The organism is Vibrio sp. S12_S33 (genome assembly GCF_963889785.1).
GTDB lineage: Bacteria > Pseudomonadota > Gammaproteobacteria > Enterobacterales > Vibrionaceae > Vibrio > Vibrio aestuarianus.
Genome location: NZ_CAWPQZ010000004.1, coordinates 57672 through 115342 on the forward strand (window position 1 = coordinate 57672; position 57671 = coordinate 115342).

The window sequence follows — 57671 nt, forward strand, 5'->3', positions numbered from 1 at the left end:
AAGACACTTATTGACCAAGAAAAAGGGCTTAAGCCCTTTTTCTATCGCTTTGTGTACCTGAGTCGTTCTTTTTGCCATCCGTCGATGTCGCTTACTAACCACCCGTTAATGTTGCCGCATGGAGAGTAAAGAGGCCTCGGTAGGCGGTTTTGCTTGACCATACGATGAATCGTGCGCACGCTTACCCCTAATTTGTTTGCCAGTTCAGTTTTCCGGATGATTCTTAGGCTATGTTCTGGTAATTGCTTGACCATGTGACGGGCGAAATCATATTCCATATTTACAGGTCCTCAGATACGAATTCACCGTTAACCCACGCGATTAAATCAGATAATTTCCAACAAACAGAACGGGTGCCAAGGGTTATTCGTTTGGGGAAGCGACCTTGTTGTTCCAATTTCCAGGCCTGACTACGTGATATTGAGGTAATATGCTTACGTTCTACTTCTCTCACTAAGCGATCGCTAGCTATTAGAAAATCAGGAAGTTGTTTTTCATGAAGATTGATCTGTTGCATAGTATGTTCTCCGGTTCTGAATGGTTCGTAGTGGTATTGAATCGTTTTCAGAATGGAATAACGGAGAACATTATGCTGGTCAGTCGATACTGATTTCCATTATTTCTTGTTTTTGGCGGCGAAATGTCGTTTCAAGAAGTCCATGACTAGCAATGATTCATTAGATCCGTTTCGTCCTCGTGATTGAGCTATCTTAGTAGCATGTTCCGAGGCATACTTTTTGATCGTTTTTTCACTCATACGCGCTATGAATTTTATGTTCGGGAATAAGCCTTCACTGGCTATATCTTTCATGCCTCTTGCAAAGCAGCCTAGACGTATATGGTGGTGGGCAGGAGCAGAATAAAATGACGACGCTGCTTCGGATATGAGCGATTTATGGTTCTTTTGCTGTTTGTGACTTAGCATTCCGCCAATAGTGGTGACTACAAGATATCGGAGTCGATTTAGTTCAATATTCGATGGCTTGACTGACCGACTTAGGAGCTCTCTAACCTCTGGATGTAATCTCATCCTCAAGAACACAGTTTGTACCATCAAGGTTTTTTCCTGCTTTTCCAACGCGGCTTCAATTATGTTCAACAGGACTATTTCTATCGGCGAACCTGATCTAGAGGGCCGGGAACGAGTGGTTAACTTGGTCATGAGTGCTCTGACCTTTTGAGTCTGCTTGCTTTTCTGCTCCCAACTAAAAGTTGGAAGTGGTTTGCAATCTAAAGACTCAAAGCTAATCGTCATCACCTTGTTTACGTTGCTACAGTTATTCAACGTTAATACTCCTTTATTCCACATCTTGGGGTACATATGGGGGTACATATAAATAAAAAGCCACACTCAATAAAGCAAGTGTGGCTTAAAATTCAATGGTTTAACTAATTTTTATTAGTTCATGCCGTATTTTTTTAGCTTCTTACGCAGAGTACCGCGGTTGATACCCATCATGGTTGCTGCGCGAGTTTGGTTACCGCGAGTGTATTGCATGATGGTGTCTAATAGTGGCTGTTCAACTTCAGCGAGAACTAATTCGTATAGTTCTGTTACTTCTTGGCCGTTTAACTGAGCAAGATAGTTTTTAAGAGATGCTTTAACTGAATCACGTAATGGTTTTTGCGTGATTTGATCTTGTGAAGTTACGGTTGTTACTGTGAAAGCTTCTGAAGTCAGATTTTGTTCGAACATATGCGGTCTAGCTCTTCTCTTAATTATGATGCAACGTTATCAAAATAACCTTCTAACGCGTCTATTTGCAGCGGCGCTGCGTCAATAGCGTTGAAGGTACGGCGAAACTCACTCGCTTGTTGATGCTCTTTTAGGTACCAACCCACGTGCTTACGTGCAATACGGGGGCCTAAATACTCGCCATAGAAACTATGTAGAGCGTGAACATGGCCAAGCATAATGTCTTTCACTTCCGCAGCCGGAAGTTCAGGCATTGTGGTGCCGTTTTCCAAATAGTGTTGGATTTCTTGAAAAATCCACGGACGACCTTGGGCAGGGCGTCCAATCATTAAAGCGTCGGCACCAGTGTAATCTAGTACGTACTTCGCCTTCTCTGGGCTATCGATATCACCGTTAGCGATAACCGGAATAGAGATGACTTGTTTCACCGCTTTAATGCTGTCGTATTCGGCCTCGCCTTTGTACATACATGCTTTGGTTCTCCCATGCAGGGCCAAGGCCTGTATGCCGCAGTCTTCGGCTAATTTAGCGATGTGGACACAGTTTTTATTGTCTGTGTCCCAGCCAGTGCGGGTCTTCAATGTCACTGGGACATCGACTGCATTCACTACCGCTTTCAGGATCTGTTCTATCGTGTCCGGAAATTGTAGCAATGCAGAACCTGCTAGCTTCTTATTCACTTTTTTTGCTGGACAACCCATGTTGATGTCGATGATCTGAGCACCGTTTTCAACACTGAACTGGGCGGCATCTGCCATCAACTGTGGGTCGGCTCCGGCAATTTGTACAGAGCGAATGCCCGATTCGCCTTCATGTACCATGCGTTGTTTCGACTTTGACGTTTTCCATAGAGCAGGATTTGAGGACATCATTTCACTGACTGCCATTCCCGCTCCATAGCGAAGGCACAACTCTCGAAACGGTCTGTCGGTCACTCCCGCCATGGGAGCAACGATAAGTTTGTTCTTAAGTTGATAGTTTCCGATTTTCAAAACGTCATCACAGTTCTGTACCAGTAAGGGCGCGCATTTTACGCATTTTTTTACTGCGTGAAAAGACTAATATTTGAGCATTTACTATTTGTTTTAGTAATTTGTATAAAATACAGTCAATTAGCGCGCAAAGTCTTATCTAGCCTTGCTTGCAACCAGAGATTCGACACCATTCACTTTGCTCAATGATTGGATCGATGTGAAGTTCATCACGGTAATGGTTGGCAACATCTTCAGCTTGAGTATCTAACACGCCAGACATCGCTAGCACACCATTTGGCTTCACTAGGCTCTTGATGATGGTGTTTAGTTCACGCAATGGACCTGCCAGAATGTTAGCGACAACCACATCGGCAATCAGCCCTTCAGGTTGATCTTGGGGTAAGTAAACCTCGAGTTGGTCAGCCACACCATTACGTTGTGCGTTGTCTTTGGACGCCAACAGTGCTTGTGGGTCGATATCAATACCGACAACTTTTGCTGCGCCTAATTTGATGGCAGCAATCGCCAAAATCCCAGAGCCACAACCAAAATCGATCACGGTTTTACCTGATAGGTCTAAGCTTTCTAGCCATTCTAAGCAGAGCGCTGTTGTTGGGTGAGTACCTGTGCCAAAGGCAAGACCTGGGTCCAGCATTACGTTTACTGCGTCTGGTTCTGGAATGTCGCGCCAGCTTGGGCAGATCCATAAGCGTTGACCAAATTTCATTGGGTGGAAGTTATCCATCCATTCACGTTCCCAGTCTTTGTCTTCGAGCTGTTCAACTTTGTAGGCAAAGTCTTTGCTGAGTAGCTGGCTTGCTTGAATTTGTTCAAGTACCCACGCGGTATCGGCTTCGGCATCATACAATGCCAAAATGTCAGTATCGCCCCACAGGCGTGTTTCACCCGGTAGTGGTTCGAATACTGGAGTATCTTGTGCATCAAGGAAAGTAACTGATAATGCTCCAGTTTCTTCCATCAGCATATCGCCAATTTGTTCCGCATTGGTGTTAGTTGCGTTCAATTTAATTTGAATCCAAGGCATGTCAGTTGCTCTTTCATATCGTCAATTGGCGCAGAGTTTAGCAGAAAGTTACTCGGCTGCCGAAAACAAAAATGCTCACCGAAGTGAGCATTTGGAATTTCGTTATACGAGATTAGTGTTGCAGACCAAGCTTCTTCTCTAGGTAGTGAATGTTGGCACCACCGTGTTGGAAGTTTTCATCTTGCATGATTGACTGTTGAAGCGTGATATTGGTTTTGATGCCATCGACAATCATTTCATTGAGAGCATTCTTCATGCGCGCAATCGCTACGTCACGGTTTTCACCGTAAGTGATCAGCTTACCAATCATTGAATCGTAATGCGGTGGTACGGTGTAGCCCGCATAAATGTGTGATTCCCAACGAACACCCATGCCGCCTGGCGCGTGGAAGTGTTCAATTTTACCCGGTGAAGGTAGGAAGCGCACAGGATCTTCAGCGTTGATACGACACTCGATAGCATGGCCACGAATCTTAATATCATCTTGAGTGAATGACAGTGGTTGGCCTGCGGCAACACGGAGCTGCTCTTTGATAAGGTCAACGCCAGTTACCATCTCTGTTACTGGGTGCTCTACCTGAATACGAGTATTCATTTCGATGAAGTAGAACTCACCGTTTTCGTACAAGAATTCAAAAGTACCAGCACCACGGTAGCCGATTTCGATACAAGCACGAGTACAACGTTCACCGATGTATTTGCGCATCTCTTCAGTGATACCTGGAGCTGGAGCTTCTTCCACCACTTTTTGGTGACGACGCTGCATTGAGCAGTCACGTTCACCTAGGTGGATTGCACCGCCTTGGCCATCAGCAATGATCTGCACTTCAACGTGACGTGGGTTTTCAAGGAATTTTTCCATGTAAACCACATCGTTGTTAAAAGCCGCTTTTGCTTCAGCGCGAGTCATAGCAATAGCTTGAATCAATTCACCTTCAGAGCGAACCACACGCATACCACGACCGCCACCGCCACCAGAGGCTTTAATGATCACAGGGTAGCCGATACGTTTCGCGTGTGCTTTATTTTTTGCATCGTCACCGTCAAGTGGGCCATCAGAACCCGGAACACACGGTACACCCGCTTTTTTCATCGCATTGATAGCGGATACTTTGTCGCCCATCATGCGGATCGTATCGGCTTTTGGACCTACAAAAATGAAACCAGAGCGCTCTACTTGTTCAGCAAAGTCTGCGTTTTCAGATAAGAAGCCGTACCCTGGGTGAATCGCTACCGCGCCAGTGACTTCTGCAGCAGAAATAATGCGAGGAATATTTAGGTAGCTATCGATACCACGAGCAGGACCAATACACACGGTTTCATCTGCAAGCAGTACGTGTTTTAGATCTCGGTCAGCCGTTGAGTGAACGGCAACGGTTTTGATACCGAGTTCTTTACATGCGCGAAGAATACGAAGTGCAATTTCACCTCGATTCGCGATGACTAATTTGTCTAACATAAGAGGAAACCTCGATTACTCGATAACAACAAGTGGTTGGTCGAATTCAACGTTCTGGCCATCCTCAAGTAGAATGGCAGTCACTACGCCTGATTTGTCTGATTCGATCTGGTTCATCATTTTCATCGCTTCAACGATGCATAATGTGTCGCCTACAGAAACGGATTGACCGACTTCAACGAATGCTTTTGAGTCTGGGCTTGGAGAACGGTAGAAAGTACCTACCATTGGAGAAAGCACTTGGTGACCAGTTACTACAGCAGGCGCGGCCTCTTCAACTGCCGGTGCTACAGGTGCAGCGGTTGGTGCTGCAACTGGCGCAGGCGCTGCAGCGTAATGTACTGGAGCTATTTGAGCAGGAACTGCGTTGCGGCTGATGCGTACTGATTCTTCACCTTCAGAGATTTCTAATTCAGAAATGCCAGATTCTTCTACCAGTTCGATAAGCTTCTTGATTTTACGAATATCCATCTTTTCTTTCTCTTTATCTTGTGAATAAGACAGCCCTAGCGGGCTGCAGAGTGTTTGTTTACTTTGCCTGCAATGCGTTAATTGCTGCCGACAAAGCGAATTCATAACCTTGGGCACCTAAACCACAAATTACCCCTTGTGCTTTATCGGACAAGTATGAGTGGTGGCGAAACGCTTCACGTGCGTGAACGTTAGATAAGTGCACTTCAATAAATGGGATAGCGACTCCCAATAGCGCATCTCGCAGTGCAACACTGGTATGCGTAAACGCCGCAGGGTTAATAATGATGAAGTCGATCTTGCCATAAGCATCGTGGATCGCTTCAATCAATTCATATTCACGGTTCGATTGGAGATGCTCTAATTCAATGTCTGCTTTTTGCGCTTGTTCGCGTAATGTCTCGACAATTTGCGTTAATGTGTTTGACCCATAGTGCGCAGGCTCACGTAGCCCTAACAGGTTAAGGTTTGGACCATTTAAGACTAGAATGCGAGATTTTGCAGTCATTGTGTAGACATCTCCCTATATCGTGAAACGAATATCAATATTCCCATATAATCTTAATATAAGAGTGAATTTTTCGTAAAAAATTCCCTGTATTTAAGAAATTGCCCCAGATTATAGCTAATTCAGCGCAAATGGCAGCAATTTACTGGTCTTATCAGATAGTTTGCCCATTTAATTTTGTAACCGAGTTAACAGAATAAGAATTAACCATTTAATCATTATGGGAATAATTTGATGAATAGAAAAAGCCGCCACAGTTGTGACGGCTTGATAACTTAACCTATTTTATTCCTTTCCTATTTGAAGTTGCAACGGGGTTGGCTACGTTTGCTCACCCCAATCACATAGTTTATCTATGTGATTGGGGGCACTCACTTGCCGCCTACCTGCAACTCCAAGTCGTTTGGTTATAGGTGGATTGTTGGTTTCAGTTAAGCGATTTCAGCTTTTTCAGCAATCAACTTATCGACCACACTTGGATCTGCGAGGGTAGAGGTATCACCGAGGTTGCTGGTATCTCCAGTCGCAATTTTGCGTAAAATACGGCGCATGATTTTGCCTGAACGTGTTTTGGGTAAAGAGTCGGTCCAGTGCAGTACATCTGGAGTGGCGATTGGGCCAATTTCTTTGCGCACCCAATCTTTCACTTCTTTGTGCAGCTCAGCGCTTGGGTATACTCCATCATTTAAAGTGATATAAGCATAAATCGCTTGGCCTTTAATATCATGTGGTACACCCACAATCGCCGCTTCAGCAATTTTATCAAACGCGACCAGTGCCGATTCAATCTCCGCAGTACCCATACGGTGTCCGGATACGTTCAATACATCATCGACACGACCGGTGATCCAGTAGTAGCCATCTTCATCACGACGAGCGCCATCACTGGTGAAGTACATGCCTTTGAAGGTTGAGAAGTAAGTTTGCTCAAAGCGCTCATGATCACCGTATACGGTACGCATTTGCCCCGGCCATGAGTCCAAAATTACTAAGTTACCTTCGGCAGCACCTTCAATGATATTACCCATGTTATCGACCAACGCAGGTTGAACACCAAAGAAAGGACGAGTTGCTGAGCCTGGTTTTAGCGCAGTTGCGCCCGGTAGTGGTGAAATCAAAATGCCACCGGTTTCGGTTTGCCACCATGTATCGACAATAGGAGAATTCTCGTTACCGATGGTTTTGTAATACCACTCCCACGCTTCTGGGTTAATTGGTTCACCCACTGACCCCATAATACGTAAGCTGGTGCGTGAGGTATCTTTAACTGCTTCGTTGCCTTTGGCCATTAAAGCGCGAATTGCTGTCGGTGCGGTATATAGAATGTTAACTTGATGTTTGTCGACGACCTGACTCATACGGTTGGTGTCTGGGTAGTTTGGAACCCCTTCAAACAGAATCGTTTTGGCGCCATTAGCCAGTGGCCCATAAACCAAATAAGTGTGGCCAGTGATCCAACCCACATCAGCGGTACACCAGAAGGTTTCCCCTTGTTGGTAGTCAAAGACATATTTGAAGGTCATGGTAGCGTAAACAAGATAGCCACCTGTGGTATGCAATACACCTTTTGGTTTACCAGTTGAGCCAGAAGTATAAAGAATAAATAGCGGGTCTTCTGCTTTCATCTCTTCTGGTGGACAGTGGTCAGAGACTTTCGCTGTCGCTTCGTGCCACCATACATCACGGTGATCATGCCAATCAATATCGCCACCGGTACGTTTAAGAACGATGACTTTGCTGATGGTTTTCACTTCTGGGTTAGTCAACGCTTCATCGACATTTTTCTTCAATGGAACGGCGCGACCACCACGAACGCCTTCATCAGCGGTGATCACCACTTTGGAATCTGAATCGATAATGCGTCCTGACAACGCTTCAGGAGAGAAACCACCGAATACCACAGTATGAACAGCGCCAATGCGAGTACAAGCCAGCATTGCAACCGCTGCTTCTGGAACCATTGGCATATAAAGACAAACCACATCGCCTTTGCGTACGCCCTGTTCTTTTAGGGCGTTAGAGAAGCGACACACTTCCAGATGTAGCTGGTTGAAAGTCAGGGTTTTATCGTCGGCAGGGTCATCACCTTCCCAGATAATCGCGACTTCATCACCGCGTGAGGCTAGGTGGCGATCAATACAGTTGGCAGACACATTTAATGTGCCATCTTCGAACCAGCGAATGTCCACATGACCGGTATCGAAAGAGGTGTGCTTCACTTTGGTGAATGGCTTAATCCAATCCACAATCTTGCCGTGTTCACTCCAGAAACCTTCTGGATCAATCACTGATTGTTGGTACATCGCTAGGTAAGTGTCATTATCCGCGTGGGTCTGTGCTTTGATATTCTCTTTTACCGGATAAACGTGGGCTTCACTCATTGCTTCTTCTCCTTGTGAATTCACTCAATTTTCCTTGTTGCTTGATGTAAACAGCGTGGTTTGGAAAATCTGTATGCCTCTAACTGTCAGCCAGTCAGCGTTTTTCTACAATTAGACTTTAGGATGAGTGAGCGGCTTTTGTATAAAAAATAGAAACTTATATTTAAATTTGCGAGCGGGGTTGCTGCCGGAACTGGCTTACTATGGCGTGAAAGGGTTTAAAACTAATAGCGGTTTGGAGCAACGAATGGTGGCAGTTCACCTTTGGTTAAGCGTACAAACACCAATGCCGCAGCAATGGCATCTTGCAGAGCGTCATGCTTATCCTGCATTGGAAGATCAAGATGACGACAAATAGCGTCAAGGCTCAAGTCGATGTAGGCATTGGGCAGCATTTTTTCCAGCTTGTCGTGATAGATCTGACTCACTTCTATTAATGCATTAGGTAATGGAAAGCCTAGGTGTCGCCGACATGCTAGGTCGAGAATTTTTTTGTCGTAGCGAATGTGATAACCCACTAATGGGCGGTTGCCGATAAAAGTCAGCAGGCGAGTGATAGCCTCTTGCTCACCAATACCATCGACTAAGTCTTGATGGCGAATTTTATGAATTTTGACTGAGCCAGAATCAAGCGATTGCGGTGCTCGTAATCGGACCTCAAATGGTTGACTGGTGAGAATGCGATTGTCGATGATTTTTGTCGCGGCAATCGTCACGAGTTCCGCACGGTTAGGGTCAAGGCTGGTGGTTTCACAGTCGAGCGATACATACTCCCCCTGCATTGGTGTGCTAAATAGTGGCTGATAGGGGGAACCTTTCAACTTGTGAAACCAGTACTGGCGTGTAAACCAATTCAATCGTTCATCCTCACTATTCGCGAATTTGATAGTGATAACCAAGCCATTGCTTGAATTTTTTCACCACATGTAAACTGTGCCGTAATAAGTCTCGCTCGGTTCGCTCAAGCTGTTTGATATCAAGTTTATTGGTGCTGTGTTGATTACTCAGTTGTTGGGCTAAACGCAGTTTAAAGAACTGTTTGAGGGCTTCGGTGAGGTTGTCGGCGGTCTGTTTTTCCAACACTTTGTGTTTGACTAACGCTTCAATACGCTCAAACGTGTTGTTTTCAGAAACTTCATGTTCAAGGCTGAGTGCTCGCACACCGTGCACAATCGGAAAAATGCCACCTTGCTTGATGTCTAAACCCGTTTTGGAGTGCTTTACGTTACCAAACAAGGTTAGTGGCACAGAAAAGCTGAGCGCAGGGCGTGTGAACTCAGTGAGGATCAACTCTTGGCCTGCCATCAAATGACTTAAATGCTGTTTAATGGGGGCTAGTAGGCTGGTATTACCCGCGACAGCGTGGGCATCGGCCATGATCGCGATATCCATTACTTGCTCGGGTTTGGCGGCTTTGACCCAGTGCGTGAGGGTCTTTTTCCATTCACTTTGGTTTTTAACCCATTTTGGATTGTTAACCATGACATGGCCGGGGCACAATGGGTAACCCAGTTGTTGCAAGGTGTGAGTGAGCGTATTCATCACCGTTTCGCATTGGTGCCACTGCAAACCATCTTTGATGATTAAGGCATTGTCTTGATCTGTTTTGAGGATTTGTTCCCCTCGACCTTCAGAGCCAAGTACAATTAAGCAGCAATGGTCATGCAGTGCTGGCGGTACCACTAAATGGAACGCTTTTTCGATGATTTGCTCGTTGACTGCGGAAATGAGCTCCATGATAAAGCGAGTACGAATACCATTGTTGATCAAACTTTCGACCAATTGTCGCTGTTTGTTTGAAGCGAGTGCTAACTCTTCGACAGTGGTGGCGCGTGCAATACTCAAGCTTAAAACGTGTGAATGAGTAGAAAACGCGCTGAGTATTTGGGTCATATCCAGCATGCCGACAGCCTGGTTGCCATCACAGACCATCACGCGTTTAATACGGTTGCGCGTCATTGCGACCATCGCATTAAACAGAAAATCACCATCGTCGACATGCAGTACTGGGAAGGTGGCTATTTTTCCCACTGGAGTATCGAGCGGGTGGTTATCGAGCATCACGGCATGCAGCATGTTGGTGCGAGTTACAATCGCGTAAGGGTGTACATGAGGAGCATCGATTAGGCGCACATCACTGTCAGCTAAACGTACTAAGGCTGAATCAACGCCGTTATCTTTAAGCTGCTGAGTTACTTCATTAATCGGTTGCTCTGGGCTTAAAATCATCGGTGGGTGGTAAATGGAGTCATCAACCTTAGTTAGAATAAATTCGGCGAGGTTTTTTTGCTGTTGAGCGACTTCGATCAGTTCTTGTCGCTTCGCTAGGTTGTTATCAAAATAGGCCGCGAACTGACCATTTTCATTATACAGTTCGAGAAAGATCGCTTTAGGCAGCAGATAGCTTAAAGTGTCTTCTAATGCCACGTACTGGTGCTTGGTCTGTTCATCAAATAAGGCTCGCACATCGAACATGTCGTCGTTGGCGTAATGAGCGAAGATCTCTTTGCCATCTTTTGAACGTTCTTCAACCGCGCCCTTGATCAAAATATGTAAATGTTGGCTTGGCTTTTCGCAATGCAGCAGTACCTCTTTGGAGCGAAAATACGCCACGTCGAGTGAAGCACGAAGGTGATTTTGCTGTTGCTGTGTCAGGCGGTCAAATGGGGGCGACTGCATGTTAAATTTATCAGGCATAGCGGATGTTCACTCACAAAAAATCTCTATCTAAGTGTGGCTGAAATCCTCACGAGCTCCAGACGACTTTGGTCTAAGGCGTGGTTGTTTTGCATGCATTAAGGTGCTCATGGCGAATAGGGAAACATAGCGTTGTGTAATATTCCCTTTTTACAACTATCAACACACTGCATAATACGTCAGTTTTCTTTTCTCTCTCTCAGGATGAATCATGTTAAATCCCTCGCCGCATGGCTGGATATCTCAATATTTTATTGGTTTCTTTTTTGCTTATGGTGTTTACCTCCCTTTTTGGGCGCTGTGGTTTGAAAATCAAGGCGTATCAGCAATGGATATTGGCCTACTCATCGGTATAGGTTTTGCGACTCGTTGTGTGGCGAACCTTGTCATCACGCCGCGCATTCATAAGGTAGAGCACTTGTTGCCAACATTGCGTTGGTTAAGTTTAGCGGCGTTGTTATTTATAGGTTTCCACTTCTTTACCGGCGGTAGTTTCTGGTTGATGGCGTTAGCCACCGTGTTATTTAACCTCTGTTGTGGCCCTGCAATACCGTTGTCAGATGCAATGGCGAACTACTATGCTCGTCTACAAATGTTGGATTATGGCCGTACGCGCTTGTGGGGATCGGTAGCGTTTATTGCAGGTTCAACGGTGGTTGGTCTACTTGTAGCAAGTTACGGTACGGATATGATTCTGTACACTGCGCTGGCAGGAATATTTGTGTCGCTGCTGCTGAGTCTGCGCAACCCGAATCCAATGCCAGTTACCGTCAGTGAAGAGCATGCTGAGCGCCCTAAATTGAGCCAATTACTGCGCGAATGGCCAGTGGTTAAATTTTTGCTGTTAGTGGCACTTATTCAAGGAAGTCACGCTGCCTACTACAGTTTTAGCTCTATTTACTGGAAAAGTGCTGGCCACTCTGAAGAGTTAATTGGCTATTTGTGGAGCTTAGGTGTGGTTGCTGAAGTGGCTGTGTTTGCTTTGAGCAAGCGTTTATTTTTAGGTTGGTCACTACGCGCCTTATTTGTGGCGGCAGCTATCGGTGTTATTGCGCGTTGGGGCTTGATGGCTTCGACAACGGCTATCATTGCATTAGCGGCTATCCAGTTATTGCATGGCGTCACTTTTGCAATGGCACATATTGCCGCTATTCAATACATTCAACATGCGCCACAAAATAAAATGGTGGCTTTGCAGGCGTTGTATAACGCAATTCCACTGGGTGCATTTATCGCCTTGATGACCACCTTGAGTGGGTGGGGTTATGATAACTGGGGCGCAAACGTATTTTGGGCAATGGCGTTGATGGGCGTGTTGGCATTGTTCATCAAAGTGGAGCCTGCCCAATCGATAGTGAAAAATCAGGGTCTGAAAGCGGAGCTTGAAGCACAGAATTAACTTCAACAGACAGAGATTATCCCCAAACTACCTGCAGCTTCAAGTAGGAAGGGGATAGATAAGGATATCGAATGCAAGGATGGATCGTTGTTCCTGTTTCACTCGCTTACCTAGGTGTACTGTTTCTCGTCGCTTGGTACGGTGACCGGCAAACCAAGTGGTTGGCGAAATGGCGACCGTGGATCTATAGCCTATCGATTGCGGTGTACTGTACTTCTTGGACTTTCTACGGCACGGTCGGTCAAGCAAGCAATAACCCTTGGTCATTCCTACCTATCTATATTGCGCCTATTTTAGTTTTTACATTGGGCTGGCGCATGCTTGCCCGTTTGATTCTTATCGCCAAGCGTGAACACATTACCTCTATTGCTGATTTTATCGGTGCTCGTTATGGCAAATCGCAAGGATTAGCGGTTGCCATTACCCTTATTGCCGTGGTCGGCATTTTGCCCTATATCGCGTTGCAACTGCGTGGGATCACCATGGGGCTCAATATTGTTGCGCCCAATTTGGCTGAACAATTTGGTTATCAGGATTATCACGTATCATGGTTTGTGGTCGCTGCATTGGCGGTATTTACCATGCTGTTTGGCACGCGTCATATCGATAATACGGAACACCACCGCGGTATGATGATGGCCATCGCCTTTGAGTCGATCGTTAAATTATTCGCCTTTCTAGCGGTTGGAGTATTCATCGTCTATTTAGCTTGGCAACGGGATAGTGTTGATTTACAAACGATTGCAGAGCAAACCTACCAAGCACCGAATTGGCCAACACTGCTGATCCACACCTTGCTCACCATGATGGCTATCATCTGTTTACCGCGTCAGTTTCATACCATGGTGGTGGAAAATGAGCGAGCACAAGATCTACATACTGCACGTTGGTTGTTCCCCTTGTATTTGATTTTGATGGGGTTATTTGTTCTGCCCATCGCTTGGGTCGGTCAGAGTCTACTCAGTGGCAGTCTGGCAGATACTTATGTGATCAGCGTGCCGATGTCTGTTGGCGCTGAAAATATTGCGTTGTTGGCCTTTGTCGGAGGTACTTCAGCGGCGAGTGGTATGGTCATTGTATCGACTATTGCTTTAGCCATTATGGTTTCTAACGACTTGGTGATGCCGTTACTTCTTCGGCGTATGCGCTTAACTCAGCGTAATTATCGTCATTTCTCTGGCTTGTTGCTGATTATTCGCCGAGCGTTAATCTTGCTGCTGCTATTTGGCGCATGGGGCTTTTATCAAGCGTTGGACTCTATTCGCTCATTGTCGGCGATTGGCTTTCTATCATTTGCCGCGATTGCACAATTTGCCCCAGCACTGGTTGGTGGTATGTATTGGCGAGAGGGCAATCGTAAAGGGGTTTATGTTGGCCTTGCGGTAGGGTTTACCTTGTGGATCATCACCTTAATGACTCAAACCGACATGCTGGCCGGAGACGCGCAGAGTAACTTGTTATTGTGGGTGATCACCCCTCCTGAAGCGTTGAGTTCGTGGGGGCTTGCAAATTCAGATTGGGGGATGGTGCTCAGTGTAGCGCTAAATACTCTGTGTTATGTCGTGGTGTCATCACTCACTCGCCCAAGCCTAAGTGAGCGCTTACAATCGGCAGCATTTGTCGGTACGCCACTACCAGAGAGTGAAAATATCAGCTTGTACCAAAACCGCGTTACGGTGGCTGAGCTTGAAATGCTTGCCTCACGTTTTGTCGGACGAACACGCGTACGCACTGCTTTTCGGCAATATTGGAGTTTGCAACGTGAAACCATGCTGCCAAATCAACAAGCACCATCGACTTTAATTCGTCATACCGAAAGGGTGCTGGCTGGTGTTTTTGGTGCATCGTCAGCCAAGTTAGTGCTCACTTCTGCCCTACAAGGCCGCAATATGCAGCTGGAAGAAGTTGCCACCATCGTCGATGAAGCATCCGAGCTGTACGACTTTAGTCGCGGCTTGCTTCAAGGGGCGATAGAACATATTGGTCAAGGAATTGCGGTGGTTGATAAACAGCTACGGCTGGTGGCATGGAATCAACGTTATTTAGAGCTGTTTGAATTTCCGGCTGGGCTTATCCAAGTTGGGCGACCAATAGCGGATGTTATTCGGCACAATGCACAGCAAGGTTTGTGTGGTCCGGGGGATCCTGAAGAACATGTGCGGCGCCGTGTTTATTACCTTGAGCAGGGTTCGCGTCATACCTCATCACGTATCCGCCCTGATGGACGAGTGATTGAAGTGCAAGGTAACCCAATGCCCGGTGGCGGTTTTGTGATGAGCTTTACCGATATCACTGTATTCCGCGATGCAGAACAAGCACTCAAAGAAGCCAATGAGACGCTAGAAGAGCGCGTGCATGAACGTACTCAAGAGCTAGAGGCACTCAATAAACGCTTGGTTACCGCAACCCAAAAATCTGAACAAGAGTCGCAATCCAAATCGCGTTTTTTAGCGGCTGTTAGCCATGATTTAATGCAGCCTCTTAATGCGGCGCGTTTGTTTGCTTCCTCATTGTCGGAAGTGGCGAAAGAGGCTGAAGATAAAAAGTTAGCCGGTTACATCGAAAGCTCGCTCGAAGCGGCGGAAGATTTGATTGGTGATTTGTTGGATATCTCTCGTTTGGAATCCGGTAAGCTTGATACTCATCGCCATAGTTTTGCGATTAATGACGTGCTTGCCAATCTTAATGCTGAGTTCAGTGCGTTAGCCAAACAGCAGGGGATTGATTTTACCTTGATCCCATCGTCACTTTACGTGATGTCTGATCCGAAATTACTACGCCGTGTCATACAAAACTTTCTCACCAATGCTTTTCGTTATAACCCACGTGGTAAAGTGCTGCTTGGCGTGCGACGAGTTGAAGGTCGAGTTCGGATTGATGTGTGGGACAACGGGATCGGTATAGAAGAAGATAAACAACAGGAAATTTTTGAAGAGTTCAACCGTGGTAGCCAGGTGCGCTCTGATCAAGGTCTTGGTTTGGGGTTAGCGATCTCGAAAGGGATTGCTCATGTGCTTGGTCATCAAATTTCAATGCGCTCTTGGGCTGGAAAAGGGAGCGTATTTTCGATCACACTGGATAAATCTGAGCCCGCAGAGCAACAACCAGCAGTGCCGATCACACAACAAGCTCAATCAAATCTCAATCATTTGCGCGTATTGTGCGTGGATAACGAACCCGATATTTTAGTGGGAATGGAAGATTTACTAGCAAGGTGGGGATGTGATGTGAAGGTCGCCGTTGATTTGATGCAAAGCTTAAAAGCATTGGAAGATAACTGGGTCCCAGACGTGATCTTATCGGATTACCGTTTAGATAATGGGCGTACGGGCTTAGAAGTGTTGCAGCAGTGTCGCTTGCGCCTAGGCGACTGTTTTGAAGGCGTTATCATCAGCGCGGATCGCACCGATGATATGCTGGAAGGCATTAAATCAAATGGATTTAGTTTTATCCCTAAACCTGTTAAACCACTGAAATTACGAGCGGTATTGAATCGCGTGAGCTAATGATGCCAATCGTAGTAATATGATATAAAAAGCCGATGCAGAGCATCGGCTTTATCGTTATCAACATTATTTGTACTTCAGAGCTAATCCCTACAATTGAACTCGTCAGTGTTCGTGATTAATGGTCGTGAGCTTGGCCTGCACCTTTAGGGAAGCGGATAGACTCAACCATATCTTGTACTTCTGTTGGTACTTCTGCGGTGAACTTATTGACCACAATCGAGACCACGAAGTTCAAACACATACCTAGCGTACCAATCCCTTCAGGGCTGATACCGAATAGCCAGTTGTCCGGAGTGCTGGCCGCTGGGTTGATAAACTTGAAGTAGATGATGTAAGCCGCAGTGAAAGCAATGCCTGCCAACATACCTGCAATCGCCCCTTCTTTGTTCATCTTCTTATAGAAGATACCTAGGATGATGGCAGGGAAGAAGGAGGCGGCTGCCAAGCCGAAGGCAAATGCCACCACCTGAGCCACGAAGCCGGGGGGGTTAATACCCAAGTAACCAGCACCAACAATGGCGACTACCGCTGCAAGACGCGCAGCCAAGAGCTCTTGTTTGTCGGTCATATCAGGTTTAATGCCTTTCTTCAGCAAATCGTGCGAAATGGATGTTGAGATAACCAACAATAGACCAGCCGCAGTTGATAGTGCCGCTGCTAAGCCACCAGCCGCCAGTAAGCCTACAACCCAGTTTGGTAGTTTTGCAAGCTCTGGTGATGCTAATACAATGATGTCACGGTTGATTTTCATCTCGTTACGTTCATCGCCAGAATAGAACATTCTGCCATCGCCGTTCTTATCTTCCCAACCGACAAGACCTGTGCTTTCCCAGTTTTTGTACCAGCTTGGTGCTTCTTCACCGGGTACACCTTGCATGTCTGGACCGTTAATAGTGTCGATCATGTTGACGCGAGCAAATGCCGCTACGCCAGGTGCCGTGGTGTAAAGTAATGAAATAAAGAGTAGCGCCCAACCTGCAGAGATACGTGCATCGCGTACTTTTGGTACAGTAAAGAAGCGAATAATAACGTGCGGTAGACCTGCTGTACCAACCATAAGTGCTGCACAGATAAAGAACACATCGACCATGCTCTTATTACCTTCGGTGTACGCGGTAAAGCCAAGCTCTTGCGTCAGACCGTCCAGTTTATCGAGCAAGTACACATCTGAGCCGGTGATGGTCGAACCCATACCAATTTGTGGAAATGGATTACCCGTCATCATAATAGAGGTAAAGATAGCTGGCACAAGGAAAGCGAAAATGAGTACACAGAATTGAGCAACCTGCGTATAAGTGATGCCTTTCATGCCGCCAAGTACTGCGTAGAAGAACACAATACCCATACCGATGATGATCCCCATGTTGATGTCTACTTCAAGGAAGCGAGAGAACACCACGCCCACACCACGCATTTGACCTGCTACATAAGTGAAGGAGATAAAAATGGCACAGAACACCGCAACCATGCGCGCGGTTTTTGAGTAGTAACGTTCGCCAATGAAATCTGGCACGGTGAATTGACCAAATTTACGAAGGTAAGGTGCTAAACAAAGCGCCAGTAATACATAGCCGCCTGTCCAACCCATCAAGTACACCGCACCATCGTAACCGACGAATGAAATGATACCTGCCATAGAGATAAACGATGCTGCCGACATCCAGTCTGCTGCGGTTGCCATGCCGTTAGCGACGGGGTGAACACCGCCTCCTGCAACGTAGAATTCACTGGTGGATCCTGCACGAGCCCAAATTGCGATGCCGATATAAAGTGCGAACGTAATACCGACAAGAATAAACGTCCAAGTTTGAATATCCATTTCTAAAACCTCTTAGTCTTCTTGTACGTTATATTTCTTGTCGAGCGCATTCATGCGCGCAACGTAAATAAAGATTAAGGCAACAAAGGTGTAGATTGACCCTTGTTGTGCGAACCAGAATCCTAATTTAAAACCGCCTAAATGAATCGTATTGAGCGCATCGACAAATAAAACGCCAGCTCCATACGATACCAAGAACCACACAGCTAAGAGTGACCCCATTATTCCTAAGTTTTCCTTCCAGTAGGCTTGCGCGTGTTCTGTAGATTCGAACGACATGGCCTTCTCCTTCCGTTTGCATATGGTGATATTTATCGTGTTAACGTAATGTTACGCACTTAAGATAGCAGCGAAAAATCAACAGATCTGTGCAACTTTAGTCGGGCGTTGGAAAATAAAAAGCGCCCGTAAAATGGGCGCTTAGTGGTAGATAAGGTGAAAATGTTAATGTTAATGTTTTGTTGACTTAGCCTAAGGTCTAAGGTTAGAAATAAAAATCTTTAATGCCGAGCAATAAATTATACCGCGGTAAAATGCAGCCGACGTTGATGTTTACTGCTCGGTTTCCATCTGTTGTAGCAAAATTACCGCTTGGGTGCGGTTTTTTACCCCCAACTTACGGAAAATAGCCGTCATGTGCGCTTTGATGGTGGCTTCTGAAACATGCAGTTCATAAGCGATCTGCTTATTTAGCAAGCCGTCAGATAGCATACCCAGCACTTTATATTGCTGAGGCGTAAGGGCGGCTAATTTTTCGGCCAAATCATTACACGCGGCTTTATTGGTAATTAAGCCTTCGGGGAAGAATGGGTCACCAGCTAATACCTGATTTAAGGCGTTAATCAGGGCGCGCATATCACTTGATTTAGGAATGAAGCCAAAAGCGCCGTGGCTTTTTACTTGTGATACCACGGAGGATTCTTCACTGGCAGAGATAACCACAATTGGTAAGTCAGGGTACTCCGCTCTTAAATGAATCAGCCCCGACATGCCGTTGGCTCCCGGCATTTTTAGATCCAGTAGTAGCAAGTCTGGCTCGGGCTCTTTCTCAAGCAAGGCGAGCAGTGCATCAAGCGAGTCAGCTTCGAGTAGATTGGCACCACTTATCGCCATATGCACAGATTGAAACAGAGCATTGCGGAATAATGGGTGGTCGTCAGCAATAATGATGGTGTAGGTCGAATCCATGACGTTTTACACTTTTAACAATTTCGTTAAATAGATTATTGTCCGCGATGGCTTGTTGGACAATCGTTATGCGTTAAAAGTCTGAACCTTATCCACTTTTATCTGAGACAGAGTGAATATTTACCGCTCGTTTGTTTTACTGTTCAAACGAGCGGCCGACAAGGCTAACGTTTCGTTTAAAGTTGGTGGTCAGCGAGATGCGTTAAAAAGCGATCAGCGCGCATAAAACCAGTAATTCGAGCACTTGGAAGTGCTTCACCCTGTGCGTTCCAAAACTCAATCGTTGGTAAGCCGAGCACTCCCATTGCTTTTAGTAGCTCAATATCTTGAGGTTGGTTGTTGGTCACGTCAGCTTGCAATAACACAAAGTGCTGTAGCTTTTGTCCCACCTCTTGCTGGTGGAATGTGTACTTCTCAAACTCTTTACACGCCACGCACCAGTCGGCATAGAAGTCGAGCATGACGGGTTTACCCGCTATTTTGGCTTGGCTCAGTTGCAGGTTTAGTTCTGACACATTATTGATGCGAATAAATTCAATACTAGGTTGCTGTTGGGTTGTTTGCTGATCATGCCCAAACCAGAGATCAAGTGCAGGTTGTGCGGAAGCAAATAGCCCAAGTACCGCAATAATGCCGATAACACTCTGTTTCCAACCACCAAAAGGCAGGGTGTTTTTGCAATGATAAAGCCAGCCAAAAGCGACGATACCTAGTGCAGACCACAGCGCTGTTGACCAGAATTCTGGTAGTAGGCGTTCAAGCAAAAATATCGGAGCTGCAAGCAATATAAAGCCGAACAGTGTTTTGACTTTATCCATCCAGCCGCCAGCTTTTGGCAGTAGTTTGTTACCAAATACGGCCACTAGCATTAGTGGGATTCCCATCCCCATCGCTAATGCATACAGCGCAACACCACCAGTGAGTAAGTCACCACTTTGAGCCACATACAGCAATGCACCCGATAGCGGTGCGGTAGTGCAGGGTGAGCAAACTAAACCTGAAATAGCACCCATAGCGAATACACCAGCACTGTTTCCACCTTGCTGTTTATTGCTGAGGTTATTGAGCCAGGTTTGTATGCCACTTGGAAGTTGAATGGTGTAAAGACCAAACATCGAAAGGGCGAGTAATACAAACAAGGCACTGAGGCCAATCAACACATAAGGATGTTGCATCGCCGCTTGAAATTGTAAACCAGCTGAAGCGACAACAAGGCCGAGCAAGGTGTAGGTCAAAGCCATGCCTTGCACATAAATAAACGATAAACCGAGCGCACGGCGATGGGAAAGTTTACCGCCACCCAATACAATACTGGTCAAAATTGGGTACATAGGCAATACGCATGGTGTAAAAGCAAGGCCAACCCCAAGCGCTAAAAACAGCAGCGGTGTCCACCAGTTATCTGCCAAGCTAGAAGCAAGGCTATCTTGCTCTGTAACCGGAGGTGTTGCTGCCTTTGTTATCGAAACGGATTGCGGTTGAGATGCTGCCGGTGGTGCAATATTGGTGTTGGCAATCGCTTGCAGGTCAACTACCCGAGTTTCTGGAGGGTAGCAAAAGCCGGCTTTGGCACAACCTTGATATTGCACCATTAGCTTGCCATTGGTCTGCACATTATCAAGCGCTACATTCACAAACAGAGGCTGAGTGTAGATCTTTACATCACCGAAAAACTCATCGTGATAAGGCTGACCATCAACCATATCGACTTTGCCGACAGTCGCGTTTTCTCCGCTGATACTGATACGGTCTTGGTACAGGTAGTAACCCTCTTTTACCTGCCAATCAATGAAGACTTGTTTTCCCTGCTGATAAGCATTAAATGGGAAAGCTTTATCAACTGGAACAAACTGATTATTAGACGAAGCAAGGCTAATTGTATTGCTATTATCAAATGGATTGTCGTTACCAAACACGGCTAATGCGGGTTGAGAAAGGGTCAATAAACCGAGTAGTAAAAATGAAAAGAATGAGCGCATAAAAAGTCGAGTCTTCACAAGGTTAGAGGCATCTTAACCCAATCAGACCGATTGTAGGTGGAATAAGTTTCATCAAACCGTAAATGTTTTGATGATTCAGTAAGCACTGACGGAGCTGGGATGATTTTTAATTTATTGAAATTAAAAACAGTAAATACCCCATCTTCAAAAAATGGGGTTATTTGCTGTTGGCTGTTGATTGCATTCGATTTAACGCACACCAAGGCGTGCTTTTACTACCGTTTCACAGGCATCAATATTGTTGGTGTCTTTAGGGATAATCAATACCGTGTCGTTGCCCCCTACGGTACCTAAAATTTCTGTGTGTGGGTCAATATCAACCAACCGCGCGACTAATTGCGCGCTACCGGGGTGAGTTTTTACAATCACCATGGATTGGTTATGGGTGATAAATTCAATTTGCGATGAGATAGAGGATTCAACTCGAACCGGCGCAGTTTCTACGGTAATGCAGTACACTTTTTTGCCACACGCATTTTGCACTTTTACTACACCCAACTGGGAGAGTAAGCGTGAAACAGTGGATTGACTGATCCCTTCATAGCCTAGTTCGACCAATTTAAGTCGAAGCTCATTTTGATTTGAGAAACTCTGCTGCTGTAACAGTTTTTTGCAAGCGGCAGCTAATGTTTTTTCATCGGTTTGCATTGCACCGTGGGGAATTTTTCTATTCACGGGCTGTTCCTTTCTATACGCGCAATGGCGTTTGAGGGTGTTGGTGATCCTTACCATGCCAGCACACTCCCAAAGCCATAGAGTGTGAATTCATCTTGTTCGTTTTGTGTGCAGTAGTGTGTCACGGTTGAAAAAATAAACTCGTTATCCCCTTATTACTTAACATGGCAGCGGTGTTGATTTGCGAATTTGTAAGTGCAAATTTTTGAGGGGTATATCTGAGTGAAACAGACCGTGATTATTCCTATTCATTAAAGGAATACCACATTATGCTGGTAGAGTATCATTAATAAATTATCTTATTGTTGCTGAGGATCACCAAATAATAAACGGGATTGTTGGTGGTTGATTGGTGTTTCATCTGGTTTTTATGGAAGATTATTCATTGTGAAATGAATGATGTGAGCGGAGTGCCCAACGCACTTGGCATGCGTTGGGTAAGTATGTGGAATTAGCGATATTCGGTCATGATCTCACGAGAGAAAACTTTCTCGCAGTAGTGACATTTAAGCTGGACACTTTCCTGTTTGCTCTGCACTTTAAAGCGGCTTGCGACAGGTTCACCGTGTGAAATACAGTTGCTATTTGGGCAACTGAATACCCCATCAATTCGTTCTGGTAGTGTCAAAGTCAGTTTGTTCACCACTTTGTATTCTTCAATTTGGTTGACGGTCGCTTTCGGTGCATAAAGTGCTAATTGGTTGGCTTGCTCTTTACTTAAATAGATGTTTTCAATCTTAATTAGGTCTTTATGACCTTGTGCTGAAGAAGGTAAGTTGAGGCCAATGGTCACACGCTGATTAGTTTCATTTAACTTAAACAGAGAGAGAATTTTGATCCCAAGGTTGGCAGGAATATGGTCAATTACGCTACCGTTACGAATCGCTTCAACTTGCAATTGGGTTTCTTTTACCATGATATTGTCTCCTGCTTATAGGTTTGGGTTTAGGACGAGAGCCAGTAGCGCTTCACGCGCGTACACACCGTTTTCGGCTTGTTGGAAGTAGTAGGCGTAAGGTGTTTTATCGACGTCGGTAGTAATTTCATCAACACGTGGCAGTGGGTGTAGTACTTTCAAATTATCACGCGCTTCTTTGAGTGTGTCTGTGGTTAGGATATACGCTGATTTCATGTGTGCGTATTCAGACTCATCAAAACGTTCTTTTTGTACGCGAGTCATATAAAGCACATCCAGCTCCGCTATCACCTCTTCGATGTTACTGTGGGTACTAAAGCGAATGCCTGCCTCACTGAGTTCTTCACAGATGTAATCTGGCATGGCGAGCACTTCTGGTGCGATAAAGAAAAAGCGCACGTTGTTGAATTTTGATAACGCCTGAGTCAAAGAGTGTACGGTGCGGCCATATTTTAAATCACCAACGAATGCGACGTTTAGATTGTCGAGTGTGCCTTGTGTTTCGTAAATAGAGAATAGATCGAGCAAGGTTTGTGTTGGGTGTTGATTTGCACCGTCACCACCGTTGACCACTGGGACTCCGTTGGAAAATTCAGATGCTAAACGAGCAGCCCCTTCTTGTGGATGACGCATCACAAATGCATCAACATAAGAAGAAATGACTTGTACTGAGTCGGCCAAGGTTTCGCCTTTTTTGGCAAGAGAGGTGTTACCACCATTATCAAACCCAATTACAGTGCCACCCAAACGTTGCACCGCGGTTTCAAACGATAAACGAGTTCGTGTTGAAGGTTCGAAGAAGCAGCTTGCTACCACTTTATTCTTGAGCAGTTCTGGATTCGGTTCAGCCTTGAGCCTAGTTGCTGTATCTACAATCAGTTCCAGTTCTTTGCGGCTTAGTTCTGGAATGGAGATGATATGTTTATTAAATAACGAATGCGCCATAACGTGTCTTCCCTCTATGTCATTCTCTTCAGCGTAGGGTTGAAGAGAAATTTTGCTCAAAAAAAAGCCCCCTAAAATAGGAGGCTTCAAAAACGATCAAAACAGAAAAATAAAACGGCTAATTCCACCAGTGCCGGGCGTAATAAATGGCGTTGATAGTGACAGTACCGGTTCATTTTCTGCTCTATTTTGACAAATTGCGAAGGATTATACGGACAAAAACCTGCCTTGCAATAGGGTTTTGAAAATATCCAAAAAAATGGATTTTTATGCGAAATCGGCTCGTTTTTGTTGTGTTTTCAATTGTGTTGTCAACACAAGCGTGAGGTGGTTTTTTTGGAATTTAGTGATGAAAAAAAATGCGAGCTTTATTCAAGCCCGCATTGAGTTAAACATCGAAGAGAGGTAATGGTTGATTAATTACCTAAGGTTGCAACCATAATTGCTTTAATAGTGTGCATGCGGTTTTCAGCTTCATCGAACACAATAGAATGCTCAGATTCGATCACTTCATCAGTCACTTCCACACCTTTTGCTAATACTGGGTAGTCTTTAGCAAGTTGTTTACCAACGGTTGTGTCTTCACCGTGGAAAGCTGGCAAGCAGTGCATGAATTTCACATGTGGGTTGCCCGTTGCTTTAAGCATTGCCATGTTAACTTGGTAAGGCAGCATCATTTCGATACGCTCAGCCCATGCTTCTTTCGCTTCACCCATTGATACCCACACATCGGTGTAAAGGAAATCACAGCCTTGAACGCCTTCTTGTACATCATCAGTTAGCGTGATTTTCGCACCAGTTTCCTGTGCGATAGCGCGACATTCAGCGACTAATTCATCGGTTGGCCAGAATGCTTTTGGCGCAACAAGGCGAATATCCATACCCATTTTCGCAGCACCAACCATTAGCGAGTTACCCATGTTGTTGCGCGCATCGCCTAGGTACGCAAATTTCATTTCATGCAGACGTTTGCCACGGCCATGTTCAGTCATGGTCAAGAAGTCAGCTAAGATTTGTGTTGGGTGGAATTCGTCAGTTAAGCCGTTCCATACTGGCACGCCAGCGTAAGCGCCAAGCTCTTCAACGATTTCTTGACCAAAGCCACGGTATTCGATGCCGTCATACATACGGCCCAATACGCGAGCCGTATCTTTCATTGATTCTTTATGACCGATTTGAGAGCCTGAAGGGCCTAAGTAAGATACTTGAGCGCCTTGGTCAAACGCCGCGACTTCGAATGCACAACGAGTACGAGTCGATGTTTTTTCAAAGATAAGCGCGATGTTTTTGCCTTTTAGGCGTGGCTGTTCGTAGCCGTTGTATTTAGCTTTTTTCAACTCAAGTGACAGATCCAATAAGTGTTGGATTTCGCGTGGGGTGAAGTCTAGTAGTTTTAGAAAGTTACGATTGCGTAGGTTAAAAGCCATGATCTTATCCTCATTTGTAACGCTTTCTTCTGATGAGAGAGTGGAAGAAAGCGTCAATATTTATTTAAAGTTAAAAACAGATTCGGTTTATAAAATAGGTTTGTTCAACAACACGGTTAGGCACGAGTGATATTGGTGCCCGCCTGGCCTTCTAGGATGCGTAAGCCATCTTGTAGCGCGCCAATGCCCACCACCTTGCCGCCTTGTTTGATAAATTCACAAGAAGCTTCAATTTTTGGCCCCATGGAGCCGGCATCAAATTGGTAGTTCGCAAGTTCGCTTGGCGTTGTGCTGCGTAGTGCATGTTGGGTTGGTTTGCCCCAATCAAGGTAGACAGCATCGGCATCGGTCAAAATAAGCAATGCGTCAGCATTCAATTGTTTGGCAAGGAATGCCGCAGACATATCTTTGTCGATAACCGCTTCGACACCGACTAATTTGCCGTTTTCGCGCTTGACGGGAATACCGCCACCGCCAGTACAAATCACTAGGTGACCTGCATCGATAAGTTGAGTGATTGCTTCGTGTTCAACAATGCCAGTTGGCTGTGGGCTAGGGACTACGCGGCGGAAATATTGGCCGTCAGGTTTGACGGTCCAGTGGTATTTTTCTGCTAATTCACGTGCTTCCGCTTCTTGGTAAACTGGGCCAATTGGTTTGGTTGGGTTTGCAAATGCAGGATCTTTTGGATCAACCGTCATTTGTGTCAACATGCAAGAGATGTTGCGTTCAGGCAGCATGTTTTTGAATTCTTGCATCAACATATAGCCAATCATTCCTTGGGTTTCACTGCCCAATACGTCGAGTGGATATGGTGCGACTTTCTTGTATTCAAGGCCTTGTAGTGCAAGCAAACCCACTTGAGGGCCATTTCCATGCACAAGCACTACGTTATATTCTTTAGCAATTTCGGAAATGGTTTTCACTGCAACTTCAATATTGCGACGTTGAACATCGGCTTCTAATGGCTCACCACGACGAAGCAATGCGTTTCCGCCTAATGCAACAACAACAGTTTGTTTGGTCATAATCATGTCTCTTTAAAGGTGAGTTGAGGCTTGCAGAGGAAATAGCCCCAACTCATTTGTTAACCAGTGAAAGTGGTATTAGATACCGTCACGCTCAATTGGGCAGCTCATGCAGCGAGCACCACCGCGGCCACGGCCAAGTTCATCGCCTGGAATTGGCAATACTGTAATTCCCGCTTTGTCGTATTTTTCGTTGGTGTAGGTGTTGCCTTCATAGCCGATTACCACGCCAGGTTTAACGGTTAGAACATTGTTTGCATCGTTCCACTGTTCGCGTTCTGCGTTGAAGTTGTCACCACCAGTCGTGATTAGGTTGAGTTTATCGACGCCAAGCGCTTTTTCGATAGCGGTAACGAAGTAACCTTCTTCTTTGACGTTAACGGCACCAGACTCATCACCAGTTAGGGTCCAGCATTTCACATCTTTACGCACTACTTCTGGGTAAACTGAGAAGGTGTCTTCACGCATGTGTGTCATAACGGTATCTAAGTGCATGCAAGAACGATGTTTTGGTAGTTCCATAGCAATAATTTGTTTAGCTTGACCGTGTTTAAATAGGCCTGCCGCTAAGTGTTCAACGCCTTGCGCGGTTGTGCGTTCAGACATACCAATCAGTACCGCACCTTTACCAATCACTAGAACATCACCACCTTCAATGGTTGAGTTGTCGTAATTAATGCTTTCATCATCACCGAAGTATTTAATGAAATCTTGACCTGCGAAGCTTGGGTGCCAACGGTAAATCGCACGGACATGGTTGGTTTCGCGTTGACGCGCAGGTTTGGCCATCGGGTTAATTGACACGCCACCGTATACCCAGCAAGAAGTGTCACGAGTAAATAGATGGTTTGGTAGTGGTTCGATAATGAAATCAGTCGGTGCATGTAAGCCTTGCATCATTGAAGAGGATTTCATTGGCATTTCAGCGTAAGACAAACCACCAGTCAGAATTTTTGCCAGTTCAAGGTTTGGTAAGTCGCTTAAGTAACAGCGCACGTCATTAGCAAATTTTTTACCAAGGCGGTAATCAGATACCTGTTTGGTTAGTAGCCAATCTTTCGCGACTGGGACTGCTAGTGTGTCAGCCAATAGGTCAGTTAGTAGTAAAACTTCAACACCTTGCTCACGCAGCGTTTGTGTGAATGCATCATGTTCTTTACCGGCACGTTCTACGGCTAAAACATCATCAAACAAAAGATCGTGACAGTTTGATGGCGTTAAGTGAGTGAGAGAGCGTCTAGGGCGGTGAACAAGAACTCGACGCAATTGACCAATTTCAGAACCAACATATAGCTTACTCATAATATTATCTCTCTTAATCTATATGTATTTATTCCGTTTTATTTTTTGAAATTTAATTCAACTTATTTGGGATAAACACATAATTATTTCTGTAGGGAATTCAGTATGAATTTATTTATTCACTTCCGTGTTCTGCAATTAATATTACCCTTGATTAAAAGATGTTCTTAGAGGTGCATCACAGAATTATTTATATTAAAAATGAACTGTAATTGTCTATTTTTAACAATGTTTATGCATCGGTTTGTTATTTTTTATTTTGATTTTTACATCTTGTTTTTTGGATTAAAATTCACGAATTGCCTACTAAATATCTACTATTTATAATGATTTGAGTGTTGGTGGGAATTTTATGCATTAACAGTAGGTTTAAAAATGGTGTGAGTTGTCAATTCTATGCATTTTTAAAGGGTATGTAATTGAATGTAACCCAGTGGTTAGTGTGTTTGTAACAAAACTTTTTTAATGAAAGTTGATCATGGTCAGGTTTGAAAATTCAACAGTTCGGAAAGGAATTTTACTTTTTAATAAGTTTAATTTGTTCTCGGATGATATTTACTAATAAGGGAAACAAATCAGTGATAGCGGTGAGGCGTATTTAGTCATAAAAAGTTGTTATTTATCCAAGCAACGACTTCAAGTTGTTTGGGTATACCCTTTCTATTTGAAGCTGCAGCGGTGTTGGCTATATTCGCTCACCCCAATCACATAGTTTATCTATGCTCATCGGGATGAACTCACTTGCCGCCTACCTGCAACTTCAAATGGTTTGGATATATGAATTATTCATATTCGCTGAGTTCGGTATTATTTGTTAATCGATGTTTTGTTCACTCGCTAAGAGCAGACCTATCATCTAGTGTTGTGATGATTGATTACGATGGGAGAGCCGTGGCGAGGTATCTGATTCTAAGTGGTGGTAACAAGCTTTGGTTGATGCCTATGCAAGTTGAAAGAAAGGTGATTAGCTTGAGTTGCAAGGTATATTAATCAATATATTAGATACGAAAAAGCCGCAATGAAGCGGCTTTGAATCAGCGAGAGGAAACCAGTTTATTGAGTTATAGCATGGCACCGATGCTGAGAGACAACATGATGAATACACATAGAATACCCAATAGCGGAGCAACCCATTTCACCCAGCGCACGTAAGGAACGCGAGCGATTGCTAAGCCGCCCATTACTACTGCAGAGGTTGGTGTTACAAGGTTGACAATACCAGATGCAGATTGATAAGCAGTAACCACTAAGTCACGGCCAATGCCGGCAAAATCGGCTAATGGAGCCATGATAGGCATGGTAAGTACCGCTAAACCAGAAGACGATGGTACAAGGAATGAAAGAAGAATTTCTAATAAATACATTACGTTAATAAAAACGATTGATGAAAGACCAGTTACCATTTGTTCTGCTGAGAACAAAATAGTGTCAGTTATCATACCGCGGTCCATAATAACCACGATGCCACGAGCGATACCAATGATCAGCGCCACACCCAGTAGGTCGCGAGCACCATCAATGAAGCTTGTGGTGAACTCTTCTTCGCTCATACGAGCAATTAAACCGATGATAATGGTAGCACCTAAGAACATGGCGGAAATCTCAGCCATCCACCATCCGGCAACGGATACACCGTAAATCATCACACCAAAAGCGGCAGCAAAAATTGATAGAATCACTTTACGAGTCGCAGTGAACTCAAGTTTTTCACCGTTTTGATTACCTAGGAAGTGCGCTTTGTTCTCTTCATACTTGTCGTAGACAATTGACTTAGTTTGATCGGCACGAACCATTTTTGCATAGCGCATAACGTATATTACACAGATAATCCAGCCAACAACCAGCATTCCAGCGCGGAGCATTATGCCGTCAGTAAATGGAATGCCAGCAGCATTCGCGGCAATAACGGTTGCAAATGGGTTGATGGTCGAACCTAATGTACCGATACCCGCCCCAAGCAATACCGTTGCGGCTGCAACGAGTGGGTCAAAACGCGCGGCCATCATCACGGGTACAAGAAGCGTATAGAAGGGAAGAGATTCCTCAGCCATACCATAAATAGTTCCGCCAGCGGCAAATAGGGCCATCAATATAGGGATCATGAGCTCTTCTCGGCCTTCAAGGCGCGCGGTTACTCTTTCTATCCCAGCATCAATTGCTCCTGTTTTGGTTACTAAGCCGAGGAAGCCACCAATCACCAATATAAATAGTGATACGTCAATTGCTGCCGCTTCATAGCTATTGTGGTCGTAAAAACCATCAATCGGAGCCATCAGAACATCAATTACACCTTGTGGGTTGCCTTCAGCGGCCTGATAGGTACCAGCAATCGGCACTTCTTTGCCCAAATCTTCATTCATGGTGCGTTGGTATTGACCTGCCGGAACAATCCAAGTTAACAACGCAACCAGAGCAATAAGAATAAATAAAATAGTATAAGCTGAAGGGAATTTGAAGTTGGCAAAGAAGCCACCTTTCGGTTCCGTAGATACAGTTTGGGTTGTCATAATGTTCTCCTTACACCCAGAGAGTAAAAATATTCTGAGTGTTTTTATCGGCTAATATTCTTAACTCATCCATTATTTCAATTATTTATTACCATGAAATAAATGAGTGAATAAAAATTATTGGATATTAAAAATCAACAAGATGGTTGATAAAGTTTGTTTGTTATTTTTGAGTTTTTAGGCTCTTGTTTTAAATGAGTATGTGTGGATTTTAAAGTGAGTGCTTATAACTAACCTAGGGGTGCTTCACAAAAAAGTAGTGTGAAAATTAGCCTTATTTTTTTTGCTGTGTTTATAGAGGGTAATTGTGTGTAAATAATGGAATTATATTCTTATTAATTATGTAGGTTTGCTTTGTAAAGGGCTGCTGTCTAGCTGTGAATCAATTGCTTGGAATTTTATTCAAAGTATAGAATTTTTAATTAAAATTCATTTTCCGCACTTTCATTGATTTATATCAAATTTAAATGGAAGCTTTGATTGATGAGCATAAGAAAAAGGGAGCCGAAGCTCCCTAAGTATTAATTTTATGGAGTATTACATCAAAATGTTTGTGAATAGTAAGCCAAAGCCTATGCTGAAAGCCATGCTGAGTAAGCCAGGAATCATGAAGCTATGGTTAAAGATATATTTTCCGATACGAGTGGTTCCTGTGCGGTCAAAATCAATTGAAGCAATAATAGGGCCATAATTGGGAATAAAGAAGTAACCATTTACTGCAACAAATACGGCGATAATGATCGCTGGTGGTAACCCTAGTGTGATGGCTACAGGTACTAATACTGCTGTTGTTGCTCCCTGGCTATTCACCATAACGGATAGCGCAAATAGAGCGAAAGCAAATGTCCATGGAGCTACTTCAACCAAACCTGAAACTGCTTCTTTTACCATTGCACCGTGTCCGCCAATAAAAGTATCGCCTAACCAAGCAATACCAAAAATAGCAACGATAGCGCGCATACCAGCGTGGAAGACGGAACCTTGACTTATCGCATTACCATTTGGCTTACAGACCAAAATGATTAATGCTGCAATTGATAACATCACTATTTCAATTGTGTGCGCCATTCCCATCGGAGAACCATTAAACTGAGGGCGTAGACTTGGTATTGCTCCCATAATGACGACGATGAGTGCACCAAACAAGAATAGAGCTACCGACTTTTTAGCCTGTGGAGTGATTTGAATATCTTCAACAGAGACTTCTTGATCCATTTCTGCTCTAAATTCAGGGTCTTGTAGACGACGCTGATATTCAGGGTCATCTTTGAGCTCAATCCCGATTTTATTCACAAATAAGCAAGCACAGGCTAAACCTAGAAAGGTGCTTGGAATAGTTATCATCAGCACGTTGGCTAAGGTGATGCCCTGTGGTTCGAGAAAAGCAACGAGAGCGACAACTGCAGCCGCGATTGGACTTGCTACGATTGCGAATTGTGAGGCGATAACAGCCATGCCAAGTGGTCGTTCTGGGCGAATGCCGCTACGACGGCTCACTTCAGCGATTACTGGTAGTACTGAATAAGCAACGTGCCCGGTTCCTGCCATCATTGTGAAAAAGTAAGTTACTAAAGGTGCGATAAAAGTGATGTGACGTGGGTTTTTGTGCAGAATATTAGTCGCAATTTTAATGAGATAATCGAGACCGCCAGCAGCTTGCATGGATGCCGCTGCGGCAACTACGGCCATGATCATCAACATAACATCGATGGGAGGACTGGTTGGTTGCATTCCAAACACAAAACTTAGTATAGCAAGGCCAATGCCGCCCATGACACCAAGCCCGATACCACCAATCCTTGCACCAATTAGGATACATCCTAATACGATAAGGAATTCAATTAAGAACATCTTTTTACTCCTAAAGATAATTAAAATATAACTATTCTACCGACTGATTCATGTTCAATTCTGATTTTTAAAATCAATGATTTAAAACAATGTTTTGTGGATTATCGGCTGCTAGAAAGTAAAAAGGCCCTGAAGCAGGGCCTTTTGGGATTACTCGTAGCGTTTTGCTTTGTATTGAGGATGCATAAAGTTTTCGACAGACAGAATGTCATCTAACTCTTCAGCGGTGAGCAGACCGCGCTCAAGTACAACTTCACGCACACTCTTACCAGTTTCTGCACAAATCTTACCGACAATGTCACCTTCGTGGTGACCAATGTATGGGTTCAGGTAAGTAACGATACCGATGGAGTTGAATACGTAAGCTTCACATACTTCTTTGTTCACAGTGATGCCATCGACACATTTGTCACGCAAGTTGACACAAGCATTAGATAGAATTTCGATAGATTCAAACATGCTTTGTGCAATCACTGGCTCCATTACGTTTAACTGTAATTGACCACCTTCTGCTGCGAATGAAATGGTATTGTCATTACCGAGAACTTTAAAGCAAACTTGGTTAACCACTTCAGGAACAACAGGGTTAACTTTTGCAGGCATGATAGAAGAACCAGCTTGAAGCTCTGGTAGGTTCAATTCATTTAAACCAGCACGAGGACCAGAAGAAAGCAGACGTAGATCGTTACAGATCTTAGATAATTTAACGGCTAGGCGTTTTAGTGCGCCGTGAGTCATTACATAGGCACCACAGTCAGAGGTTGCTTCAATTAAATCTTCAGCGGGAACAACATCAAGCCCCGTGACTGCCGCTAGGTGTTTTACTGCAGCAGCTTGGTAACCTGGAGCTGCATTAAGGCCGGTACCGATAGCCGTTGCACCAAGGTTAATTTCAAGTAGCAGTTTTGAGGTGTATTCAAGGTTGCGAATTTCTTCGTTGATGGTTACAGCCCAGGCATGGAACTCTTGACCAACAGTCATTGGTACCGCGTCTTGTAACTGAGTGCGGCCCATTTTCAAAATACCTGAGAATTCTTGGCTTTTAAGTTCAAATGCTCCTTTAAGGTATTCGATTGAATCAATCAATTTACGAATGCTATTGTATACCGCAACACGGAAACCTGTCGGGTAAGCACAGTTGGTTGACTGGCTCTTATTCACATGGTCGTTAGGGTTAATGAACTCATATTGACCTTTTTCTTTACCCATCAATTCAAGCGCTACGTTGGCGATAACTTCGTTAGTATTCATATTAACAGAAGTACCCGCACCACCTTGATAAACGTCTGATGGGAATTGATCCATGCACTTACCTGTTTCAAGGATCAAATCACACGCTTGGATGATGTAGTTAGCTACTTGGCTTGGCACCACGCCAAGTTCTTTGTTTGCCAATGCGGCTGCTTTTTTAGTCATGATCATGCCGCGCACAAATTCTGGCACATCAGAGATGGTTGCTTTTGAAATGTTGAAGTTTTCGATAGCGCGTAGAGTGTGAATACCGTAGTAAGCATCAGATGGAACGTGACGTTGACCTAAAAGATCTTCTTCAATACGAGTGGCTTGGTTAGCGATAGCTGCTTCAGATAGGGTAGCCATAACAGGATCCTTAGAGAATTATTCTGATAATTAGTGGAATTATTAGCCATTTCTGCAGTTTAAGAATCCATTCGTCAGAGTTTTTGGCTGGAAAATCCATCCTGACTTCTGTGGCACATAATACGCAACCTATAATTAAAAAATAGTAACTTGATCACTTTTTTAGCCAATATTTGATTAAATTTTCATAAGCATCAATATGCGTTAAATTTATGTTTCAAACGCTAGTTTACGTTGGATATTTGCCTAGAAACTGTGATGAAAAAGTAGCAGTCTAAAAGGGAGAGGATCACAAATAGTTACTTAAATTTGTGTGAGATCTTGTTACGGGAACCGCTCATCACTTGCGGCCACAGAGTGTAGGCGCTAATGTGTAGAGCAACAAAGGAGGGCGTGTGTTTCCTATCTTACTTTTACTCTTTATTTTTGTACCGATTATAGAAATTGGTCTGTTTATTCAAGTTGGTGGCATTTTAGGATTGTGGCCAACGATCGCATTAGTGCTGCTTACCGCATTTGTTGGCGCATCTTTAGTTCGTAGCCAGGGTCTACAAACTTTGCTGAGTGTGCAAAATCGTTTGCAACAAGGGGAATTACCCGCACAGCAGATTTTTGAAGGGGTTATGTTGGCGGTGGCTGGCGTGTTGTTGTTAACCCCCGGTTTTATGACGGACGCGCTCGGGATGTTGGTATTGCTACCTGCGCCACGAGCAGTAATCGCCAAGTATCTGATGAGTAAAATGGTGGTAAAAGGTATGGCGAGTGGTTTTCATTCTAGCCCTTATGAACATGCTCCTTTCCATCACGATTCCCATCGTTCGTCAGAGCAAGGCGATACATTTGAAGGTGAGTTTGAACGTAAAGATAACGACCGCAATAAACTCAATTAAATAAGGCTCGTTGCCCCACATCACTTGAAGTTACAACTTCAAGTGATGTGGGGGACGGGTATTTTTACTGTTATTGTTTACGGTTTTAAAATAAATGTTAAAAATTAAATGTCGAAATAGTTTGCTTAGTTAAATTTAAAGGCCTATAGTGGCCTCGCTCTGTTGTTCAGGGTTATTAATGAAACAAAAAATAAAAGTAAAAGTAAATTCTCAGAATCCCATCGTAAAAGTTGTTGTCCTCAGTGTTTCCCTTACCTTATTAGTAACATTAAATAATTCAATCTTTCAGTGCATTGTGCATAAGCACGATAACTCTATGAATTTAAATAAAAGGGACACATTATGTCTAACAAAACAACTGGTTCTGTAAAATGGTTTAACGAAACTAAAGGTTTCGGTTTTCTTACTCAAGACAACGGTGGCGCTGACGTGTTCGTACACTTCAATGCAATCGCTTCTGACGGTTTCAAAACTCTAATTGAAGGCCAAAAAGTGTCTTTCAATGTAGAAAACGGCCAAAAAGGCCTACAAGCGGCTCAAGTAACCGTATTGTAATTCTGTCCAATATACAGAATATAGAAAAGGTCGCCTAGGCGACCTTTTTGCTATCTGCAGGTTTGTTTCTTAACTATTTGGGCTGCTACTGTGCGCCTTCAAAGTCCATTTGACGCCATGCTTCAAACGCAATAATGGCGACCGCATTCGATAAGTTTAAACTGCGAGCTTCTGGCATCATTGGTATACGGATACGCTGTTCCATCGGTAAGCTTTCAATCACCTCTGTTGGTAATCCTCTGGTTTCAGGGCCAAACATTAGCACATCACCTTTTTGAAATTTTGCATCAACATGATGACCGGTTGTTTTGGTGGTGCAGGCAAAAATTCGATAGGTTTGGCGTTCATTGTTTAGGTATTCCATAAATGCATTAAGATCTTTATGGCGTGTTACTCGCGCTAAATCATGGTAATCGAGACCTGCACGGCGCACTTTCTTTTCTTCTAAATCAAAACCAAGTGGTTCAATTAAGTGTAAGTTGGCACCACAATTGGCGCATAAACGAATAATATTGCCAGTGTTTGGGGCGATTTCAGGCTCGTAAAGTGCGATATCAAACATCTTATAACGGCTCTTTAGGGAATATGTGTGGCCAGTATAAAGGGGTCGCTGCATTGGTTACAAGCAACCACTTTATAGGATGAGTTTGAATCAGGCGTTAAGTGGCAATGAAATTTGTACTTTTAGGCCGCCTAACTCGCTACGACTGGCTGTAATGGTTCCGCAGTGTTGGCGAATAGCACTTTCTGTGATGGCAAGACCTAAGCCAGTGCCGCCACTGTGGCGATCTCGCGCGGTTGATACTCGATAGAATGGACGAAAAATATCATCCAATTCATTGTCAGGAACCCCTTCACCATTGTCTTCAACACTGACCAAAAGCGATGCCTTGTTGGTAGAAAAGGTCACTTTTATCTGATCTTCACCATAGTAAATAGCATTACGTACGATGTTTTCTAGCGCACTCATTAAGAGTTTCGGGTTACCCACAATAGATCTATCGGGAATGGGGTTATAGCTGAGAGCTTTATTTCTTTGCTCTGCTTCAAATTGAGCATCGTTCAGGAGTTCTTCCCATAAGCTAGACAGAGGCTGTGTTTCGCGACTTAAATGGCTGTCAGTTTGCGTGCGCGAAAGCTGCAACAGCTCTCCAATCATTTGTTCTAGGCGTTGCGCTTCGGTATCAATCCGTTCTAATTCAGAGCTCTCACCTTGTTTACGAACCGCGAGTGCATTTGCCATGCGTAGCCGTGTTAGTGGTGAGCGTAACTCGTGAGAAATATCAGATAACAACCGTTGTTGTCCCGAAATCATCTGGTTCACGGCTTCGACCATCTGGTTAAAGCTTTCTCCTGCTTGACGAAATTCATTGGTGCCTTTTTCCAATTGTGGATCAACCACGAATTCGCCACGAGCAACCCGTTTGGCTGCTTGCTCTAAGCGGCTTGCTGGTTTGCTCAATGCCCATGCTAGCCACAATAATAATGGGGTACTGACGAGCATCACCGCAAGCAGCAATTGAAAGGGGCGATCAAACAGTTGTAGTAAGAATGGAGGAGGCTCATTCCAGCGAATACCGACGTAAAGTAATAAATCTTGTTTGGCGAGAGTAATTGGTACTGGGCCCGCTAGCATGTATTTGCCGTAAAGCTTTTGTTGTGGCTTATCAATCGATTCAATACTAGTGACAAAATTCTGTAACACCTTCAATTTGAAGTCGGTTTGAGTCTTTGTGGTTAAAATGGTGCCATCTTGTTGAGTGATAAAGAACTGAGGGCGATTCGTATTATCGCGTTTATGACCTTCTCCACGTTTCGTATTGCCACTGCTTTCTAGTTGAAAAAGAATTCGCGTTAATTCGTTATCGTTTTTAAAAGTATGTTCAATCTTTTCTTTCAGCATCTCAAGGCGTTGATATTCATCACTAGGAAGATCGCGTGTTTTACGAGGGTCAAGGTGTGGCAAAGCTAGCACTGCAATCAGCACCAGTAGCATTGTGAGCCAGAAAATGGCAAAAATACGGCCATAGAGGCTATTTATTTTGGGTAGGTGCATTAATCCTCCAAAATCATTAAATAGCCACGACCACGTAGCGTTTTAATGCGTGGCTTACCATCAATGCGTTCTGGTAATTTTTTACGTAAATTTGAAACGTGCATATCAATAGCACGGTCAAATGCGGCGAGTCTTTTACCTAATACGTCGATACTGAGGTTTTCTTTAGTGAGTGTTTCTCCTGGGTTTTGCACAAAGTGTGTAAGTAGCGCAAATTCAGTAGTGGTCAGGTCGAGTAATTGACCTTGGCAATAAGCTTCTTGCTTACTCGGATAGACCTGAATGTCCTGGCATTCGATAACATCACTCGGTTTGGTGCTGTGATTGGGCTGTGATCGACGCAAGATTGCTCGGATGCGGGCCAGTAATTCTCGGTCGCTAAAGGGTTTGGGCAAATAGTCGTCAGCGCCCAGTTCCAAGCCAATTACTCGGTCGATTTCTTCGCCTTTGGCGGTCAGCATTAACACTGGAGTACACCAGTTCTCTCGTAGCCGTTTGAGTGTTTCCATGCCATTAAGCTTGGGCATCATCACATCTAGCAACACTAAGTCAATGCCGCTATGTATCGTAGTGAGACCGGCTTCTCCATCATTTGCCTCTGATACTTCAAAGCCTTCATAGCTCAGAACTTCTTTGAGTAAGCTTGTTAACTCGGTATCGTCATCAATTAGAAGAATATGTGCCATGTGCAGCCTCGTGCGTTATCAGGTTATTTGGGTATAGTTTACTGTGAAATAGCGCAGATATTCAGTGTGTGAGTCGCTCTTTACGATTCTTTACGCTCACTATACGTCGCTTTACCTTGTAGCATCTATTCTATATTCAAGCGCTGAGAACACAGCCTCTTAACAATCCACTTAGTGAAGGAATAGATTATGAACATGACAAAAAAAATGGTACTTGCTGCGGTTGTACTTCCTCTTACTCTTGGTACTGCTAGTGTTTTCGCATACGGTGGTGGTAAAGGGCAATACAAAAGATCTGATGATGAATGTGGTCGTGGAGCAGACCGCGGCATCATGCAGCAATTAGACCTTACTGCTGACCAACAAGCAAAACTCAAAGAGATGCGCGGCGCAAACCGTGATCAAATGAAAAATGAATTTAAAGGTCAAAAGCAAGCTCAGATGCAGGCGCATCACGCTAAAGTTCAAGCCTTGGTGTTAGCCGATAACTTTGATGAAGCTGCTGCCAATGAACTTGCAAAAGAGATGGTTGACCAGCAAGTATCTCATCGTGTGAAAATGCTTGAAAAGCGTCATGACATGTTGAGTGTGCTCACTCCAGAACAAAAAGTTAAATTCCAAGAGTTGCAGCAAGAACGCATGCAAAAATGTATGGCAAATGGCCCAAAAAAGATGAAGAAAAACGGTTAATTACCGAAACAGGTCTCTCTATGAGGCCTGTTCATTTTTGTGGCATATTCATTGTCAGATGAAGAAGGTATACTTTCACTACACTTTATTCATGATTTCGGTGCTATGAAACAAGAATACGCCCGCTTGGTTACCCTTGCCGCATGGACAGCCACAATGGTTGCAACCGTGCTTCTGATTGTCAAAGTGATTGCTTGGTGGATCACAGGCTCTGTTAGTTTACTCGCCTCACTGATCGATTCTTTACTCGATATTGCTGCTTCGGTGGTCAACTTGATTGTGGTGCGCTATGCATTACAACCAGCAGATAAAGAGCATGCCTTTGGGCATGGCAAAGCAGAGTCCTTGGCCGCACTTGCGCAAGCGATGTTTATTTCAGGTTCTGCCTGTTTCCTCATTCTTAATGGTGTTGACCGATTTTTCCGCCCACATGAATTAACCTCTCCCGAATATGGGGTTTACGTCAGTTTCTTTGCCATGGTTGTAACATCCGGTTTGGTGATGTTCCAAAAGCATGTGGTGAAGAAAACCGGCAGTCAGGCGATAGCCGCTGATTCTCTACATTATCAAACTGATCTTTTCATGAATGCTGCTATTATGCTGGCGCTAGCTCTGAGCTGGTACGGCTTTAAACAGGCAGATGCGGTATTTGCGGTCGGGATTGGTCTTTATATCTTATACAGTGCATTTCGTATGGTGATGGAAGCGATTCACACCTTACTCGATCGAAAACTACCTGATGAAGAATTAGCGCAGATCCATGCTGAGTGTCTGTCTGTTGAAGGGGTATTAGGGGTTCATGAATTGCGAACACGAATGTCAGGACCTGTAAGATTCATTCAATTGCATTTGGAATTAGATGACAACATGCCATTGATTGAAGCGCATCGCATTGCTGATGATGTAGAAGATAAATTGCTCGACGCTTTTCCTGGGGCAGATGTATTAATCCATCAAGATCCTTACTCAGTTGTGTTTGGCTCAGAAAAAAAGCAAAAAACACAAGGCTGGTAGCGACAGAAATACGCTTATTGGCTATTTTTTGTGTGAGTAATAAACAAGAGTGATTCTGATGTGAATCAACAAAGTATTAACGCAAAGCTGTAATACTCTTACATAAGTAGTAAAGTTACATAATTTCACGCAAATAACAGTAGTATTCCTTTTTAGGAAAGGTAACATTACGCGTAGATTATCAAGATTTTGTTGCCTGTTTTGTCGTTAACAGGCAGCGTTAAAATTAGTATTAAGTTTACAAAAAATCGAGGGTGAGCATGATTAAGAAAATCGGTATTTTGACAAGTGGCGGTGACGCACCTGGTATGAATGCAGCAATTCGTGGTGTTGTTCGTACTGCGCTAGGTGCTGATTTGGAAGTATATGGTATTTATGATGGCTACCTTGGCCTGTACGAAGACCGTATCAAGCAACTTGACCGCTCAAGTGTTTCTGATGTGATCAACAAGGGTGGTACATTCCTTGGTTCGGCACGTTTCCCTGAGTTTCGTGAAGTAGCGATTCGTGAGAAAGCGATTGAAAACCTGAAAAAACACGGCATCGATGCTCTTGTGGTTATCGGTGGTGATGGCTCTTATATGGGCGCAAAAAAACTGACTGAGATGGGTTTCCCATGTATCGGTCTGCCTGGTACTATCGATAACGATATCGCAGGTACCGATTACACTATCGGTTACTTAACAGCATTAAATACAGTTATTGATGCGATTGACCGTTTACGTGATACTTCTTCATCTCACCAACGTATTTCTATTGTTGAGATCATGGGCCGTCACTGTGGTGATTTGACGCTGATGTCTGCCATTGCTGGTGGTTGTGAGTATATCATTACTCCTGAAACTGGCCTGGATATGGCGCAGCTTACTGCGAATATCCAAGATGGTATTAAGAAAGGTAAAAAGCATGCGATTATTGCTTTAACCGAGCTAATGATGGATGCCAACCAACTGGCGAAAGAAATTGAAAAAGCGACGGGTCGTGAAACTCGTGCGACAGTTCTTGGTCACATTCAACGTGGTGGTCGTCCAACAGCATTTGACCGTGTACTAGCATCACGCATGGGTAACTTCGCTGTTCACCTACTGCTTGATGGTCAAGGTGGTCGTTGTGTTGGTATTCAAAAAGAGCAGTTAGTTCACCATGACATCATTGATGCTATCGAAAACATGAAGCGTCCAGTACGTCATGACTTGTTCAAAGTGGCTGAAGAGTTGTTCTAATCTGAGCTATACCCTTCCTACTTGATGTTGCAGCGGTGTTGGTTACGTTTGCTCACCCCAATCACATAGTTTATCTATGCTCATAGGGATTCACTCACTTGCCGCCTACCTGAAACTTCAAGTTGTTTGGGGATATATTGTAAATTGAACTTGAAAAAAAGACCGCAAATGCGGTCTTTTTGCCTTTTCACACTATAGGATGATTTCACGTACTTCAGGATCTTTGCGTTCCAAGTAGTGAATAGATTTGATACGACGAATGGTACGACAACGGCCACGGATCAATAGAGTTTCAGTGGTCGCAATATTGCCTTTACGCGTTATACCTTCTAATAAATCACCTTTGGTGATGCCGGTTGCAGAGAAAATGACATTATCGCTACGCGCCATGTCTTCCATTTTCAGCACTACACCCGCTTCAACGCCCATTTCAGCACAACGAGCGAGCTCTTTTGCGCCATAAATTCGGTTTTCTTCGGTATTGCCCTTCACTTCATGACGAGGCAGTAGACGACCGTGCATATCGCCATCAAGAGCGCGAATGACAGCAGCAGATACCACACCTTCAGGTGCGCCACCGATACAATACATCACATCCACTTCGCTATCTGGCATACAAGTTAAAATAGAAGCAGCCACATCACCATCAGGCACAGCGAAAACGCGAACGCCCATCTGTTGCATCTGTGCAATCATCACATCGTGGCGAGGTTTAGCTAAAGTGGTGACGACTAGGGTATCGAGTGGTTTATTGAGTGCTGCGGCGATATTTTCTAGGTTCTCTTTTAATGGTTTGTTGAGGTCAATACAGCCTTTTGCACCCGGACCAACCACCAATTTTTCCATGTACATATCTGGGGCTTTAAGGAAACTTCCTTTTTCGCCAGCGGCTAATACAGCCAGCGCGTTAGATTGCCCCATAGCGGTCATGCGAGTACCTTCAATGGGATCGACTGCGATATCAACTTTGTCGCCACCTAGGCCTACTTGCTCACCAATATAAAGCATCGGCGCGTCGTCGATTTCGCCTTCACCAATGACAATTTCACCTAAGATTTCGGTTTTGTTGAGAAGATTACGCATGACTTCGACTGCCGCGCCGTCTGCGGCATTTTTATCGCCTCGACCAAGCCATTTATAACCAGCCAGTGCAGCACCTTCGGTTACTCGAGAGAATGCCATTGCTAAATCGCGTTTCATGCTAACTCCAAAGAAAAGGGAATAGGAAATTTCGGCGGCGATTTTAACATATCAAATCGGAAACGTTTGCTTTTTTAGTTCGTAAGGATTGCACTTGATCAAATCCAAGCGTTAAATTTGCTAAATCAGCGCGGAGAAATACTGTTTTACCGAGTCGCTGTGTGGCTTAAGTTAGGCTAGGGTCAATTTGAGTTTGTTTTTTAACCGAATAGTGAAAAATTTCGCATATAGTGAGTGTTTATAAGCGCCGGGCTGAGTAGAATGGCTCAATAAGTGAAATTATGTTCACCTCAACCGAATCATTAAGGGTATGCACCATGTCTTTTGAAGTATTAGAACTACTAGAAGCAAAAATTCAAACCGCAGTTGATACAATTGCACTTCTGCAAATGGAAGTTGAAGAGTTAAAAGAAGAGAAACAGCAGTTGATCACTGAAGCTAATGAGCTAAAAGCGGGTCGTGAAGAGCTTGAGCAAAAAGCACAACAAATGCAGCAAGAACATGCAGCATGGCAAGACCGTATTCGTAACCTATTAGGTAAGATGGATGACGTAGAGTAATCTTTCTGCTTACGATTAAAATAACAATGCCGACGAATGTCGGCATTGTTATTTTAAGTTTCTTTTACTACGATTGGTATTATGCTTTCGGTCTTACGCCCAATGTATGACATAGCGCATAGGTCATTTCGGCACGGTTTAGCGTATAGAAATGGAAATCTTTTACCCCTTCACGGCTTAAAATTCTGACCATGTCGATAGCTTGGCTTGCTCCGACAAGCTGGCGAGTGGTTGGGTCATCATCTAATCCATCGAACTGTTTTGCCATCCAACCCGGCACTTTGACATTGTTTTGTGCAGCAAAGCGCGAGGCTTGTTTGAAGTTGGATACAGGCAAAATTCCCGGTACGATTTCAACATCAATACCCGCCGCCACGCAGCGGTCACGAAAACGTAAGTAGCTTTCTACATCAAAGAAGAACTGGGTAATCGCGCGGTTGGCACCGGCATCAACTTTACGTTTTAGATTAAGTAGGTCAGCTTGTGCACTTTTTGCTTCAGGATGAACCTCTGGAAAGGCGGCAACAGAGATATCAAAATCATGACGTGTTTTTAGTAACTCAACCAGATCTGAAGCATACATTTCTGGCTTGCCACCACCGACAGGAATATCCCCACGCAATGCCACAATGCTTTGAATGCCGTTGTTCCAGTAATCGTCAGCAATTTGAATAAGCTCTTCACGTGATGCATCGATGCAAGTCAAATGAGGGGCTGCGATTAAACCGGTTTGATCTTTGATCTCTTTAATGATGGAGTGAGTACGGTCGCGTTCGCCAGAGTTTGCACCATAAGTGACAGAAACAAATTTAGGTTGCAGCGTTTTTAAGCGATGTACCGAATTCCACAGCGTCTCTTCCATCTTTTCAGAGCTCGGTGGGAAAAATTCAAATGACACATTGATATTGTCAGACAGTTCTGCAATATTTTGGTTTAGTGCATCGATATGACTGGCGTGTGTGTATCCCATCTTACTTCTCCCTGTGGCGAACTTCCTGCCAAACTAAAATCCCTTGAATTGACGTTTAGACGTCTATATGTCCACAGAATGTATTGAATACGTTTTAATGTCAACACTGTAATCATGAAGAATATTCATATTGAACGTGAGTAGAACTCAAGTGAAACGCTGATATAACTCGCAATCAGTTATAGCATTCTTTGTTGGCCAAAAACAAACAAAGGAGCCAATGACTCCTTTAGTTAAAGAAAACTAGACAGCAAGTTTAAATCCGACTGGATTGCTCCTGCAGTTACTTCTCGGCCTGCTCCTGGCCCGCGAATAACCAATGGATTATCACGATACCATTTACTCTCGATGGCAAAAATATTGTCACACGGCCGGAGGTTAGCTAAAGCGTGTTCGCGATCCAGCGCTTCAACCCCAACAGTGGCTTTACCATTCTTTTCAAGCCTTGCTACGTAGCGCAGTACTTTCTCTTCACGTTGTGCTTTTTCAAGACGTTCAGCCAATCTCTCACTCAGTAGTTGGCTCTTATCTAAGAAGTCATCTAACGATAGATTTTTAAGCTCTTCAGGCACCAGTGATTCAACTTTTACGTTTTCTGGCTCAATGTGTAGGCCAGATTCACGAGCTAAAATGACCAGCTTGCGCATCACATCAGAGCCATCGAGGTCACTACGAGGATCGGGTTCTGTTAAGCCTTGTTGCCAAGCAAGATCAACTAACTCGCTAAAAGGAATCGAACCATCAAATTGTTGGAATAGCCATGATAGCGTGCCAGAGAAAATGCCTGACAGCGCGACAATATCATCACCACTTTCACGGAGATCACGAACGGTATGGTTGATAGGTAAACCGGCACCAACCGTCGCATTGTATAACCAATGACGGCTGATCTTAGCAAAGGCATCTTTCACTTGATGATACGACTGACTAGAGGCGGAGCCTGCGACTTTGTTGGCGGAAATTAAGTGCATGCCATGCTCGGCAATATCGAGGTAACGTTCTGCGAGTTCAGAACTGGCTGTGACATCTAACACGATGAGATCGTCATATCCTTGGATATTACTCAAGTGTTGTAGCCATTCCTTACCTTGGTAAGAGATGGCTTCATCATTAAATCGTTCGAGTACCGATTCAGCATTGATGCCTTGTTCATCAAACCAATAGGTTTGGCTGTCGATAACCGCCACCAGTTCAAAGTTCATTCCACGTCGCTTTTCAAGCTCTGATTTTTGCTCTGCAAATAATTTCAGCCAACTCGAACCAATATTACCTTTGCCACATAACGCTAACGCAACACGTTTTTGCGCTTGGAAAAGTTGATTGTGCATGCCTATTACTAGTGGTTCTACTGCGGTTTTGCGTAGCACGGCAACTAAACTAAGCCCAGACTCTGACTCACAAATAAATTCAACTGGGGATGATCTCAACTGTTGGTAAAAACCGTAGCAGTGATTTGGGTTTTTGGTGACGCCTGCGCCAACCGCGCCAACTAAAGAAAACCCTTCTTTGAGTTTAATTTCAGCTTCGAAAGCCGTGTCTTGAAGGTGGGCGAGAGCGCCTCCTGAAATTTCAGTGGTGTAGGCTAGACGTAAGCGGTGTTGATCAGCTTGGGCTTCAAATGCTAGCGGTTCAAGTTGGGCACGTTGTAAGTTGCGCAGAACGCTGCTTTGCAGACGTTGGAAGTCATGACCGTGGCTAAAGGAAAGATCAATCAGCAAGACATCTTCTAACGAGGTGATGATCTTAGCCCCACGTCCAGAAGCAAGCACACGCTCGATATGGGTTGAACCGGATTCGGGTTGATAACTGCAACGTAAGTGTAAATCCATCGAGCTTTGAGCGACAGGTTGTAAAGTTCGGCTATGTAATACTGGCGCGGCCAAGCGCGCCAGTTCACTGGTTTCGTCTAGACGTAAGAGTGGCAGCAAACAAGCATCGCTGACAATGCGTGGGTCTGCGCTGTATACTCCAGCGACGTCACTCCAAATCGTAACTCGATTAACTTCGGCTAATGCACCGATCATGGTGGCAGAATAATCAGAACCATTACGGCCTAGCAATACGGTATCGCCCTGCTCATTTTGTGCCATAAAACCAGTAATGATGATGCGATGATGAACGTGCTGTGCCAGAATTTCTTTTAAAAGAGGATAGGATCGTGAGCGATCAACTTCTGGTTGTGTGCCTGTTTCAGCGCGAAGAAAAGCACGCGCGTCTTGAGCAACCGCGGCAAGATCGTTTTGGTTGAGTAATGCGGCTAGTAAACGTGAAGACCAAACTTCACCATGTCCTAACACGCAGGCTTGCTGTGCCGTATTCAACGGCGCAGACAGTTCACCTAACGCGCGTATTTCGGCATTTAATAGGTCGCGCAAAGTATCGGCTGAGTTGTCATCAAGTAGTGCGTCGATTAGGTTAGTTTGAAATTGACGAACCGCTTGTAGGTTCTCATGCGCCAATCGACCATCTTTGTTGAGAGCTTCAAGAAAGGCAATCAAGTGATTGGTGGTTTTGCCAGCCGCAGAAACCACCACTAAGTCGTTATTGTGTGAATACTCTTTTAAGATATTCACCACTCTTTTATAACATTCAGGGTCAGCAAGGCTACTGCCACCAAATTTATGCAGTTGTCGCAATACAGTCATTAAAATGCCTCCTTGGCTTTGGCAAAGGCTTGTTGTAGATCGGCAATTAAATCGTGAGCATCTTCTAAACCTACAGATAGGCGTAATAGTTGCGTTGAAATGCCCGCTTCAGCTAAAGCTGCGTCACCCATGGCGCGATGTGTCATTGATGCTGGATGGCAAATAAGGCTTTCGACACCACCCAAAGATTCAGCCAGTGAGAATAGCGTTAACTGACCGACAAAAAACTTCAATTGCTCAAAGTTTCCGGCAAATTCAAAACTGAGCATTGAGCCAAATCCTGACTGTTGTTTTTTCGCAATTTCATGACCAGGGTGTTGTGGCAGACTAGGGTGATAAATCGTTTTTACCAATGCTTCGTGTTTCAAATAAGCTAAAATTGCACCAGCATTTTCCTCATGAACACGCATGCGAGCGCCCAACGTACGAATACCACGCAGTGTCATATAGCTGTCAAATGGTGTCCCCGTTGCACCAAGGCAGTTACCCCACCAGGCTAATTCTTCAGCGTGTTGCTCGGTTTTGGTAATAACAACGCCACCGATTACATCAGAGTGACCATTGATGTATTTTGTAGTGGAGTGGATAACGAAGTCTGCCCCAAGCAACAATGGTTTTTGAAATATAGGGGTAAGGAAGGTGTTATCGACGGCCACGAGCGCACCAACTTGATGCGCTTGATGACAAATATCGGCAATATCGACAACGCGTACAAGTGGGTTAGAGGGGGTTTCTAACAATACCAATTTCGGTTTTTTAGCCAGCGCCGCACTTAACGCTTGAGGGTCGGATTGATCAACAAACAAGACATTGAAATCCCCTTTTTGGGCGCGAGTGTTGAATAGACGATAAGTACCACCGTAACAGTCATGGGGGGCAACAATTAGATCATTTGCGCTAAGAAATGCAGACGCCCATAAATTGAGTGCAGAAGTGCCGCAGTTAGTGACGACAGCGCCAAGACCGGACTCGAGTTCATACAGCGCTTTTTCAAGCAAGCCGCGGTTTGGATTTCCTGAACGGGTGTAATCGTATTGAGGTACTTCACCAAAAGCAGGAAAGCCATAATTTGTCGAAAGATAAATTGGTGGTACAACAGCGTGGTATTGAGAATCTGATTCAATACCAGTACGAACAGCGATGGTGGCTGGCTTGCGAGTGGTCATAACGGTTTCCTTGCCTAATAAACTCACTGAGAGTGACATCCTACAGGGGTATTCTTATCTTCTTTAGAGTTGCCGCCGAGAGAAACTCAAGTTACTTTGGGTATACATATACCATATCTGATAATGTTTGATATTGCTGCTTCCCAGACTAATAGCGTTACACTTTACCGATCAAAAAATAAGACGTCAACACTTCTAGACGTCTATATGTCTTTGCTTATGGCGGTAAATCCCGCTAAAATCAGCCATCAAACTTTTTCTGACAAATTACGATAACGAAGGTGCGCAATGGCAGACTGGAATGGGGAATACATTAGCCCATACGCTGAACACGGTAAAAAAAGTGAGCAGGTGAAAAAAATCACCGTTTCAATCCCATTGAAAGTGTTAAAAGTATTAACTGATGAGCGCACTCGCCGTCAGATCAATAACTTACGTCATGCAACCAACAGTGAGTTGCTATGCGAAGCTTTTTTGCATGCTTATACCGGCCAACCTTTACCGACCGATGAAGATTTAAGAAAAGATCGCCCAGATGATATTCCAACAGAAGCGAAAGCATTGATGACCGCGATGGGCATTGAGTTTGAAGCATACGACGATGAAGAAGCGTAACGCGCCACATCGATAACACTTTGTCTTTATTTTTGGAAAAGTGACCACAATGGTGTGCTGATCTGCAAAACCTGCACATGATTTTATCAACATCGTTAAAAACAAAAAAAACCGCAGAACGAAAGCTGCGGTTTTTTTGTTTTCAATCGACAACGTTACTCTTGCATGTAGCCTTCTGGCATTTCAATGCGAGCTACGCCTGAGTCAACCGCTGCCTGAGCGACGGCTTTTGCTACGCGAGGTAGCAGGCGAGGATCCATTGGTTTTGGAATGATGTAGTCAGGGCCAAAACTTAGAGACTCAACTCCAGCTGCTTTAAGTACTTCAACAGGCACTTCTTCTTTGGCCAGTTCGCGAATGGCTTCGACAGCCGCTAACTTCATTTGATCATTGATTTCACTGGCGCGTACATCTAAAGCACCGCGGAAGATGAATGGGAAACACAATACGTTATTAACTTGGTTTGGATAGTCACTGCGGCCAGTACCCATAATTAAATCATCACGTACTGCATTGGCAAGTTCTGGCTTAATTTCAGGATCTGGGTTTGAACAAGCGAACACAACTGGCTTGTCGGCCATCAGTTTCAATGCTTCCGCTGGCAGTAGGTTCGGGCCGGATACCCCTAGGAATAAGTCAGCGCCAGTGATGGCGTCTTCCAAGGTTCGCTTATCGGTGTTGCTCGCAAAAAGCTGCTTATATTCATTCAGATCATCACGGCGGGTGTGAATCACACCTTTACGATCAAGCATGTAGATTTTTTCACGCATCGCCCCACATTTGATCAGCAGTTCCATACATGCTGTTGCTGCTGCACCTGCACCAAGACAGACAATGGTACATTCGTTTAGATTTTTGCCTTGTAGTTCAATAGCATTGAGCATGCCCGCTGCCGTAACAATTGCCGTTCCGTGCTGATCATCGTGGAAAACTGGAATATTACAACGCTCAATTAAGCGACGTTCAATTTCAAAGCAGTCTGGTGCTTTGATATCTTCGAGGTTAATGCCACCAAACGTATCGGCAATATTGGCGACGGTATCGACGAATTCATCAATGGTACGGTGTTTTACTTCAATGTCGATTGAATCAAGGCCAGCAAAACGCTTGAATAATAGTGCTTTACCTTCCATTACTGGCTTAGAAGCCATTGGCCCTAAGTTGCCTAAACCAAGAATTGCAGTGCCGTTAGAGATAACCGCGACCATGTTGCCTTTCGCTGTATATTTATAAACGTTATCTACATTTTGTGCGATTTCACGAACCGGTTCAGCAACGCCAGGGCTGTAAGCTAGCGCGAGATCTTCAGCTGAGTCTGCTGGTTTCGTGAGAGATACCGCGATTTTACCTGCCGTCGGGTAAGCGTGGTAATCGAGCGCACGTTGGCGAAATTGTTCTTCTGCAGTCAATTCTTGATTATGGTCATCTGACATAGGTTTAGGTGCTCGTATTGGGTTGGAAAGGTCAATGATTCTAATGGATGTCAGTCAAACTTCCTAGGTAGGAACGCGACGTGCTTCATTAAAAATGGCTGAAAACCGTGCTGATAAGACCTGAGAGTGATGACAAAAATCACTATATAAAAAAAATGCCAATAAAAAAGGATGCCGAAGCATCCTTTTTTAATTCTATTACAAAATAGTAAATAATTACTTTTTGCTAGATAGAGCACCGAAACGCTTGTTGAAGCGATCTACACGGCCGCCTGTATCAACGATACGTTGCTTACCAGTGTAGAATGGGTGACATTTGTCACACACGTCTAGGTGGATAGATTCTTTGCCTAGAGTTGAGCTGAACTCGAATGCGTTGCCGCAAGAACAAGTTGCGCTAACTGCTTTGTATTCTGGGTGGATACCAGCTTTCATGGGATAACCTCAAATTGGGCCGTGTCGCTATCCGAATCTGAGCCGGACACCACACGTAGTTAATAAAAAATGTTGATACCGCTTCATGTTCAATAGTGAGCACTAAGCCATATCATCAAGGCGCGATATATTAATGAATCATCTGCAGTGGATCAAGCCATTTCGCCGCTATTTTCGCCACATTTTTGTACAGTGACGAAGCTCGAATTTAATGGAAGCATCCAGTAGACTGTGTTTTCTTACTTTTTGTACCACTAATGGACGATTATGCGCCCCACCATTGCACGAGTTGCCTTACCTGTACCACTGGATAAACAGTTTGATTATCAGATCCCTGGGCATCTGTTTCCGATTGTAGGTGGACGAGTGTCGGTGCCGTTTGGTCGTCAGACTCTAGTTGGGGTTGTGACGGCATTGGTCAGTGAATCGGATTTTCCATTAGATCAGCTCAAGCCACTCAAGCAAGTATTAGATAACCAACCCGTATGGTCAGATAAACTCTACCGTTTACTATCGTGGAGCAGTCAATTTTACCAATACCCATTGGGCGAAACCTTGTTTAATGCACTACCTTCAGCATTACGCAAAGGCAAAGCGGCCGATTTCTCTACTTTACTGGAATGGCAATTGACGATTGCCGGACGTAATCAATTGATGCAAGGTTTTGGTCGAGCGGTTAAACAAGCCAAAGTAATGACAATGCTCGAAGGTGGGTCAGTTTCACACCAACAGTTTATCGATGAAGAAGTAAGCAGCGCAGTATTAAAAACGCTAGAGGAAAAAGGGTGGATTGAATCTGTTGAAAAGAAACCCATTGCCAAAGCGTGGCCACAACAATTAGAAGCGGCAGTTGAAAAGCCCAAGCTAAACCATGAGCAGGTGATTGCGATTGCCTCTATCAATAGCCACACCCAATTTGCTTGTTATCTGCTCGAAGGTGTTACTGGTTCTGGGAAAACAGAAGTCTATTTAAACCTCATTAAACCAGTATTAGAAAAAGGACGCCAAGCGTTAGTTTTAGTGCCTGAGATTGGCCTAACTCCACAAACGATCAACCGTTTTCGTAAGCGATTTAATGTGCCTGTGGCGGTGGTGCACTCTGGGCTCAATGATACGGAACGCCTTAATGCGTGGCTCGCGGCTCGCGACAAAATAGCGGGTATTGTTATTGGCACCCGCTCAGCTCTGCTGACCCCTTTTGCTGACCTTGGCATTATTATCGTTGATGAAGAGCATGACGCGTCTTATAAGCAACAAGATAGTTTGCGTTATCACGCACGCGATGTCGCGGTGATGCGTGCTCATCTTGAGCAAATCCCAATTGTACTTGGTTCGGCAACTCCGGCTTTAGAAACATTACATAATGCGTTAACGGGCAAATATCACCACCTAACGCTGACCCAGCGCGCTGGTGTGGCGGTTCCAACCAAGAATAAAGTGTTGGACGTCAAAGGCCTGTTTTTAGAAAGTGGTTTATCAGCACCATTAATTGCCGAGATGAGAAAACATCTGAGTGCGGGTAATCAAGTGATGCTGTTTCTTAACCGACGTGGTTTTTCTCCGGCGCTGATGTGCCATGAATGTGGCTGGATAGCGGAATGTAAGCGCTGTGATGCTTACTATACCTTCCATCAATACAGCAGTGAGATGCGCTGTCACCATTGCGGTTCACAGCGTCCTGTGGTGCATCAATGCCAAGGATGTGGCTCAACTCAATTGGTGACCGTTGGCGTTGGGACTGAGCAACTCGAATCGCAACTGGCGCAGATTTTTCCTGATTACAAGACCATTCGTATTGATCGCGACAGCACGCGTCGTAAAGGCAGCTTGGAAAACGCGTTAGCTTCGATTCGCAATGGTGAATATAAAATATTAATTGGCACTCAAATGCTTGCTAAAGGACACCATTTTCCCGATGTCACTTTGGTTGCACTATTGGATGTTGATGGATCGTTATACAGCAGTGATTTTCGCGCTTCGGAACGTTTGGCTCAGCTGTTTACTCAAGTGGCGGGACGAGCAGGGCGAGCCAGTAAACCAGGGGAGGTTATTTTGCAAACTCACCACCCCGAGCACAGCTTGTTGCAAGCGTTACTAAGCAAGGACTATCACCACTTTGCGCAAACCGCCCTAGAAGAACGAAAAATCGCGATGCTGCCACCTTATACTTACTTGACCTTATTTAAAGCTGAGGGCAATCAAGCGCAGATGGTTGAAGAGTTTTTGCGCCAAGTTCGTCATACCTTAGAGATTCACCCTTTATTTGATGAGAGCTGTTTAGTACTTGGGCCCACTCCTGCACCGTTGGCTAAACGAGCGGGTAAATTTCGTTGGCAACTGCTGTTGCAAACTCAGACTCGTTCGTTGATGCAAAAGTTATTAATGAGTGCTAAGCCAGCGATCACTATGTTGCCATTATCTAAAAAAATTCGTTGGTCTTTAGATATTGAACCGCAAGATCTCAGTTAAACTTGGCTATCGTTTTTTGTGTAACAAGCTGTAACGCATTGAAGCAAACGAGTGCTAAAAAATCATGCTGTTATTTTTATCAAGAAAATGAATCATCATCACTGTGATGAGGTTCACGCTTATTATGCAAAATTTGTTAATCTGACCGTAACTTTCTGTCTGGAAATGAATAGACTATCCAACATACCTTTGAAGTAAATGACGGGTAACGGCATTTACTTTATAGCAATAATAATGTGTGGATTTTCCACCAACGAAAGACTTGATAAGAGGGTTAATTTCTATGGCGACAATGAAGGATGTTGCCCAGCTTGCCGGTGTATCAACAGCCACAGTATCAAGGGCATTGATGAACCCAGAAAAAGTGTCATCTTCAACGCGTAAACGTGTAGAAGATGCCGTTTTGGAGGCTGGTTATTCACCAAATTCTCTCGCTCGAAACTTACGTCGAAATGAATCAAAAACTATTGTGGCGATTGTCCCTGATATTTGTGACCCTTATTTCACAGAGATCATTCGAGGCATTGAAGACGCAGCTATGGAGCATGGCTACCTTGTTTTATTGGGTGACAGTGGCCAACAGAAAAAGCGCGAGCGATCTTTGGTTAACTTAGTTTTCACCAAACAAGCGGATGGCATGCTGCTACTTGGAACGGATCTTCCTTTTGATGTCAGCAAACCCGAACAGAAAAATTTGCCACCGATGGTGATGGCGTGTGAATTTGCTCCTGAATTGGAACTACCGACAGTACACATCGATAATCTCACCTCAGCATTTGAAGCAGTGAATTACTTAACTCAGTTAGGGCATAAACGGGTTGCACAGATTTCTGGACCGGAAGCGGCCACATTGTGCCAATTTCGACATCAAGGTTATCAGCAGGCACTTCGCCGCGCAGGAATAACGTTGAATCCAGCATATTGTACTTATGGTGACTTTACTTTTGAGGCAGGCGCTAAAGCGGTAAGACAGTTACTGGCTTTACCTGAGCCTCCTACTGCTATTTTTAGCCATAATGACACAATGGCGATAGGTGCCATTCAAGAAGCTAAGAGGCTAGGGTTACGTGTACCACAAGACCTCTCTGTTGTTGGTTTCGATGATATTCAATTTGCGAGCTATTGTGATCCACCGCTGACAACCATTTCCCAGCCTCGTTATGAAATTGGCCGTCAAGCGATGTTGATGATGCTAGAACTGCTGCGTGGTCATGAAGTTGGTGCAGGTTCTCGATTGCTAGAAACGAGTCTAGTGGTTCGGGAAAGTGCCGCTCCTCCTCGTTTAGTGTAACGTTGGCAGCGCATTTTTGATGCGCTGCTTCCATTTCAGCGCTGTTAAGTGGCAGTAAACTACATTAACATTGGGTCAAACCATCAACTTTTGAATTTTCTGTGGCTAATAAAGATTATATAAGGCGCGGTCGTAGTCCGAAAAAGCCGGCCCCAAAAAAAGCAGCCTCACGTCGTAAACCTTGGCGTAGTGGTTTATTGGCAGTAATACTGGTTTCCGCTTTTGGTTATGGTTTATACCTTTTGAGTAAAGATCCTGAGCCGCCGCAACCGGTCGTGGTACAACCTAAACCGGTAACCAAGGCAAAGCCAACCGATGTTATTCCACCTCCTCCTGAAGAAAAGTGGGATTATGTTGACAGTTTGCCGAAGCGGGAAGTTGAAGTTGTTGCCAAAGAGCAGAAAGTCTCTGATATCCCATACATTATGCAGTGTGGCGCTTATAAAACTATGCAACAGGCAGAAGCGCGTAAACTCGATATCGCTTTCCAAGGGTTAAGCAGCAAAATCCGCAAGAAGGAAGATAGCAGTTGGTATCGTATTGTGCTTGGTCCGTATAAATTTAAGCGTGATGCTGAGCGCGATAAGCACAAATTGCAGCGTGCTAAAATTGAGCCTTGTGCTATCTGGAAAGAGCAACAGTAAACATTATTCTCACCGTAAGTTAGCTATTGCTTGCGGTGAGTTATCCTCTTCGACTTGAAATCTTTTCTTCGCATCCTCATATATTTGCCAACTCCATCGAGAAAATAAATAAGAGGCCCTGTCGTGACTACTATCGTATCTGTACGTCGTAATAATAAAGTTGTCATCGCGGGTGACGGACAAGTATCGCTCGGTAATACCGTAATGAAAGGCAATGCCCGCAAAGTTCGTCGTCTATACAATAACCAAGTACTAGCGGGATTTGCTGGTGGCACCGCTGATGCCTTTACGCTGTTTGAGCGTTTCGAAAGCAAATTGCAAATGCACCAAGGTCACCTGACTAAAGCTGCGGTTGAACTAGCGAAAGACTGGCGAAGCGACCGAGCCTTGCGCAAGCTAGAAGCTATTTTGGCGGTGGCAGATGAAACGGCATCGTTCATTATCACTGGTAACGGGGATGTTGTTCAGCCAGAAAACGACTTGATTGCGATTGGTTCTGGTGGCAACTTTGCACAAGCCGCTGCTACAGCTCTGTTAGAAAATACCGAATTAGACGCACGTGAAATTGCCGAAAAAGCACTAAAAATTGCAGGCGATATTTGTGTGTTCACCAACCATTTCCATACTATCGAAGAACTAGAAATTCCCACTGAGCTGCTATTGGAAAAACCACAGTCAGTCGAAAAATAAAGATAGTATTTAGTGTAAAAGAATTAAGGAAACTACTATGTCTGAAATGACCCCTCGTGAAATTGTTCATGAACTCAATCGACACATTATTGGTCAGGATAAAGCTAAGCGCTCCGTTGCTATCGCATTGCGTAACCGCTGGCGTCGTATGCAGCTTGAAGAAAGTTTACGTATTGAAGTCACGCCTAAAAATATTTTAATGATTGGCCCAACGGGTGTTGGTAAAACGGAAATTGCTCGTCGTCTGGCTAAGCTTGCTAACGCGCCTTTTATTAAAGTCGAAGCGACCAAGTTCACCGAAGTGGGGTACGTAGGTAAAGAAGTTGAGACCATTATCCGCGACCTGACCGATGTTGCGGTAAAAATGACTCACCAACAGGCGATGGAAAAGGTGCAATTTCGTGCCCAAGAACAAGCGGAAGATCGCATTTTAGATGCTTTATTGCCACCAGCTCGTGATGCTTGGGGTGAGAACGAAAAAAGCGAAGAAAGCTCGAACACTCGTCAGGTTTTCCGCAAAAAATTGCGTGAAGGGAAACTGGACGATAAAGAAATTGAGATCAATGTTGCTGTGCCACAAATGGGGGTTGAGATCATGGCTCCTCCTGGCATGGAAGAGATGACCAACCAACTACAAGGTATGTTCCAAAACCTGGCTGGTGACACCAAGAAAAAGCGTAAACTCAAAATTAAAGACGCTTTTAAAGCATTAACCGAAGAAGAAGCCGCCAAGCTGGTTAATCAAGAAGAGTTGAAAGATCAAGCTATCTATAACGTTGAAAATAACGGTATTGTTTTCATTGATGAGATCGACAAAATTTGTAAGCGTGGTGAAAGTTCTGGCCCAGATGTTTCTCGTGAAGGGGTGCAGCGTGACTTATTGCCATTGATCGAAGGCAGCACCGTTTCGACAAAACACGGTATGGTAAAAACCGACCATATCTTGTTTATTACCTCGGGCGCTTTCCAAGTGGCGAAACCTTCTGATCTTATTCCTGAGCTGCAAGGTCGTTTGCCGATTCGTGTTGAGTTAGAAGCGCTATCTAGTCACGACTTCAAACGTATTCTGACTGAACCCAAAGCATCACTCACAGAGCAGTACATTGCACTGATGAAAACCGAAGATGTAAATATTGAATTTACCGAGGATGGGATTACACAAATTGCAGAAGCGGCATGGCAGGTTAATGAAACCACTGAAAATATTGGTGCTCGTCGTCTGCATACCGTAATGGAACGTTTGATGGACGAAATCTCTTTTGATGCCACCGATAAGCCTGGTTCGTCAATGACCATTGATGCCGCTTACGTGAAAATGCGCCTCGGTGAGCTAGTAGAAAATGAAGACCTAAGCCGCTTTATTCTTTAATTCGCTGCGTTTTTCCAAAATAAGCTTGTAGCCCGTCAAATACGACGGGCTTTTTATTGGCATGGAATTGAGCGTATACTCTCAACATTATTCATAGGTTATGACTTTGCATGAAGAATTCGCTCCATATCTGGTTTGATGCCGCCAGACCGAAAACACTCCCTCTAGCCCTAGTTTCTATTTTAACGGGTAGTGCATTAGCGTTTTCTGCTGGTCACTTTTCTGCTCCTATTGCTTTGCTTGCGTTGCTCACCGCAACCCTATTACAGATTTTATCCAACCTAGCTAATGATTACGGGGATGCGATAAAGGGCACCGATAATGAGGCGAGATTAGGCCCCATGAGGGCCATCCAATCTGGGGTGGTGACACTGACTGACATGAAGCAAGCGATGGTGATTAACATTGTGCTTACGGTGTTATCAGGATTAGTGCTTGTTTTTTATGCGCTGGATAGCTTGCAAAGTATTCTGGCGTTTTTAGGGCTAGGCGTGTTGGCTATTATTGCCGCTATTGCTTACACCGTCGGCAACAAACCTTACGGTTATGTTGGTTTGGGCGATCTTTCCGTTTTTATCTTCTTTGGTTTGTTGGGGGTTTCGGGCACTTATTTTTTGCATACCGGAAATATCGAGCCAAGCTTGTTTTTACCGGCGCTCGGCTGTGGTTTATTGGCGGTTGCCGTTCTCAATATCAACAACATGCGAGATATTGAAAATGATGCAATCTGTGGAAAACGCACCGTAGCTGTGCGTTTAGGGCAAACCCGTGCCAAACAATACCACTTTATGTTATTGGCCGGAGCAGTTACAGCTTTTGCTGGCTATCTCGTTATGCAATCTAGCCCGGTGTGGATTAGCTTGCCATTTTTGCTCAGTATTGTCGTGGTGGTGAAGCATGGTAAGGCGGTGTGGGTGAGCGATAAGCCCGCGCAAATCGCACCTATGATGCCGGTTGTGGTGAAATGTTCGCTTATCACCAACCTGTTGTTTGTTGGAATTGTTATAGCTCAAACTCTGACGAGTTAATTGTGTCTTGTCATTGCAATGACTTAATGACCCTATATACTCGTTGAAGATGATTTTCGGCAAGAGAAGAACGGATATGGAATACAACACCTCAGCGTTATGTGATATTTATCTCGACCAAGTCGATGTTGTGGAACCAATGTTTAGCAACTTTGGTGGTAGCGCTTCATTCGCAGGCCAACTAACAACCGTTAAATGTTTTGAAGATAATGGTTTGATCCGTGAAGTACTAGAGCAAGATGGCTTAGGCCGGGTACTACTGGTTGATGGTGGTGGCTCACTGCGCCGTGCTTTAATTGATGCGGAATTAGCGGCTCTTGCTGAAGAAAACGAATGGGAAGGGATTGTCGTTTACGGCTGCGTGCGTGAAGTCGATGAACTTGAAGATATGAGTATTGGTATTCAAGCCTTAGCGTCTATTCCTGTTGGTGCTTCTGCACAGGGTATTGGTGAGGTTGATGTTGCGGTGAATTTTGGCAGTGTGACTTTCCTACCTGAAGATTACCTCTATGCCGACAACACTGGCATTATTTTGTCGCAAGAGCCATTAAATGTTGAAATGGACTTAGATGAAGACGACCAAGTGGATGAGTAATACCAATCACAGTAAATAAGTGGTCAGAAATAGCGCGGAAAAAGGCTTGAG

The 57671-nt window shown here is 44.4% G+C and carries 48 protein-coding genes; 16 read left to right on the forward strand and 32 right to left on the reverse strand.

All coding sequences use genetic code 11. The annotated features are described in order from the left end of the window. Positions 1–280: 280 nt before the first annotated feature. The 10 genes from AACW06_RS03105 to AACW06_RS03150 form a co-directional block, all read right to left on the reverse strand. A complete protein-coding gene (locus AACW06_RS03105) occupies positions 281–517 on the reverse strand; it encodes a helix-turn-helix transcriptional regulator (RefSeq protein WP_192073947.1) in 237 nt (78 codons plus the stop codon). Positions 518–1399: 882 nt separating this feature from the next. Further along, a complete protein-coding gene (gene fis, locus AACW06_RS03110; RefSeq protein ID WP_010320338.1) occupies positions 1400–1696 on the reverse strand; it encodes a DNA-binding transcriptional regulator Fis in 297 nt (98 codons plus the stop codon). 23 nt (positions 1697–1719) lie between these two features. Continuing rightward, positions 1720–2688, reverse strand: coding sequence for a tRNA dihydrouridine synthase DusB (dusB, locus tag AACW06_RS03115; RefSeq protein ID WP_192073948.1), 969 nt, complete (start codon positions 2686–2688; stop codon positions 1720–1722). 139 nt (positions 2689–2827) lie between these two features. Further along, positions 2828–3715 (reverse strand): 50S ribosomal protein L11 methyltransferase, encoded by an 888-nt coding sequence (gene prmA / locus AACW06_RS03120; RefSeq protein ID WP_192073949.1) that lies wholly within the window; start codon positions 3713–3715, stop codon positions 2828–2830. A gap of 112 nt (positions 3716–3827) precedes the next feature. Continuing rightward, positions 3828–5174, reverse strand: a complete 1347-nt coding sequence (gene accC / locus AACW06_RS03125; RefSeq protein WP_053309646.1) for an acetyl-CoA carboxylase biotin carboxylase subunit — start codon at positions 5172–5174, stop codon at positions 3828–3830. A 15-nt stretch (positions 5175–5189) separates the two neighbouring features. Further along, the gene (accB, locus tag AACW06_RS03130; protein WP_192073950.1) at positions 5190–5645 is read right to left on the reverse strand and encodes an acetyl-CoA carboxylase biotin carboxyl carrier protein; all 456 of its coding nucleotides are present in this window, start codon (positions 5643–5645) and stop codon (positions 5190–5192) included. A 58-nt stretch (positions 5646–5703) separates the two neighbouring features. Next, positions 5704–6153, reverse strand: a complete 450-nt coding sequence (gene aroQ / locus AACW06_RS03135; protein ID WP_192073951.1) for a type II 3-dehydroquinate dehydratase — start codon at positions 6151–6153, stop codon at positions 5704–5706. Between the two features lie 431 nt (positions 6154–6584). Next, on the reverse strand, positions 6585–8534 hold the full coding sequence (gene acs / locus AACW06_RS03140) for an acetate--CoA ligase (RefSeq protein ID WP_192074021.1): 1950 nt from the start codon (positions 8532–8534) through the stop codon (positions 6585–6587). 224 nt (positions 8535–8758) lie between these two features. Further along, positions 8759–9391, reverse strand: coding sequence for a 3'-5' exonuclease (locus tag AACW06_RS03145; RefSeq protein WP_192073952.1), 633 nt, complete (start codon positions 9389–9391; stop codon positions 8759–8761). Positions 9392–9404: 13 nt separating this feature from the next. Further along, a complete protein-coding gene (locus tag AACW06_RS03150; RefSeq protein WP_192073953.1) occupies positions 9405–11231 on the reverse strand; it encodes a DUF294 nucleotidyltransferase-like domain-containing protein in 1827 nt (608 codons plus the stop codon). Between the two features lie 211 nt (positions 11232–11442). Here AACW06_RS03150 and AACW06_RS03155 point away from each other — a divergent pair, with 211 nt between their 5' ends. Together AACW06_RS03155 and AACW06_RS03160 are read left to right on the forward strand one after the other, a co-directional pair. Then, on the forward strand, positions 11443–12630 hold the full coding sequence (locus tag AACW06_RS03155) for a 3-phenylpropionate MFS transporter (protein WP_192073954.1): 1188 nt from the start codon (positions 11443–11445) through the stop codon (positions 12628–12630). A gap of 71 nt (positions 12631–12701) precedes the next feature. Further along, the gene (locus AACW06_RS03160; RefSeq protein WP_192073955.1) at positions 12702–16136 is read left to right on the forward strand and encodes a PAS domain-containing hybrid sensor histidine kinase/response regulator; all 3435 of its coding nucleotides are present in this window, start codon (positions 12702–12704) and stop codon (positions 16134–16136) included. Between the two features lie 118 nt (positions 16137–16254). Here AACW06_RS03160 and AACW06_RS03165 read toward each other — a convergent pair whose 3' ends face one another. The 13 genes from AACW06_RS03165 to aspA form a co-directional block, all read right to left on the reverse strand. Beyond that, positions 16255–17958, reverse strand: coding sequence for a sodium:solute symporter family protein (locus tag AACW06_RS03165; RefSeq protein ID WP_172533283.1), 1704 nt, complete (start codon positions 17956–17958; stop codon positions 16255–16257). Positions 17959–17970: 12 nt separating this feature from the next. Next, a complete protein-coding gene (locus AACW06_RS03170) occupies positions 17971–18237 on the reverse strand; it encodes a DUF4212 domain-containing protein (protein WP_053309638.1) in 267 nt (88 codons plus the stop codon). Between the two features lie 273 nt (positions 18238–18510). Beyond that, positions 18511–19146 carry a response regulator transcription factor gene (locus tag AACW06_RS03175; RefSeq protein WP_192073956.1) on the reverse strand — a complete coding sequence of 212 codons (636 nt, stop codon included), beginning with the start codon at positions 19144–19146 and terminating at the stop codon, positions 18511–18513. 176 nt (positions 19147–19322) lie between these two features. Further along, the gene (locus tag AACW06_RS03180; RefSeq protein ID WP_192074022.1) at positions 19323–21125 is read right to left on the reverse strand and encodes a protein-disulfide reductase DsbD; all 1803 of its coding nucleotides are present in this window, start codon (positions 21123–21125) and stop codon (positions 19323–19325) included. Between the two features lie 210 nt (positions 21126–21335). Next, positions 21336–21794, reverse strand: a complete 459-nt coding sequence (locus tag AACW06_RS03185; protein WP_192074023.1) for an arginine repressor — start codon at positions 21792–21794, stop codon at positions 21336–21338. A 478-nt stretch (positions 21795–22272) separates the two neighbouring features. Next, on the reverse strand, positions 22273–22737 hold the full coding sequence (gene pyrI / locus AACW06_RS03190) for an aspartate carbamoyltransferase regulatory subunit (protein ID WP_192073957.1): 465 nt from the start codon (positions 22735–22737) through the stop codon (positions 22273–22275). A 15-nt stretch (positions 22738–22752) separates the two neighbouring features. Continuing rightward, positions 22753–23682, reverse strand: coding sequence for an aspartate carbamoyltransferase (pyrB, locus tag AACW06_RS03195; RefSeq protein WP_192073958.1), 930 nt, complete (start codon positions 23680–23682; stop codon positions 22753–22755). Between the two features lie 416 nt (positions 23683–24098). Beyond that, a complete protein-coding gene (locus AACW06_RS03200) occupies positions 24099–25109 on the reverse strand; it encodes an ornithine carbamoyltransferase (RefSeq protein ID WP_192073959.1) in 1011 nt (336 codons plus the stop codon). 116 nt (positions 25110–25225) lie between these two features. Next, complete coding sequence (gene arcC, locus AACW06_RS03205; protein ID WP_192073960.1) at positions 25226–26137, reverse strand: carbamate kinase; 912 nt, start codon at positions 26135–26137, stop codon at positions 25226–25228. 78 nt (positions 26138–26215) lie between these two features. Continuing rightward, a complete protein-coding gene (gene arcA / locus AACW06_RS03210) occupies positions 26216–27439 on the reverse strand; it encodes an arginine deiminase (RefSeq protein ID WP_192073961.1) in 1224 nt (407 codons plus the stop codon). 1061 nt (positions 27440–28500) lie between these two features. Further along, entirely contained in the window at positions 28501–29946 is a 1446-nt protein-coding gene (locus AACW06_RS03215; protein ID WP_192073962.1) for a YfcC family protein, read from the reverse strand. 537 nt (positions 29947–30483) lie between these two features. Then, positions 30484–31797, reverse strand: coding sequence for an anaerobic C4-dicarboxylate transporter family protein (locus AACW06_RS03220; RefSeq protein WP_176247116.1), 1314 nt, complete (start codon positions 31795–31797; stop codon positions 30484–30486). 150 nt (positions 31798–31947) lie between these two features. Then, positions 31948–33396, reverse strand: coding sequence for an aspartate ammonia-lyase (aspA, locus tag AACW06_RS03225; protein WP_192073963.1), 1449 nt, complete (start codon positions 33394–33396; stop codon positions 31948–31950). A gap of 395 nt (positions 33397–33791) precedes the next feature. Between aspA and AACW06_RS03230 the strand changes: the two genes are divergently transcribed. Continuing rightward, complete coding sequence (locus tag AACW06_RS03230; RefSeq protein WP_192073964.1) at positions 33792–34286, forward strand: FxsA family protein; 495 nt, start codon at positions 33792–33794, stop codon at positions 34284–34286. A gap of 342 nt (positions 34287–34628) precedes the next feature. After that, the gene (gene cspE, locus AACW06_RS03235; RefSeq protein ID WP_013855834.1) at positions 34629–34841 is read left to right on the forward strand and encodes a transcription antiterminator/RNA stability regulator CspE; all 213 of its coding nucleotides are present in this window, start codon (positions 34629–34631) and stop codon (positions 34839–34841) included. A gap of 85 nt (positions 34842–34926) precedes the next feature. On the opposite strand, the gene trmL is transcribed toward cspE, so the two are convergent. The 3 genes from trmL to AACW06_RS03250 form a co-directional block, all read right to left on the reverse strand. Continuing rightward, a complete protein-coding gene (trmL, locus tag AACW06_RS03240) occupies positions 34927–35403 on the reverse strand; it encodes a tRNA (uridine(34)/cytosine(34)/5-carboxymethylaminomethyluridine(34)-2'-O)-methyltransferase TrmL (RefSeq protein WP_192073965.1) in 477 nt (158 codons plus the stop codon). 90 nt (positions 35404–35493) lie between these two features. Beyond that, entirely contained in the window at positions 35494–36897 is a 1404-nt protein-coding gene (gene cpxA / locus AACW06_RS03245) for an envelope stress sensor histidine kinase CpxA (RefSeq protein WP_192073966.1), read from the reverse strand. Next, positions 36897–37583, reverse strand: coding sequence for a response regulator (locus AACW06_RS03250; RefSeq protein WP_192073967.1), 687 nt, complete (start codon positions 37581–37583; stop codon positions 36897–36899). Before AACW06_RS03250 ends, cpxA begins: the two co-directional genes overlap by 1 nt. A 189-nt stretch (positions 37584–37772) precedes the next feature. On the opposite strand from AACW06_RS03250, the gene AACW06_RS03255 reads away from it, so the two are divergent. From AACW06_RS03255 to pfkA, 3 genes are all read left to right on the forward strand, one after another. Then, a complete protein-coding gene (locus AACW06_RS03255) occupies positions 37773–38273 on the forward strand; it encodes a CpxP family protein (protein ID WP_192073968.1) in 501 nt (166 codons plus the stop codon). Positions 38274–38378: 105 nt separating this feature from the next. Beyond that, on the forward strand, positions 38379–39287 hold the full coding sequence (fieF, locus tag AACW06_RS03260; RefSeq protein WP_192074024.1) for a CDF family cation-efflux transporter FieF: 909 nt from the start codon (positions 38379–38381) through the stop codon (positions 39285–39287). A gap of 260 nt (positions 39288–39547) precedes the next feature. Then, on the forward strand, positions 39548–40510 hold the full coding sequence (pfkA, locus tag AACW06_RS03265) for a 6-phosphofructokinase (protein ID WP_192073969.1): 963 nt from the start codon (positions 39548–39550) through the stop codon (positions 40508–40510). Positions 40511–40702: 192 nt separating this feature from the next. Here the strand turns inward: pfkA and glpX are convergent, their stop codons facing one another. Continuing rightward, positions 40703–41710: a class II fructose-bisphosphatase gene (gene glpX / locus AACW06_RS03270; RefSeq protein ID WP_192073970.1), complete on the reverse strand. Its 1008-nt coding sequence runs from the start codon at positions 41708–41710 to the stop codon at positions 40703–40705. 317 nt (positions 41711–42027) lie between these two features. Here glpX and zapB point away from each other — a divergent pair, with 317 nt between their 5' ends. After that, complete coding sequence (gene zapB / locus AACW06_RS03275) at positions 42028–42270, forward strand: cell division protein ZapB (protein ID WP_053309617.1); 243 nt, start codon at positions 42028–42030, stop codon at positions 42268–42270. Positions 42271–42349: 79 nt separating this feature from the next. On the opposite strand, the gene metF is transcribed toward zapB, so the two are convergent. From metF to AACW06_RS03290, 3 genes are all read right to left on the reverse strand, one after another. Further along, on the reverse strand, positions 42350–43240 hold the full coding sequence (metF, locus tag AACW06_RS03280; RefSeq protein WP_192073971.1) for a methylenetetrahydrofolate reductase: 891 nt from the start codon (positions 43238–43240) through the stop codon (positions 42350–42352). A 233-nt stretch (positions 43241–43473) separates the two neighbouring features. After that, on the reverse strand, positions 43474–45885 hold the full coding sequence (locus tag AACW06_RS03285) for a bifunctional aspartate kinase/homoserine dehydrogenase II (RefSeq protein WP_192073972.1): 2412 nt from the start codon (positions 45883–45885) through the stop codon (positions 43474–43476). Continuing rightward, positions 45885–47051, reverse strand: a complete 1167-nt coding sequence (locus tag AACW06_RS03290; RefSeq protein ID WP_192073973.1) for an O-succinylhomoserine (thiol)-lyase — start codon at positions 47049–47051, stop codon at positions 45885–45887. Before AACW06_RS03290 ends, AACW06_RS03285 begins: the two co-directional genes overlap by 1 nt. Before the next feature lie 288 nt (positions 47052–47339). Here AACW06_RS03290 and metJ point away from each other — a divergent pair, with 288 nt between their 5' ends. Further along, on the forward strand, positions 47340–47666 hold the full coding sequence (metJ, locus tag AACW06_RS03295) for a met regulon transcriptional regulator MetJ (RefSeq protein WP_192073974.1): 327 nt from the start codon (positions 47340–47342) through the stop codon (positions 47664–47666). 155 nt (positions 47667–47821) lie between these two features. Here metJ and AACW06_RS03300 read toward each other — a convergent pair whose 3' ends face one another. Continuing rightward, positions 47822–49099, reverse strand: coding sequence for a malic enzyme-like NAD(P)-binding protein (locus AACW06_RS03300; protein WP_053309612.1), 1278 nt, complete (start codon positions 49097–49099; stop codon positions 47822–47824). Between the two features lie 216 nt (positions 49100–49315). Then, positions 49316–49534 carry a 50S ribosomal protein L31 gene (gene rpmE, locus AACW06_RS03305; protein ID WP_053309611.1) on the reverse strand — a complete coding sequence of 73 codons (219 nt, stop codon included), beginning with the start codon at positions 49532–49534 and terminating at the stop codon, positions 49316–49318. Between the two features lie 267 nt (positions 49535–49801). Between rpmE and priA the strand changes: the two genes are divergently transcribed. The 7 genes from priA to rraA all read left to right on the forward strand — a co-directional run bounded on the left by priA (position 49802) and on the right by rraA (position 57620). Further along, positions 49802–52003: a primosomal protein N' gene (priA, locus tag AACW06_RS03310; protein WP_192073975.1), complete on the forward strand. Its 2202-nt coding sequence runs from the start codon at positions 49802–49804 to the stop codon at positions 52001–52003. Between the two features lie 283 nt (positions 52004–52286). Continuing rightward, the gene (cytR, locus tag AACW06_RS03315) at positions 52287–53294 is read left to right on the forward strand and encodes a DNA-binding transcriptional regulator CytR (protein WP_176246601.1); all 1008 of its coding nucleotides are present in this window, start codon (positions 52287–52289) and stop codon (positions 53292–53294) included. A gap of 101 nt (positions 53295–53395) precedes the next feature. Beyond that, positions 53396–53938: an SPOR domain-containing protein gene (locus AACW06_RS03320; protein WP_192073976.1), complete on the forward strand. Its 543-nt coding sequence runs from the start codon at positions 53396–53398 to the stop codon at positions 53936–53938. Positions 53939–54061: 123 nt separating this feature from the next. Then, positions 54062–54628 (forward strand): ATP-dependent protease subunit HslV, encoded by a 567-nt coding sequence (gene hslV, locus AACW06_RS03325; protein WP_053309607.1) that lies wholly within the window; start codon positions 54062–54064, stop codon positions 54626–54628. Between the two features lie 37 nt (positions 54629–54665). Further along, a complete protein-coding gene (hslU, locus tag AACW06_RS03330) occupies positions 54666–55997 on the forward strand; it encodes an HslU--HslV peptidase ATPase subunit (protein ID WP_192073977.1) in 1332 nt (443 codons plus the stop codon). A gap of 110 nt (positions 55998–56107) precedes the next feature. Continuing rightward, positions 56108–57025 carry a 1,4-dihydroxy-2-naphthoate polyprenyltransferase gene (locus AACW06_RS03335; RefSeq protein WP_192073978.1) on the forward strand — a complete coding sequence of 306 codons (918 nt, stop codon included), beginning with the start codon at positions 56108–56110 and terminating at the stop codon, positions 57023–57025. Between the two features lie 76 nt (positions 57026–57101). Further along, on the forward strand, positions 57102–57620 hold the full coding sequence (gene rraA / locus AACW06_RS03340) for a ribonuclease E activity regulator RraA (RefSeq protein WP_192073979.1): 519 nt from the start codon (positions 57102–57104) through the stop codon (positions 57618–57620). The last annotated feature ends 51 nt before the right edge of the window (positions 57621–57671 follow it).

Excerpts from the sequence above, each read along its gene's own strand:
- AACW06_RS03170 (WP_053309638.1), bottom strand. The coding sequence starts at position 18,237 with ATGTCGTTCGAATCTACAGAACACGCGCAAGCCTACTGGAAGGAAAAC.
- fis (WP_010320338.1), bottom strand. The coding sequence starts at position 1,696 with ATGTTCGAACAAAATCTGACTTCAGAAGCTTTCACAGTAACAACCGTA.
- AACW06_RS03150 (WP_192073953.1), bottom strand. The coding sequence starts at position 11,231 with ATGCCTGATAAATTTAACATGCAGTCGCCCCCATTTGACCGCCTGACA.
- AACW06_RS03250 (WP_192073967.1), bottom strand. The coding sequence starts at position 37,583 with ATGGCACATATTCTTCTAATTGATGACGATACCGAGTTAACAAGCTTA.
- arcA (WP_192073961.1), bottom strand. The coding sequence starts at position 27,439 with ATGAGTAAGCTATATGTTGGTTCTGAAATTGGTCAATTGCGTCGAGTT.
- acs (WP_192074021.1), bottom strand. The coding sequence starts at position 8,534 with ATGAGTGAAGCCCACGTTTATCCGGTAAAAGAGAATATCAAAGCACAG.
- metJ (WP_192073974.1), top strand. The coding sequence starts at position 47,340 with ATGGCAGACTGGAATGGGGAATACATTAGCCCATACGCTGAACACGGT.
- rraA (WP_192073979.1), top strand. The coding sequence starts at position 57,102 with ATGGAATACAACACCTCAGCGTTATGTGATATTTATCTCGACCAAGTC.
- cytR (WP_176246601.1), top strand. The coding sequence starts at position 52,287 with ATGGCGACAATGAAGGATGTTGCCCAGCTTGCCGGTGTATCAACAGCC.
- AACW06_RS03175 (WP_192073956.1), bottom strand. The coding sequence starts at position 19,146 with ATGGATTCGACCTACACCATCATTATTGCTGACGACCACCCATTATTC.
- AACW06_RS03220 (WP_176247116.1), bottom strand. The coding sequence starts at position 31,797 with ATGTTCTTAATTGAATTCCTTATCGTATTAGGATGTATCCTAATTGGT.
- AACW06_RS03200 (WP_192073959.1), bottom strand. The coding sequence starts at position 25,109 with ATGGCTTTTAACCTACGCAATCGTAACTTTCTAAAACTACTAGACTTC.
- glpX (WP_192073970.1), bottom strand. The coding sequence starts at position 41,710 with ATGAAACGCGATTTAGCAATGGCATTCTCTCGAGTAACCGAAGGTGCT.
- AACW06_RS03160 (WP_192073955.1), top strand. The coding sequence starts at position 12,702 with ATGCAAGGATGGATCGTTGTTCCTGTTTCACTCGCTTACCTAGGTGTA.
- priA (WP_192073975.1), top strand. The coding sequence starts at position 49,802 with ATGCGCCCCACCATTGCACGAGTTGCCTTACCTGTACCACTGGATAAA.
- hslU (WP_192073977.1), top strand. The coding sequence starts at position 54,666 with ATGTCTGAAATGACCCCTCGTGAAATTGTTCATGAACTCAATCGACAC.
- prmA (WP_192073949.1), bottom strand. The coding sequence starts at position 3,715 with ATGCCTTGGATTCAAATTAAATTGAACGCAACTAACACCAATGCGGAA.
- fieF (WP_192074024.1), top strand. The coding sequence starts at position 38,379 with ATGAAACAAGAATACGCCCGCTTGGTTACCCTTGCCGCATGGACAGCC.
- pyrB (WP_192073958.1), bottom strand. The coding sequence starts at position 23,682 with ATGGCGCATTCGTTATTTAATAAACATATCATCTCCATTCCAGAACTA.
- zapB (WP_053309617.1), top strand. The coding sequence starts at position 42,028 with ATGTCTTTTGAAGTATTAGAACTACTAGAAGCAAAAATTCAAACCGCA.
- aspA (WP_192073963.1), bottom strand. The coding sequence starts at position 33,396 with ATGGCTACCCTATCTGAAGCAGCTATCGCTAACCAAGCCACTCGTATT.
- aroQ (WP_192073951.1), bottom strand. The coding sequence starts at position 6,153 with ATGACTGCAAAATCTCGCATTCTAGTCTTAAATGGTCCAAACCTTAAC.
- AACW06_RS03105 (WP_192073947.1), bottom strand. The coding sequence starts at position 517 with ATGCAACAGATCAATCTTCATGAAAAACAACTTCCTGATTTTCTAATA.
- AACW06_RS03180 (WP_192074022.1), bottom strand. The coding sequence starts at position 21,125 with ATGCGCTCATTCTTTTCATTTTTACTACTCGGTTTATTGACCCTTTCT.
- AACW06_RS03300 (WP_053309612.1), bottom strand. The coding sequence starts at position 49,099 with ATGTCAGATGACCATAATCAAGAATTGACTGCAGAAGAACAATTTCGC.
- AACW06_RS03185 (WP_192074023.1), bottom strand. The coding sequence starts at position 21,794 with ATGCAAACCGATGAAAAAACATTAGCTGCCGCTTGCAAAAAACTGTTA.
- AACW06_RS03215 (WP_192073962.1), bottom strand. The coding sequence starts at position 29,946 with ATGACAACCCAAACTGTATCTACGGAACCGAAAGGTGGCTTCTTTGCC.
- AACW06_RS03285 (WP_192073972.1), bottom strand. The coding sequence starts at position 45,885 with ATGACTGTATTGCGACAACTGCATAAATTTGGTGGCAGTAGCCTTGCT.
- accC (WP_053309646.1), bottom strand. The coding sequence starts at position 5,174 with ATGTTAGACAAATTAGTCATCGCGAATCGAGGTGAAATTGCACTTCGT.
- accB (WP_192073950.1), bottom strand. The coding sequence starts at position 5,645 with ATGGATATTCGTAAAATCAAGAAGCTTATCGAACTGGTAGAAGAATCT.
- AACW06_RS03155 (WP_192073954.1), top strand. The coding sequence starts at position 11,443 with ATGTTAAATCCCTCGCCGCATGGCTGGATATCTCAATATTTTATTGGT.
- arcC (WP_192073960.1), bottom strand. The coding sequence starts at position 26,137 with ATGACCAAACAAACTGTTGTTGTTGCATTAGGCGGAAACGCATTGCTT.
- AACW06_RS03255 (WP_192073968.1), top strand. The coding sequence starts at position 37,773 with ATGAACATGACAAAAAAAATGGTACTTGCTGCGGTTGTACTTCCTCTT.
- AACW06_RS03165 (WP_172533283.1), bottom strand. The coding sequence starts at position 17,958 with ATGGATATTCAAACTTGGACGTTTATTCTTGTCGGTATTACGTTCGCA.
- pyrI (WP_192073957.1), bottom strand. The coding sequence starts at position 22,737 with ATGGTAAAAGAAACCCAATTGCAAGTTGAAGCGATTCGTAACGGTAGC.
- AACW06_RS03335 (WP_192073978.1), top strand. The coding sequence starts at position 56,108 with ATGAAGAATTCGCTCCATATCTGGTTTGATGCCGCCAGACCGAAAACA.
- metF (WP_192073971.1), bottom strand. The coding sequence starts at position 43,240 with ATGGGATACACACACGCCAGTCATATCGATGCACTAAACCAAAATATT.
- rpmE (WP_053309611.1), bottom strand. The coding sequence starts at position 49,534 with ATGAAAGCTGGTATCCACCCAGAATACAAAGCAGTTAGCGCAACTTGT.
- cpxA (WP_192073966.1), bottom strand. The coding sequence starts at position 36,897 with ATGCACCTACCCAAAATAAATAGCCTCTATGGCCGTATTTTTGCCATT.
- trmL (WP_192073965.1), bottom strand. The coding sequence starts at position 35,403 with ATGTTTGATATCGCACTTTACGAGCCTGAAATCGCCCCAAACACTGGC.
- pfkA (WP_192073969.1), top strand. The coding sequence starts at position 39,548 with ATGATTAAGAAAATCGGTATTTTGACAAGTGGCGGTGACGCACCTGGT.
- cspE (WP_013855834.1), top strand. The coding sequence starts at position 34,629 with ATGTCTAACAAAACAACTGGTTCTGTAAAATGGTTTAACGAAACTAAA.
- AACW06_RS03290 (WP_192073973.1), bottom strand. The coding sequence starts at position 47,051 with ATGACCACTCGCAAGCCAGCCACCATCGCTGTTCGTACTGGTATTGAA.